Origin of the sequence: Acidovorax lacteus (assembly GCF_039540375.1) — a bacterium.
Lineage (GTDB): Bacteria > Pseudomonadota > Gammaproteobacteria > Burkholderiales > Burkholderiaceae_C > Acidovorax_G > Acidovorax_G lacteus.
Genome location: NZ_BAABEX010000013.1, coordinates 112,888 through 170,558, shown reverse-complemented (window position 1 = coordinate 170,558; position 57,671 = coordinate 112,888). Strand labels below are relative to the sequence as shown.

Sequence of the window (57,671 nt, the reverse complement as noted above, 5' to 3'; positions counted from 1 at the left end):
CCCCAAGGCTGGCAAGCAGACGCCACCACCCGGCGGCTGCGGTCTGCCCAGCGCACGCCACGGCGTCCTGGCGCGCCCCGGCGGCGCGCCCCCCCCGCTGGCCCAGCCCCGCATCCAAGCGCGCGGCCTGGCCCGATGGCAGCGCCAAGCACCCGCCCTCAATCACCCGCCACAATGGCATGCGGCCCAGCAAAATCAAGCACAAGCAGCTATTGATTCGATAGCACTCAGAGCAGGCCCCGCCTCAGGCTGCCGCCGACGGGGCTGTGGGCGGCGCGGGGCGGCCGTCCGAGTGGGCCTGCGCACGCAGCAAGGCCTCGAAGGCCTCGGCAGGCAAGGGGCGACTGCACAGGTAGCCCTGGTAGTGGTCGCAGCCCCGCTCGCGCAGGCAGGCGAGCTGCGCCTCGGTTTCCACGCCTTCGGCCAGCACGTCCAGCCCCAGGCTGTGGCCCATGGCAATGATGGCGGTGCTGATGGCGAGGTCGTCGGCGCTGGCGGGCAGGTCCTGGATGAAGCCACGGTCGATCTTGAGCACGTCAATGGGCAGCTGCTTGAGCTGCCCGAGCGACGAGTAGCCGGTGCCGAAGTCGTCGATGGCCAGGCGCACGCCCAGCGCACGCAGGCGCAGCAGGGTGGTGCGCGCGTCTTCGGTGCGCTCGGCCAGCGCGGTTTCGGTGATCTCCAGCTCCAGTCGCGACGGCGGAAATCCGGTCTCGGCCAGCGCTGCGGCGGTGGCACCGGCCAGATCCGTCAGGTGAAACTGCCGGGGCGACACGTTCACCGCCAGGGTCAGGTCGGGCAGACCGGCGGCGCGCCACTGCTGGCCCTGGCGGCAGGCCTCGCGCACCACCCATTCGCCCAGCGGGCCGATGACGCCCGAGGTCTCGGCCACGGCGATGAAGCGCGCGGGCGGAATCAGGCCCTCCTGCGGGTCTTGCCAGCGCACCAGCGCCTCGGCCCCCACGATGCGGCCGGAGGCCATGTCCACCTGCGGCTGGTAGTACAAGCGCAGATGGCCCTGGGTGATGGCCGTGCGCAGGCGCGATTCGAGCGCGAGCCGCTCGCGCGCGGCTTGGGTCATGGCTTCGTGGAAGAAGCACCAGGCCCCGCGCCCCTGGGCCTTGGCACCGTACACGGCGGCGTGCGCGCCCTGCAGCAGGGCCTGGGGCTGCGCGGCGTGCTCGGGGTACAGGCAGATGCCGATGCTCGCGCCTGCGACCACCTCCAGCCCGTCGGGTGAGCGCCAGGGCTCGGCCACCGACCGGATCAGGTGGCGCGCCACGGCCTCGGCCCCTTCGTGGTGGCGCACCTGGCGCACCAGCACGGCCAGCTCGTCCCCGGCCAGGCGGCCCACGATGTCGCCCGGACGGGCCGCCGCCTGCACCTGGCGGGCGATGTGCTGCAGCACCTGGTCGCCGATCGCATGGCCGTAGCTGTCGTTCACATCCTTGAATCGGTCCAGGTTGATGAGCAGCACCGCCATGCGCTCGCCGGTAGCGCTGGCGTCTTGCACCGCCTGTTCGAGCTGGCGGGTGAACCCCGCGCGGTTGGACAGCCCCGTGAGCGCGTCGTGCAGCGCCAGGAACTCCATGCGCTGCTGCTGGGCCTTTTCCTGGGAGATGTCGGTGAACATGCACACGTAGTGCGTGATCTCGCCCGCCGGGCTTCGCACGGCGCTGAGCGACATGTACTCGGGAAACACCTCGCCGTTCTTGCGGCGGTTCCAGATCTCGCCCTGCCAGTGGCCCGTCTCGCGCATGGAGGCCCACATGGCCTCGTAGAACGCGGCGTCGTGGCGGCCTGACTTGAACACGCGCGGCGTCTTGCCGAGCAGTTCGGCCTCGGTATAGCCGAGCATGCGCGTGACGGCCGCGTTGACCGACAGGATGCGGCTGTGCGCATCCGTCACGACCACGCCCTCGACGGTGTTGTCCACCACGGCCGAGGCCAGGCGCTCCCGGGTGTCCGACGCGGCCAGCGCGTTGCGCGCGGCCTGCAGTTCGCGCAGATCCTGCAGCACGCACACCAGATGCGGCGGCGCGTCGCCCGTCTCCGCCACGGCCGTGACGGTGCACAGCACCGGCAGCACCGTGCCGTCATCCGGCCTCACGCACTCGCGCTCGCCCGCGTCATGGTCCTGCCTGCCGCTGAACAGGCGGTCCAGCCCCCGGGCGGCCCAGTCGCGGTCTGGTGCACGCACGATGTCCCGGAAGTTCAGGCTGCGGGCGCGGGCTTCGTCCACGCCCAGCATTTCGCACAGGCGCTCGTTGGCCCACAACAATTGGCCCTGCGGACCCACCCGCGCAATGCCCGCAGGCGCATGGCGCACGATCTGGTAGAGCTCCTGCTGGGTGGCCAGACGCGCCTGCTCCGAGTGCCGCACGCGGTGCAGCAGCCACCACGCCAACCCGCTGGTCAGCAGCACATAGGTCCAGCCCTTCCAGGTCTGGAGTTCGGTCAGCCGCTGCGGGTCTTGCACCCATTCGGCCAGCAACAAGTCGCCTGCAAAGACCCAGGCAACACCCACGGCAAGGTACAGGAGCATCCCCCGCCACGGAAACCAACGTGAGGCATGCGCCTCCGGTTTTCCCATCCTGATTCCTCATCCACGCTGGCGCGCCCTTGCTGCGACAATTGCACAGACATGAACGCGACCTACATCCTCACCCTCTCCTGCCCCGACCGGCTCGGGCTGGTGCACGCCGTCTCCGGCTTTTTGCTGGAGCACGGGGGCAACATCGAAGAAGCTGCCCAATACAACGACCAGGCCACCGGTCTGTTTTTCATGCGCGTGCAGTTCGCCTGCACCCGCCACGACCGCGCCACGCTGCAGCAGCACCTGGCCAGCTTTGCAGAGCCTTACCAAATGCGCTGGAGCCTGCACGCCGGGCATGAGCCCATGCGCACCGTGATCATGGTAAGCCGCGAAGGGCACTGCCTCAACGATCTTTTGTTCCGCTGCAAAAGCAGGCTGCTGCCGCTGGACGTGCGGGCCATCATCAGCAACCACCGCGACTTCTACCAGCTCGCGGCCAGCTACAACATTCCGTTTCACCACATCCCGGTCACGGCCGACACCAAACCCCAGGCCGAAGCGCGTCAGTTCGAGATTATCGAAGCCGAAGGGGCCGAGCTGGTGGTACTGGCCCGCTACATGCAGGTGCTTTCCAACGACCTGTGCGGCAAGCTCGCCGGACGCGCGATCAACATCCACCACAGCTTCCTGCCGAGCTTCAAAGGCGCCAAGCCCTATTACCAGGCCCACGACCGGGGCGTGAAGCTCATCGGCGCCACCGCCCACTATGTAACGGCCGACCTCGACGAAGGTCCGATCATCGAACAGGATGTGACCCGGGCGGACCACACGGACACGGTGGAAGACCTCACCGCCCGCGGGCGTGACACCGAAAGCCTGGTGCTCGCCCGCGCCGTGAAGTGGCACAGCGAGCACCGCGTGCTGCTCAACGGCCACAAGACCGTGGTCTTCCGCTAGCCCGATGACATCTCCCGCTGAGCGGCGGCGCCGCGCCCTCTCGCTCTCGCATGGGTCCGCCCTGCGGGCGGGGGAACGCCGCCTGCGCGGCGGGGCGGCCCTTACGCGGCGGCCACTGGTCACTAGGGCTGGCTGAACATGGCAACCGCAGGCCCGTCGCCCCTGCTCACCGCAGCCGTGCGGCGCATCCCGCCCATCCAGTGCCTGCTCACATTCGAGGCGCTGGCGCGGCTGCGCAGCGTGACGCAGACGGCCGATGAGCTGTGCGTGACGCCCAGCGCCGTGAGCCACCGCGTCAAGCAGCTCGAACAGATTCTGGGCGTGCGATTGTTCGGACGGGCCGACTTTTCCCTCACCACCGAAGGCAGCGCTTACCTGGCCCATGTGCGCGAGGGCCTGGGCGCGCTGCAGCGATTTCCGGGCACGGCGCTCGCGCCGGGGCGGCGGCGGCTCAAGCTGGCGGTCACGCCCACATTTGCGCGCACCATCCTGATCCCGCGGCTGCGCCAGTTCACCGAGGCCTATCCCGAGATCGACCTCACGCTACAGGTGTCCATCCCGCTGCTGGACGTGGTGGCTGAGGACGCAGACCTCATGGTGCGCTTCGGGCCCGGCCACTACGCCGACGTCGAGCATCTAGAACTGGCGCGCGACGTGGTGACGCCGCTGGCCTCGCCCGCGTTTGTGCGGGAGCACGGCCCCTTTGACCGGCCCGAAGACCTGGAAGGCCAGCCCCTGCTGCGCAGCCCGCTGGAGCCCTGGCGCACCTGGTTCGCCGCCATGCGCCTGGACTGGCCCGAGCCCGCGGAGGGCTCGCAGTTCAACGACATCGGCCTGATGTGCGACGCCGCCGCAGCCGGCATGGGGGTGGCCCTGGTGCGCCTGAAGCTCGGGGCCCCCTGGCTGGACAACGGCACCCTGGTGCGCCTGTATGCCGAAGACGTGCCCAGCCCGCACGCCCACTACCTGTGCTGGCGCGCTGGCACCATGGAACGCTGGGAATGCGCAGCTTTTGCGCAGTGGCTCAAGGGCACGCTGTAGCGCCAACACCTGCACCAAGACCAACCGCGGGCCTGCTGCGTCCTCCGTCAGGAGGCCCCGAGGACTTGGCGCAGTTTTCGGTTGCCAACCGGCGCACCCGTTCGCATACTGCGCCCCCAGGAGGGGGAGCTTGCGGGTCGGCGTCGTGATCGCCCACCTGCGCGCTGGTCATCGGGGGGTACAGCCACCCGGGGCGGGAAGGCTTCCCGAACGCACACCACGAGGAGCCACCATGCACACCACCCCGATGCGCACCAGCGCACGCCCCCTGCCCACCCGCCTGATGGCCGCACTGCTGGCCGCTGCGCTGGTGGCACAGCCCATCATTCCGGCCTATGCGGCCAACCACCCGCTGTCGGCCGTACGCGACGTCAACACCATTGACTACGTGGTGAACGTGGACTGGGACTATGACAACCCGCCCACCCAGGCCGCCAACCCGTCCCAGCGGCTGGATCGCAACTACATCACCGAGGTGCTGCGGGTGATGGCGCGCAGCAAATTCACGGCGACGGAAGGCCGCCACCGCGTGGGAACGGTCTATGTCTACAAGGGCGGCCGGTTCGGCGACAACGTGGACATCCGCATGCTCAACAGCAATGGCCGTTCGGCCGCCAACGTGGCGGGCTGGGGCAAGCGGGGCACCACTTCGTACAACCACCTGGCGTTTCAGAACGCTCCGGAATCCATCGACGCCCTGGGCAAGGTGATCAACCATGAACTCGGCCATTACACCTACGGCCTGCTGGACGAATACGTCGAGGAAGGTGCGCCGCTCAAGCCCGACGATCCGGGCAGCCCCTCGGGAGTGGACACCCCGAAGAACACAGCGATGAACAACCACCTGCAGTTCGTCTCGCTCTCGACCCCGGCCGACTACGCGGACCCGACCAAGCGCCAGACAGCCCAGGCCCGCGTGTTTGCCACCGCAGGCGACGGCTCGGGCGGAAGCGCCTGGGAAACCCTCACACGCCCCGCCGAGCAAGACCCGCCCGCGGCCCGCGCGTATGGCCGTACGTTCTTTGAAGCCTTCCGAGGCGTGGACCCCGCGGCCCTGCGCCTGCAAGCGCCCACCGAAGGCTTTGACACCCAGCTGCGCGTCGTGTTTGCCGCCGCTCCGGTGTTTCGCGACGTGATCGTGATCGACCGCACCCTGCCGGCGGCCCGGCTGGCCGATCTGCTGCAGGCGGCACGCGCACTGGTCAACCAGGCCGGTGCCGATGCGCAGTTCGCGGTCGTGGCCTCGCCCGCAGCGGGAGCCGATCCAGTGCTTGGCTTCACCACCGCCGATGCCGAGGGCAAGCAGGCACTGAACGCCGCCCTGGACGGCATCCAGCCGGCTGGTGAAGGCAGCTTCAACAGCCTCACCGCCTTCACCAAGGCCTATCAGCTCATCGCCGGCGTGCGCCAGAGCGGTGATCCGGCCACCGTGCACCTGCTCACCGGCTCGGAAACCGTGTTGCCCGTTGAAACCCTGACCACTGCGCGCACCGCCCGCGTGGCTGTGAACCCCTTGGGCCTGAGCGGAGGCGGCACCGAAGCGCGGCAGGCCCGCACCAAGGCGGCGCTGGCGCAATCGGCGGCCGGCCAGACCGTCAACCTTGCCCAGGTGGCGCAGCAGACCGGCGGGGCGTACAACGTTGCGCGCAACGGCGCCGAAGCCGCCAAGGACGCAGCCCGTGCCCTCAACGAAGTGCATTCCAACCCCTTTGCCTTTGTGCGCGTGGACGGCACGACCGCGCTGCCGGCCGGAGGCCGCTTCAGCAGCCAGTTCCGCGTGGCCAGCAGCGCCATCGACGGCCCAGTGGAGGCCGAAGCTTTCTTTGATCCGCAAGACGCGGGCAAGCTGAGCTTCAGCCTCGTCGCCCCCGATGGCCGGGTGTTCACGCCGGGCAATGCGCCGGCAGGCGTCGAATTCGAGACCGAGCCCGGGGAGGGCCTGTTCACGGTGCGCATCGGCACCGGGGTGGCGGCCCGTGCAGGCACGTGGACGATTCAGGTCAGCTCGGCGTCTGCGATGGTGGATGGGCTGGGGATCGACGTGGCGACCGAGTCGCGCATGGCGCTGAACGCCACAGCCCTGGGCGGCAGTGTGGGCGCGGCCACCGCGCCCGTGCTGCGCGCGACCCTGGGCGCCGACAAGCGTATCAAAGGGGCGCGGGTCGTGGCCACGGTGTACGACGAGGACGGCAACACCGTGCTCGACAACGCCGTGCTGCGCGATGACGGGGTGGCACCCGACGTGCGCGCTGGCGATGGTGAGTACACGCTTTCGCTGGACGGCAAACTCAAGGCGGGCGAGTACTACGCCTACGTCCGCTCGGTCACCGACAGCAACGCGCGTGTGGCCCCGCTGGGCGCGCTGATCAAGGGCGCACGCCAGGAAGAAGTGCCAGTGGAAGCGTTTGAGCGCGAAGTGGAAGTGGCGTTCTCGCTCGAAGCCGGGGCGCCCGGCGTGGTGACCGACAGCGCCCCCGCGCCAACGCCGACACCAACGCCCACCCCGCCCAGTGACGGCGGTGGCGGTGGCTGCACAGTCAACCCCGACGGACGCGATGCCTCGCTGGCGCTGCTGCTGGGCCTGGGCCTGCTGGGATGGGCGCTGCGCCGACGCCGCAGCGACACGCCCGACGCATGACGGGCCCGGTGCAGGCGGTGCTGCGGCGCGCTGCATGGCTGCTGGCCGCCTGCTGGCTGATCGCCCCGGTGGGTGCGTGGATCGCGCACCAGCGGCTGGGCATGGCGCTCGCGCCCGCCGACTGGCAGACCTGGATGTGGGTGCTGGCAGGCGCCCCTTGGCTGGAGGAATGGATCTTCCGGTCCTTGCTGCAGCAGGGCCTCGCCCAGTGGCTGGCCCCGCGCTGGAGCGCACCGCGTGCCGCCTGGCTGGCCGCCCTGCTGTCTGCCGCAGGCTTCGCACTGGCCCATGCCCCAGCCTACGGGCTGGCGGCCCTGTGGTGGGGACTTCCGGGGCTGGCCCTGGCGATGCTATGGCGGCAGGGCGCAGGTCTGCCCGCCTGCGTGGCGACGCACGCGTGGTTCAACGCCTGCCTGGCCGGTGTTTCGGCGTGGTCGCTACACGGCTGAGCCGCTGGACGCAGCCCGCGCGCGACGCACGGCGCTCACAGGCGCTTTGACGATTCTTCAACACCGCCCTCGCCACCCGGCGTAGAGTTGCGGCTGTGAACGCACCCCACTCCCCCGCCCTGGGTCAGGCCGCGCGCCAGGCCCTCCAGCAGCGTGTCGTCCAGGCCCTGGCCGAGGTGCTGCCCGAGCATTCGCTGCTCTGGCAGGCCGAAGACACGACCCCGTATGAATGCGACGGCCTCACCGCCTACCGCCAGCGGCCTTTGGTGGTCTGCCTGCCCGAGACCGAAGACGAGGTGCAGGCGGTGCTGGTCACCTGCCACCGCCTGGGTGTGCCTGTGGTGGCGCGCGGTGCGGGCACCGGCCTGTCGGGCGGGGCCATGCCCCATGCCGAAGGCGTGACGCTGTCGCTCGCGCGCTTCAACCGCATCCTCGAAGTCGACCCGGTGAGCCGTACGGCCACCGTGCAGTGCGGTGTGCGCAACCTGGCCATCAGCGAAGCGGCCGCACCCTACGGGCTGTACTACGCGCCCGACCCGAGCAGCCAGATTGCCTGCACCATCGGCGGCAACGTGGCCGAAAACTCGGGCGGCGTGCACTGCCTCAAGTACGGGCTGACGGTGCACAACGTGCTGCGCGTGCGCGGTTTTCTGATGGACGGGCATCCGGTCGAATTTGGCAGCGAGGCGCTGGACACCCCGGGCTACGACCTGCTGGCCGCCATGATCGGCAGCGAAGGCATGCTGGCCGTGGCGCTGGAGGTCACGGTGAAGCTCGTGCCCAAGCCGCAGCTGGCGCGCTGCATCATGGCCAGCTTTGACGACGTGCGCAAAGCCGGCGACGCGGTGGCGGCCGTGATTGCGGCCGGCATCATTCCGGCGGGGCTGGAGATGATGGACAAGCCCATGACCGCAGCGGTCGAAGACTTTGTGCACGCAGGCTACGACCTGAGTGCCGAAGCCATCCTGCTGTGCGAGAGCGACGGCACGCCCGAAGAGGTGGAAGAAGAAATCGGCCGCATGAGCGCGGTGCTGCGCTCTGCCGGGGCCACGGCCATCGCCGTGAGCCGCGACGAAGCCGAGCGCCTGCGCTTCTGGAGCGGGCGCAAGAACGCCTTTCCAGCCAGCGGCCGCATCAGCCCGGATTACATGTGCATGGATTCGACCATCCCGCGCAAGCGCCTGGCCGACATCCTGCTCGCGATTGCCGAGATGGAGAAAAAGTACGGACTGCGCTGCGCCAACGTGTTCCACGCGGGCGACGGCAACCTGCACCCGCTGATCCTGTTCGATGCGAACGACCCCGACCAGCTGCGCCGCTGCGAGCTGTTTGGTGCCGACATCCTGGAGACCAGCGTGGCCATGGGTGGCACGGTGACGGGCGAGCATGGCGTGGGCGTGGAGAAGCTCAACAGCATGTGCGTGCAGTTCAGCGCCGAAGAAAACGCGCAGATGGTGGCGCTCAAGCAGGCCTTCGACCCGGCCGGGCTGCTGAACCCGGGCAAGGTGATTCCGACGCTGCACCGCTGTGCCGAGTACGGCAAGATGCTGGTGCGGGCCGGGCAGATCAAGCACCCGGATCTGCCCCGCTTCTGACACCGCTGATGAAACCCCTGCAAGGGCTGGCGTTCCTGTTGCTCATGCAGTCGGCAGGTGAAGCCCTGTCACACTTTCTGAAGCTGCCGGTGCCAGGGCCGGTGGTGGGCATGGTGCTGCTGCTGGCCGCCCTGCAATGGCCCCCGGTGCAGGAAGCGGTGGCGCCCACTGCGGGCTTTTTGCTCAGTCATTTGTCGCTGCTGTTTGTGCCGGTGGGCGTCGGGGTCATGACGCACCTGGCGCTGCTGAGTGCCTACGGACTTCAGCTGGTGGTGGTGATCGTGCTGTCCACCTGGGTGGGCATGGCGGTCACGGCGCTGGTGCTGCGCTGGCTGCAACCCAAGGCAGGCCATGCAGAACTTCGTTGAGCTTTGGGTCTATCTTTCGTCGGCCCCGCTGTTCGGGCTGACCGCCACCCTTGCGGTGTATGTGCTGGCGCAGGCGGTGTCGTGGCGCTCTGGGCACGCTCCGTGGGCCAACCCGGTGATGCTGTCGGTGGCGGTCCTGGCGGGCGTGCTGCTGGCCACCGGCACGGCGTACCCCACCTACTTTGCGGGGGCGCAGTTCATCCACTTCCTGCTCGGACCCGCCGTGGTGGCCCTGGGCTGGCCCCTGTGGCAGCGCCAGGCTGCGTTGCGCGCTCGCTGGGGTCGGCTGGTGGTGGCCTCTTTGCTGGGCGGCGGTGCCGCAGCCCTCAGCGCCGTGGGCCTGGGCTGGGCATTGGGGCTGCCGGGGGACGTGCTGCTGTCGCTGGCACCCAAGTCCATCACCGCCCCGGTGGCCATGGGGGTGGCCTCGCAAATCGGGGGCGTACCGGCACTGGCTGCGGTGTTTGCCGCCCTGACCGGCATGGTGGGTGCCCTCTCAGCCAAGTGGTTGTTGGATCTGCTGCGGGTGCCTTCCGACGCCGAAGGCATGGCGGTGCGCGGATTTGCGCTGGGCACCGCATCGCACGGGATCGGTGCGGCCCACGCGCTGCAAGTGCACCCCGACGCTGGGGCCTACGCGGGCCTGGCCCTGGGCCTGCAAGTGGTGCTGGCTGCGGTGCTGATGCCGCTGGCTTTCAAGCTGCTCTGACGGCGGGCTGCCGACGCATTCCGGGCATGAGCCCTGTCGGCCGCTCGGCCCCAAGACCGCGCACGCAGGCCGGCGCGGACCGCCTGCACGGCCAGGTCGTTCAAACGTTCAAGCGCCCGCCGCCACCTGGTCCAGCGCATGCGACAAATGGCCCACCGTGCGGTCCACGTTGTGCCACTTCTCCAGGCCGAACAGGCCGATGCGGAAGGTTCGGAACTCAGGCCCCTCGTCGCACTGCAACGGCACGCCCGCTGCCGTTTGCAGCCCCACCTGCAAGAATTTCTTGCCGTTCTGGATGTCGGGATCGGTGGTGTAACTCACCACCACACCGGGCGCCTTCCAGCCCTCGGCCGCCACACTCGGAAAGCCGCGCGATTCGAGCAAGGCCCGCACCTTGGCTCCCAGCGCCATCTGCTCGGCGCGCACCGTGTCAAAGCCGTAGGCGCGGGTTTCGAGCATCACGTCGCGCAGGCGCACCAGCGCGTCGGTGGGCATGGTGGTGTGGTAGGCGTGCTGGCCTTTTTCGTAGCCCTCGGCAATCTGCATCCACTTCTTGAGGTCGCACGAAAAGCTCGAACTCTGCGTGCCTTCGATCGCCTGGCGCGCACGCTCGCTGAGCATCACCATGGCGCAGCAGGGCGAGCTGCTCCAGCCCTTTTGCGGGGCGGAAATCAGCACGTCCACGCCCGTGGACTGCATGTCCACCCACATCGCGCCCGAGGCCACACAGTCGAGCACCACCAGGGCGCCCACCTCATGCGCCGCAGCCGTGATGGTGCGCAGGTAGTCGTCGCTCAGGATCATGCCGCTGGAGGTCTCGACGTGGGGTGCAAACACCACTTTGGGCCGCTCGGCACGGATGGTGGCGGCCACTTCGTGCGCAGGGCACGGCGCCCAGGGCGCCTGGGGGCCATCACCCTGACGGCGGGCCTTGCACACCACCGAACCACCGCCCAGGCCTTTGTCGGCGTCAAAGATCTGCGTCCAGCGATAGCTGAACCAGCCGTTGCGCACGATCAGCACCTTTTCCTGGTTGGCAAACTGGCGCGCCACGGCCTCCATGCCAAAGGTACCGCTGCCCGGCACCAGCACGGCCGTGTGGGCGTGGTACACCTCTTTGAGGGTGGCCAGGATGTCCTGCATCACGCCCGTGAAGCGCTTGGACATGTGGTTGAGGGCGCGGTCGGTATACACCACCGAGAATTCGAGCAGGCCATCGGGGTCGATGTCGGGCAGCAGTCCAGGCATGGGTTCTCCGTCAACAAATATGGCTGGGCCTTGCCGGGGCCGGCCCCCATCGCACGATGGGCGACCAGCTTAGCACGGGCTACGCAGGGCCTGCGGCCCGTGCGCCCACGCGGGCCGACGCCAGCCCGCGCGCCAGCCAGGCGCGGGTGTCGGCCGGGTCGATCACGGCGTCGATCTCGAGCGTGGTGGCCATGTGCAGCGCTTCGCCATGGGCATAGGCCTTGGCCACCAGCTTGGCGAACAGCGCGTCGCGCGCTGGCCCTTCGGGCTGCGCCTCCAGCTCCTTGCGAAAGCCCAGGCGCACAGCGCCTTCGAGGCCCATGGCGCCGAATTCGCCCGTGGGCCAGGCCACGGTGAACACCGGCGCATGAAAGCCCCCAGCCGCCATGCCCATGGCCCCCAGGCCATAGCCCTTGCGCAGCACCACCGCAAAGAACGGCACGCGCAGCTGCGCCGCGGCCACGAACAGGCGGCTGGCGCGCCGCACCTGGCCGGTGGCTTCGGTGGCCGGGCCGACCATGAAGCCCGGCGTGTCCACCAGGCTCACCAGCGGCAGGCCGTGGGCGTTGCACAGCTCCATGAAGCGCACGGCCTTGTCGGCGGCGTCGGCGTCGATGGCCCCGCCCAGGTGCAGGGGGTTGTTGGCCATCAGCCCCACGGGGCGGCCTTCGATGCGCGCGAGCGCCGTGTGGATGCCCAGGCCGAAGCCGGTGCGCAGCGGCAGCAGGCTGCCGGTGTCGGCAATGCCTTCCATCGCACGGCGGCTGTCGTAGGCGCGCAGGCGGTTTTCGGGCACCACGCTGCGCAGGGCGCGCGCGTCGGCGCAGGTCCAGTCGGTGGTGCGGCCCTGGAAGTAGCCCAGGTACTGGCGCGCCACCTGTGCGGCCTGGGCTTCGTCGTTCACCAGCACATCGATCACACCCGTCTGGTGTTGCACGGCGGCCGGGCCGACCTCTTCGGGCCGGAACACGCCCAGGCCACCGCCTTCGATCATGGCCGGGCCGCCCATGCCAATCGTGCTGCTGCGCGTCGCAATCACCACGTCGCTGCAGCCGAGCAGCGCCGCGTTGCCCGCAAAGCAGCGGCCGTGTGCAATGCCCACCACGGGCACCTGGCCCGACAGCGCGGCGTAGCTGGCAAAGGTGTGCACATGCAGGCCGGCCACCACGGGCATGTCGGTGTCGCCCGGGCGGCCGCCGCCGCCTTCGGCCCACAGCACCACGGGCAGCTGCTGCGCGCGCGCAATGTCCAGCATGCGGTCGGTTTTGGCGTGGTTGCGCACGCCCTGCGTGCCCGCCAGCACGGTGGCGTCGTAGGCCATGACCACGGTGCGCGCGCGCTCGGGCCCGAACAGTGCGCCGTTGACGCCGCCAATGCCCGTGACCATGCCGTCGGCCGGGGTCTGGGCGATCAGTTCTTCCATGCTGCGGCGGCGCGTCTGCGCGGCCACGGCCAGCGCGCCGTATTCGATGAAGCTGCCCGCATCGCACAGGTCGGCAATGTTCTCGCGCGCGCTGCGGCTGCCCTGCGCGTGGCGCCGGGCCATGGCCTCGGGCCGGGCGGCGTCGAGCGTCCAGGCGTGGCGGTCGATTACGCGCTGCAGGTCGGCGCGCACATGGTCGGGGTCGTGCGCCGCCGAGCCACTGGTGGCCGCGCCCACCTCGTCCTCAACGGCGTCCAGTACCAGCAGCACCTGCCCCGGTGCCAGGTGCGCGCCGGGCACCGCCCGCACGGCGCGCACGCGGCCTGCGCGCGGGGCGGTGAGCACATGCTCCATCTTCATCGCTTCGAGCACGGCCAGCTCCGCCCCGGCGGCCACGGCGTCGCCCTCGGCCACGCAGATCTGCACCAGGCGCGCGGGCATGGGGGCGCAGACTGCGCCTTCGGGCAAGGGCAAGGCGACCGCATCCGATTGGGGGGGTTTTTGGCCTGAAACGACCCGTGGACAAGCACGAGCAGCTATCAATTTAGAAGCATCCAGCAGCGCTGGTAGCACCGATTCGAGCCAGCGCGTGTGCAGTTGCTGCGTCGCCATCTCGGGCCGTTCGGCGAGCGCGCACAGCAGCGCGAGATTGGTGGCCACGCCTTCGATGCGGCATTCGGCCAGCGCGCGCTGCGAGCGGCGCAGCGCATCGGCAAAACGCGGCCCGGGCGTGTGCACGATGAGCTTGGCCAGCAGCGTGTCGTAGTGCGGCGACGGCGCGTGGCCGGCCACCGCATGCGTGTCGATGCGGATGCCCGGGCCGGCGGGCCATTCCACCTGGGTGAGCGTGCCGTGCCCGGGCAGCGCCTGGCCGTCGGCGTTGAGGGTTTCGGCGTTGATGCGCCACTGGATCGCATAGCCGCGCGGTGCCGCATCGGCCAGGCCCAGCGCCGCCAGCGGCTGGCCTGCGGCCAGCGCAATCTGCGCCTGCACCAGGTCCACACCCGTCACCTGCTCGGTCACGGTGTGCTCGACCTGCAGGCGGGCGTTGGCCTCGATGAACACAAAGGGCAGCTCGGGCGATGCGAGGTCCACGAGGAACTCAAAGGTGCCCAAGCCTTCGTAGCGCAGCGCGCGTGCCATGCGCAGCGCGGCGTCGGTGATCTGCACGCGCAGCGCGGGTGGCAGGCTGGGGCTGGGGGCGATTTCCACCAGCTTCTGAAAGCGCCGCTGTACCGTGCATTCGCGCTCGCCCAGGGCCAGCACGTCGTGGCCATCGCCCAGCACCTGCACCTCGATGTGGCGCGCGCCCGGCATCAGGCGCTCCACGTACACGCCGTCCACGCCGAACGCGGCCTGTGCCTCGCTGCGGCAGCGCGCATAGGCGGCCGCCAGGTCGTCGCCCTGCGCCACGGCGCGCATGCCGCGCCCACCGCCCCCGCCCACGGCCTTGACCACGATGCCATGCGGGGCCTGCGCGGCCCGGAAGGCCAGCGCCTCCTCGAGCGTGACCGCCTGCGGCGTGCCCGGCAGCACCGGCACGCCGCACTGCGTGGCCAGTGCCCGCGCCTGCGCCTTGTCGCCCAGCAGGGCCAGCTGCGCCGGTGTGGGGCCAATGAAGCGCACGCCCGCAGCGGCGCAGGCCTGGGCCGCATCGGCCCGCTCGCTCAAAAAGCCATAGCCTGGGTGCAGCGCGTCGCAGCCCTGCGCCTGCGCGATGGCCAGCAGCCGCGCGATGTCGAGATACGCCGCCGGGCCCGTGCCCCCCAGGGCCACGGCCACATCGGCGGCGCGCACATGCGGCGCGTGTGCGTCGTCGTCGGCATACACGGCGACGCTGGCCACGCCCAGGTCGCGCGCGGCGCGGACGATGCGGAGGGCGATTTCGCCGCGATTGGCAATGAGGATCTTCTTAAACATCGCGCCCCCCGCGGCTCATCGCCCGCACGCTGACGCGTGCCCGGTCGTTTTGCTTCGCCTGGCCTGCGGCCAGAACGCCGCGGTTGGCAATGAGGATCTTCTTAAACATCGCGCCCCCCGCGGCTCATCGCACGCACGCTTACGCGTGCCCGGTCGTTTTGCTCAGCCTGGCCTGCGGCCAGAACGCCGCGATTGGCAATGAGGATCTTCTTAAACATCGCGCCCCCCGCGGCTCATCGCCCGCACGCTGACGCGTGCCCGGTCGTTTTGCTTCGCCTGGCCTGTAGTCAGAGCGCCGCGGTTGGCGATCAGGATCTTTTCAAACATCGTGCAAGCTCCAGTGGAGCCTTCCAGCCTACCGGCGCCCCGGGCCGTGCGCTGTCCGGAAGGTTACGCAGGCACGCTCTGCACACGCACCGGGCAGCCGCTACGATGCAAAGCCCCCTTCAACACTCTCTTTGTGCCCATGCCCGACTTTCGCAGCGACACCGTGACCCAGCCCACCCCGGCCATGCGCGAGGCCATGATGGCCGCGCCGCTCGGCGACGATGTGCTGGGCGACGACCCCTCGGTGATCGCGCTGCAGCAGCATGCGGCCGATCTGCTGGGGTTTGAGGCTGCGCTGTTTGCGCCCTCGGGCACGCAGACCAACCTGATCGCGCTGATGGGCCACTGCCAGCGCGGTGACGAAGCCATCGTGGGCCAGAGCTGGCACACCTACCGCTGGGAGGCCGGCGGCATGGCGGTGCTGGGCTCGATCCAGCCCCAGCCGGTGGAAGTGCAGCCCGACGGCACGCTGCGACTGGCCGACATCGCAGGGGCCATCAAGCCCGACGACGCGCACTTTGCGCGCACGCGGCTGGTGGTGCTGGAGAACACCACGGGCGGGCAGGTGCTGCCGCTGGACTACATGGCGGCCGTGGCAGCGCTGGCCCGCGGTCGTGGCCTGGGCATGCACCTGGATGGCGCGCGGCTGTTCAACGCCGCCACGGCGCTGGCGGCCGCCCAGGGCACCGATGTGTATACCGCGGCACGCGCCGTGTGCAGCCATTTCGATTCGGTCTCACTGTGCCTGAGCAAGGGGCTGGGCGCGCCCGTGGGCTCGCTGCTGCTGGGCAGCGCAGACTTCATCCGCCAGGCCCGGCGCACGCGCAAGATTCTGGGCGGCGGCATGCGCCAGGCCGGGCTGCTGGCAGCGGCGGGGCAGTACGCGCTGGTGCACCAGGTGCGGCGCCTGGCCGACGACCACGCGCGGCTGGATCGCCTGGCGCGCGGGCTGCAGCGGCTGGCGCAGTCGCATGCCGTGCTGGGCGGGCGGCTGACGGTGCTGCCGTGGCAGACCAACATCCTGTTCACCGACGTGGCGGCCGATGTGGCCCCGACGCTGCTGGCCTGGCTGGCCGCGCACGACGTGCGGGTGACCAGCGGGCTGTACGCGGGCGCCACGCGCCTCCGCTGGGTCACGCACCTGGACGTGGGCGATGCCGACGTGGACGCCGCGCTGGATGCCGTGTCGCGCTTTGACGTACCGCCCACGCAGGGCTGAAACCACTCAGCCTTCAGCCACCGGCCGCGGGGTACGCCCGCCGAAGATGCCGGTGCCCACGCGCACCATCGTGCTGCCCGCGGCAATCGCGGCTTCCAGGTCGGCCGTCATGCCCATGGAGAGGGTGTCAAATGCCTCAGGCTCGGGCAGCACGTCCTGAAGCCGGTCGCGCAGCTGCGCGTGCAGCGCCGCCAGCCGCGCGTGCACGGCCTGCATGGCAACCGCATCGTCCAGCGGCTCGGGAATGCTCATCAGCCCGCGCAGCCGCAGACCGGGCAGCGCGGCCACGGCGCGGGCCAGGGCTTCGGCCTCATCGGGGGCCACGCCGGATTTGGTGGGGCCGCCGTCGATGTTGACCTGCAGACACACCTGCAGCGGTGCCAGGCCCGCGGGCCGCTGGGCCGACAGGCGCTCGGCCGTGCGGGCGCGGTCCACGCTGTGCACCCAGTCGAAATGCTCGGCCACCAGCCGGGTCTTGTTGCTCTGGATCGGGCCGATGCAGTGCCATTCAAGGTCGTTGCGCCCGGCGGCGCGCACGGCCTGGATCTTGTCCACCGCTTCCTGGATGTAGTTCTCGCCAAACGCGCGCTGGCCAGCCGCGGCGGCGTCGAGCACGGCGTCGGCACCGAAGGTCTTGGAGACGGCCAGCAAACGCACCGCCTGCGCGTCGCGCCCGGCTGCCGCGCAGGCTTGCTGGATGCGGCACAGAACCTGTTGGAGCTTGTCGGAGATCGTCGTCATAATGATCGCCAGCGTATCAAACGACCGAGGGGAATTGTGGACATCACCCAACTGCTGGCATTCAGCGTGAAGAACAAGGCGTCGGACCTGCACCTGTCCGCAGGCCTGCCGCCCATGATCCGGGTGCATGGGGATGTGCGGCGCATCAACGTCGATCCGCTCGACCACAAAACGGTGCATGCCATGGTGTACGACATCATGAGCGACGCCCAGCGCAAGGCGTACGAAGAATTTCTTGAAGTCGATTTCTCGTTCGAAATCGAGGGTTTGGCGCGTTTTCGCGTCAACGCTTTCAATCAGAACCGTGGCGCGGCTGCGGTGTTCCGTACGATTCCGAGCAAGATCCTCACGCTGGAGCAACTCAACGCGCCGCGCATCTTTGCCGACCTGGCGCTCAAGCCGCGCGGGCTGGTGCTGGTGACCGGGCCCACGGGTTCTGGCAAGTCCACCACGCTGGCGGCCATGGTCAACTACCTCAACGAGAACGAGTACGGCCACATCCTCACGGTGGAGGACCCGATCGAATTCGTGCACGAATCCAAGAAGTGCCTGGTCAACCAGCGCGAAGTGGGGCCGATGACGCTGTCGTTCGCGGCGGCGCTCAAGTCTGCGCTGCGCGAAGATCCGGACGCGATCCTGGTGGGTGAAATGCGCGACCTGGAAACCATTCGCCTGGCCATGACGGCCGCGGAAACCGGCCACCTGGTGTTCGGCACGTTGCACACCAGCAGCGCAGCCAAGACGATCGACCGGATCATCGACGTGTTCCCGGCCGAAGAAAAGGAAATGGTCCGCGCGATGCTGTCCGAATCGCTGCAGGCGGTGATCTCGCAGACGCTGTGCAAGCTCAAGGACGGCTCGGGCCGCGTGGCCGCCCACGAGATCATGCTGGGCTCCAGCGCCATCCGCAACCTGATCCGCGAGAACAAGGTCGCGCAGATGTACTCGACCATCCAGACCAGCAACAGTGTGGGCATGCAGACGCTGGACCAGAACCTGACCGACCTGGTGCGCCGCAACGTCATCAGCCCGGCCGAAGCGCGCAGCAAGGCCAAGATTCCTGAAAACTTCCCGGGCTGAGCGACGACGGCGCGCGGTCTGCGCGCCCAGCCCCTACCGACACGGAGCACCTGCTATGAAAGGCATCCTGGGCCTGTTGCGCGCCAAAACCGCCGGCGAACGCCCTCGCGAAGACAACACGGACTCGGTTCTGTTCTCCACCGCGTTTGCGGGTCAGGGGGTGGACGAGTCCATGCTCGTGCCCTGGGAGGCCCGGGCCGTGGAGATTGGCGCCAAGCGCCTGCCAGTGAGCCGCGGTGGCAAGCTGCTGCAGGGGCTGTGGGCCAGAGACAAGTACATGGCGCACCTGAACAAGGATGCCGTGGAGCGCATGGAGCGCTTTTTCGAGTTTGCGGCCGTGCCCTCCAACCGCGACGTGATCCGCCAGGACGAGTACGGCAACTTCATGGTGGTGCTGCTGACCGGCACCATTGCCGTGGACCGCGTGCAGCCCTGGGGCGAGCACCTGCGCCTGGCCGAAACCCGCCCGGGCGACATCCTGGGCGAAATGTCGCTGCTGGACAGTGGCATCCGCTTCTCCGCCTGCACCACGCTGACCGACTGCGAGATTGCCGTGCTCAGCGCCGAGGCACTGGACGACATGATGACCAAAGACCCGCAGCTCGCTGCGAGCCTGATTGCATTGCTGGCGCGCAAGCTTTCGTTGCGCCTGCGTGTGGTGAGCGCACGTCTGAGCGAGAATCAGAAATAAACACCACGTCACGCCTTCGGGCGGCTCCGTGACGACGCACGAGAGGATTTCTGATGGAACGCGATCAGGCCAGCAAATTCATCAACGACCTGCTGAAGCTGATGGTCAGCCGCAACGGAAGCGACCTGTTCATCACGGCCGAGTTCCCCCCGGCCATCAAGGTCGATGGCAAGGTCACCAAGGTGTCGCCGCAGCCGCTGACGGCCAACCACACGCTGACGCTGGCACGCGCCATCATGAGCGATAAGCAGGTGGCGGACTTTGAGCGCACCAAGGAGTGCAACTTCGCGATCTCACCGGCCGGCATCGGGCGCTTTCGCGTCAACGCATTCATTCAGCAAGGCAAGGTCGGCATGGTGCTGCGGACGATTCCGCTGACCCTGCCCACCATCGACGGGCTGGGCGTGCCCCAGGTGCTCAAGGAAGTGACCATGACCAAGCGCGGTCTGGTGATCCTGGTCGGGGCCACGGGCTCTGGCAAATCCACCACGCTGGCCGCCATGGTGGACTGGCGCAACGAGCATTCGTTCGGTCACATCATCACCGTGGAAGACCCGATCGAATTCGTGCACCCGCACAAGAATTGCGTGGTCACGCAGCGCGAAGTGGGGCTGGACACCGACAGCTGGGAAGCGGCGCTCAAGAACACGCTGCGCCAGGCGCCCGATGTGATCCTGATGGGCGAAATCCGCGACCGCGAAACCATGGAGCACGCGGTGGCCTTCGCCGAGACCGGTCACCTGTGCCTGGCCACGCTGCATGCCAACAGCGCCAACCAGGCGCTGGACCGCATCATCAACTTCTTCCCTGAGGAGCGGCGCGCGCAGCTGCTGATGGACCTGTCGCTCAACCTGCGCGCCATGGTCTCGCAGCGCCTCGTGCCCAAGCAGGACGGCAAGGGCCGCGCGGCTGCGGTGGAAGTGATGCTCAACACCCCGCTGGTCTCCGACCTGATCTTCAAGGGCGACGTCACCGAGATCAAGGAGATCATGAAGAAGAGCCGAAACCTCGGCATGCAGACCTTCGATCAGTCGCTGTTCGACCTGTACGAGAGCAACGTCATCACCTACGAAGACGCGCTGCGCAACGCCGACTCGCTCAACGACCTGCGGCTGCAGATCAAGCTCAACAGCCAGCGCGCCCGCTCGCCCGATTTGGCGTCGGGGACCGAGCACTTCGCGATTGTGTGACAACCCCCTGAGCGGCTGCGCCGCTTCCCCCTTCTCTCGCGCTACGCGCGGGAAGGGGGACGACGCCAGTGGCCGGACAAAGCCCGCTCCACGGCGTCCCCGCTCTGGGCAGCGCCCTCTGGAAAGCGCGCTGACGCCCAGGCACCGTGGAGCCCGCGCCCTGCCGATGCACGGCCTGCAGACCCCGCTCCTTCCCATCCACCTTCTCACGCCCCCAACACACCATGCCCAGCACCAACCCCCGCCCCTACGACGCCACCCCTGCCCGCAAGGTCGCCTTCCTCGGCCTCGGCGTGATGGGCTACCCCATGGCCGGCCATCTGGCGCTGGCGGGGCATGAAGTCACGGTGTACAACCGTACGGCCGCCAAGGCCGCGGCCTGGTGTGCCGAGTTCGCCGCAACGGCCGCGCCGCGCCAGGCGGCCACGCCGCGCGCAGCGGCCGAGGGGGCCGACTTCGTGTTCTGCTGCGTGGGCAACGACGACGACCTGCGGGCCGTGGTGCTGGGCGACGAAGGCGCGTTTGCGGGCATGCGGCCCGGCGCGGTGTTGGTGGACCACACCACGGCATCGGCCGCCGTGGCGCGTGAGCTGTACGCCGCCGCCCGCGCGCGGGGCCTGCATTTTGTCGATGCGCCCGTGTCGGGCGGTCAGGCCGGTGCGCAGAACGGCCAGCTGACCGTGATGTGCGGCGGCGACGCCGAGGCCTTCGAGGCCGCGCGCCCTGTGGCCGCAGCGTTCTCGCGGGCCTTCACACTGCTGGGCGACAGCGGCAGCGGGCAGTTGGCCAAGATGGTCAACCAGATCTGCATCGCCGGGCTGGTGCAGGGCCTTTCTGAGGCGATTGCCTTCGGCATGAACGCGGGGCTGGACATGCCGCGCGTGCTCGATGTGATCGGCAAAGGCGCAGCGCAGAGCTGGCAAATGGACAACCGCGGCAAGACCATGGTCGAGGGCCGCTTCGACTTCGGCTTTGCCGTGGACTGGATGCGCAAGGACCTGGGCCTGGTGCTGGACGAAGCCAAGCGCAACGGCTCGCGCCTGCCGGTGACGGCGCTGGTGGACCAGTTCTATGCCGACGTGCAGACCATAGGCGGCCAGCGCTGGGACACCTCCAGCCTGATCAAGCGCCTGCGCTGACACCGCTTGTGGCGGGGGCATCGCCGCCCGCTGCTGGGGACCGTTGCCCGAGCCGGCCGCACCATGCCAGCCACCCGGGCGGCGTGAGCGCGCTGCGGAGCATACGCACCGACCATATGCCCCTCTGCGCCCACTACCGCCAGAGCCCCACCCTGGACTGGTGACGTTTTTGGCTGCTTGTGCTTGAAAATCAAGCACAAGCAGCTATTAAATCGATAGCAGAACCGGGCTGTGCCGGTGGACCGCATGGGTTGTCGAGCCCACGGCGCGGGCGGCTTCACCCGCTTGCGCCGTCGGCACGGCGGGGGCAGCGCGCCTGCTCCGTGCAAGCGCGGCCTCCCGCTCAGGTACGCGGGGAAGCTGCCGGGTCCTGGGTGACGGGTGCAGGCTGGGGCGCAATGCGACGCAGCTCTTCTTCGGAGATGATTTCGAACACCCGGACCACCTTGGCCACGCCACTCACGCCGCGGGCGACGTCGGTGGCGCGCTGGGCTTCGCGTTGCGACACGATGCCCATGAGGTACACGACATTGCGCTCGGTCACCACCTTGAACGCGTTGGCCGTGATGTCGCGCGCATCCACCAGGCTGGCGCGCACCTTGCCGGTGATCAGCGTGTCGTTGGAGCGCTGGCTCAGGGAACTGGGCGGCATGATCGCCAGGTCGTTGACCACCGAGCGCACGTTCTCGACCTGCGAGACGATCTGCTCGACCGCTTGGCGATCCTGCGCGTTGGGCACTTCACCCGTGATCAACGCCTGGCGGTTGTAGCTCGTGACATTCACATGCACGCGGTCACCCAACTGCTGGCGGATGCGGTTGCCTGCGCGCAGCTCGATGCCCTCGTCTTCGACCTGCATGCCAGCCGTGCGGCGGTCGATGGCCATCATGGTGCCGACAACAGCCCCTCCCACCACCAGGGGTGCGCAGGCCGACAGGCCACCGGCCAGTGCGGCGGCGGCCAACACCGTGGCCAGGGTTCTCTGCAAGGTTCGCTGCTTCATCACATCACTCCTGTTCACCCAGTAACTGCGCGTCCATGCCATCGCACAGGCAGTGCACCACCAGCGCATGCACTTCGTGCACACGCGCGGGCCGGTCATGGGGCACGCTGATCCACACATCGGTCTCCCGCAGCAGCGGGGCCAGCCGTCCGCCCGTGCGGCCCGTGAGGGCCACCACGGTCATGTCGCGCTCGTGCGCGGCTTCCACCGCCGCTTGCAGTGCCGACTCGTTGCCCGAGACCGTCACCACCAACAGCACATCGCCCGCCTGCCCCAGCGCACGCACCTGGCGCGCAAACGGCTGTGGCTGCGCAGGCTCCAGCCCGCCCAGCGATGCCGTGAGCTGGCTGCCGTCACTGACCAGCGCCAGCGCGGCAAGTTCCGGCCGCTCGCGCTCGAACCCTGCCACACAGAAGGCCGCAAAGCGCTGGGCTTCAGCGGCGCTCGCACCCAGACCGCAGGCGAGCACCTTGCCGCCGCCGGTCATGCAGGCCAGCAGGGCCTGCACCGCGTCCGACACGGGTTGGCTCAGCGCCTGCGCGGCCTGGTACTTCAGGTCGGCGCTGTCGATGAATTGCTGTTGGATGCGTTGCTCTAGCATGGGATGGCGATGATACCCGGCGGTGTTACAGCTTTTGTAGCAAAGCATACCCACGGGGCGGGCCTTGCATCCGGTTGGTCGCCCCCCGACACAGAGCCGTGGCCAGCCCAGCCGCGGAACGGCTGCACGCCGGGCTCCGGCGCCCGCGCACCTGCCTTTGCGCGCGCGGTGCGACGCCGAAAGCCGCTAGCCCGCATCGAAGGCCGCGCGCAGCCACTGCAGCGGGCCCGTGGCCGGGTCGCCCTCCAGGGCCACCACATCAAAACGGCAGGGCGGCGGTGCCGACAGGCGCAGCAGGTAGTGGCGCGCGGCCAGCACGATGCGCTGCTGCTTGGCCGCATCCACACTGGCGGCCGCGCCCCCGGCGGTGCGACCGCGGCGGCTGCGCACCTCCACAAACACCAGGGTGCCATCGGGCGCGCGCATCACCAGGTCGATCTCGCCGCCGCCGCGGCCCGGCGTTCGATAATTACGGGCCAGCAGGCGCAGGCCCGCTGCCTGCAAATGGGCCAGCGCCCGGTCTTCGGCCACCTGTCCGCGCACGCGGGTGGTGGGCGGGCGGCCCGCTGCATCGCCCGCCGCCGCAGCCGCAGCATCGGGCGGCGCGCCGCGTTTTCCAAGGAAGTTCAGTGACCGCATCGTTCGCTCCCGCCCTGCCGGCCGCCCATGCCGCCGCCGCTGCCCAGCATTATCCCGAGGGGGCGCTGTACGTCGTGGCCACGCCCATCGGCAACCTGGCCGACATCACGCTGCGGGCGCTGCATGTGCTGCAGCTGTGCGACACGCTGGCCTGCGAGGACACCCGCCACACGCTGGGCCTGCTGCGCAGCTACGGGGTGGACAAGGCCCCGGGCCGCCTGCTGGCGGTGCACCAGCACAACGAAGCCGAAGCCGCCCAGCAGGTGCTGGAGCGCCTGGCACGTGGCGAACGCGTGGCCTACGTGAGCGACGCGGGCACGCCGGGCGTGAGCGACCCGGGCGCCCGCCTGGCTGCGGCCGTGCGCGCGGCGGGCCACCGCGTGGTGCCACTGCCCGGGGCCAGCGCTGTCACCGCCTTGCTCAGCGTGGCCGGCGCGGTGGGCGGTGGCGCGGCGGCACCGCAATTCGTGTTTGCGGGCTTTTTGCCGACCAAGGCGGCCGAGCGCCAAACGGCCGTGGCCGCGCTGGCGCAGGAGCCGCGCTGCGTGGTGCTGCTCGAAGCACCGCACCGCATCGAAGACCTGGCCACCGCCCTGGCCGTGCTGGGCTCTCGGCGGGTGACGCTGGGACGCGAGCTGACCAAGCAGTTTGAGGAAATCACCACCCACCCCGCCGCCGACCTGCGCACCTGGCTGACCGGCAACCCGCAGCGCAGCCGTGGCGAATTTGCCGTGCTGCTGCACCCGGCCGCAGCCGACGCAGGCGACGGCCCCGACGAAGGTTTGCGCGTGCTGCGTGTGCTGCTGCCCGAGCTGCCGCTGAAAACCGCCGTACGGCTGGCGGCCGAGATCAGCGGCGCGCCGCGCAACGCGCTGTACGACACCGCACTGCGCTGGCGGCAGGCAGAACAGGCCCAGAATGATCCCGACGATGAGGGCGCGGAGGCCGCCGACTGAACACTGCGCGCGGCAGGCCTTGGACCCGCCGCACCGCACCGCGGCCCGGGCTGCAAGGCCACCAAGGTCATAAGCGAAATACGGCGCTTGTGCTTATCAATCAAGCACAAGCAGCTATTAATTTAATAGCAACTGGATAGCGCTTGCGATGGCGGCTGGTGGGCCGCAACCCGGACGGCGTCAGGCCACCGGGGCCGGGGTGAGCGCCAGCCCGCTGGCCACGCCGCCCAGCAGGTCGCCTTCGACCAGCGGCACCGGCGCAAACGCGGCGGCCAGCGCCGTGCGCAGGGGGCGCAGCGCCGACGACCCGCCCGTGAGGTACAGCGCATCGAGCTGCTGGGGCGCAAGGCCCGCGCGGCGCACGCAGTCGAGCGCGCAGGCCACCACCGGGGCCAGGGGTTCGCGCAGGTACTCGGCCATGGCCTCTGGCGTGAGTTCGGCCTGCAGACCGCGCTCCATGCAATCCAGGGCCAGCGTATGGGCAGCCCCGGTCTGCGACACGGCGATCTTGGTTTGCTCGACCAGATCGGCCAGCCGGTGGCCGTCGCGCTGCTCGAGCACGCGCATGAGGCGCGCATGCAAGTGTGCGTCGGTGTAGTCGGTGCGCAGCGCCTGGGCTTCGCGCAGCGCACGCGCGCTGTAGCACCACGGGATCAGGTGCCAGGTGGCGAGGTCGAAGAACACGCGGCTCGGCACCTCGCGCCCCTGCGGGCCGACATGGCGCAGGCCCAGCAGCGACATCACGGCCTGCAGGCTCAGGCGGCGGTCGAGGTCCGTGCCGCCCAGGTGCACACCGGCCGTGGCCAGCACATCCCCGCGGCGGTCTGCCTGGGCGTGGCGGCCCGGCCCGAGGCGCACCACGCTGAAGTCGGAGGTGCCGCCGCCGATGTCCACCACCAGCACGAGGCTGTCGCGCGCCAGCGTGCGCTCGTGGTCCAGCCCGGCGGCAATCGGCTCAGGCTGGAATTGCACCTGCGCAAAACCGGCGCGCGCAGCGGCTTCGCGCAGCGCGTCCTCGGCCTGCCGGTCGCGCGCCGGATCGTCGTCCACAAAATGCACCGGGCGGCCCAATACCACCCGGCCCGGCAGGCCGCCCAGCGCATCGCGCGCATGGCCGGCCAGCATCTGCAGGTAGCGCGTGATCACCTCGTGGTAGCGGATGGAACCGTCGTAGATGGCGGTCTGCTCCTGGAGCAGGGCGCTACCCAGCAGGCTCTTGAGCGAGCGCATCAAGCGCCCTTCAGTGCCCGCGAGGTACTGCGCCATGGCGTCACGGCCATAGTGCGTGCAGCGATCTTCGGCATTGAAAAACAGGGCGGTGGGCATGGTGCGTGCCCCGCCTTCGAGCGGCAACAGGCGCACGCTCTCGCCAGGCACTGCCACCGACACCGCCGAGTTGGAGGTACCGAAGTCAATGCCCAGCACGGTCTTGGAAAGAGTAGACATAGCCATCATTCAAAGCATGGCGGCGGCGGCCTCACGTGGCCCGACTCGGCACGGCTGCGACATCCCGGACAGGACCTGCCGCATGAGCCGCCTCGGCGGACGCGGACACCCTGCCGACGCCACATGCGTCACAGCCCGCGGGGTGCAGGGTGCGGGGTGCCGCTGCGCGCGAGCGCAGGGAACCAGCAAGGCAGCGCCCTTCGACACCCGCCTCGCCAACCGGCAGCGCCCAAAACAAAAACGCCCAGTCGGTGAAGACTGGGCGTTGAATCTGGTGGCCTGGGGCGGAATCGAACCACCGACACGCGGATTTTCAATCCGCTGCTCTACCAACTGAGCTACCGGGCCAGAGAGATATAAATTATAGCCTACTTTCGGACGCTTTCTGCAAAAAGCTCAGTTTCTCTTGCTGCGACCGAGTTCGACGCCAAGTTGCCGCAGCTTGCGATAGAGATGGGTACGCTCCAGCCCGGTCTTTTCCGCCACTCGCGTCATCGAACCACCTTCGCGCGCCAGATGGAACTCGAAGTACGCCTTCTCGAATCCATCGCGCGCCTCGCGCAAAGGGCGATCCAGATCGAAGCCCTGATGGGCCAGCGGCCCCGGATCAGAGACTGGCATGGCTGCAGGCGCCAACGCCCCCGCCACCACCTCGGCCGGAGCAGCAGGCGCAGCCGACTGACCAGAGGTCGCGCCGCTGCCCGAAGGTCGGGCCAGCGCTTGCTCTACCGCCTTGAGCAGCTTCTGCAAAGTGATCGGCTTTTCGAGAAACGAAAACGCCCCGATGCGCGTGGCCTCGACGGCGGTATCGATGGTGGCATGGCCACTCATCATGATGACCGGCATGGACAGGGTGCCCGCCATGGCCCATTCCTTGAGCAGCGAGACGCCGTCGGTATCGGGCATCCAGATGTCGAGCAGCACCAGGTCGTAGGCATTGCCAGAACGGGCCACCCGTGCCTGGTTTGCATTTTCCGCGAGGTCCACGCTGTGACCTTCGTCGTTCAGGATCTCTGACAACAGGTCTCGGATCCCGAGTTCGTCGTCCACCACCAGAATGTTTGCCATGGTTTGTAGCGTCTTGGTACTGCGATGCGCTGTTGTTATGACGCCACCGCGATGTCAGGGGCGAATGATAGCGATACTTGCGCGCCGCGCACGACCCCCTGTTCCGTGCGGTTCGACAGGTCGATGCGCGCGCCGTGCTCGTCTGCGATTTTTTTGACCACCGCCAACCCGAGCCCGGTGCCTCGCACCTTGGTGGTGACGTACGGCTCAAACGCACGTTGCAAGATGTGGGCCGGGAAGCCGCCGCCGTGGTCCACCACAGACAGGCGCACGCGCCGCGAGGTCTCGCTCCAGCGCGTGACGATGCGCACTGGCGCAGGCGCCACCCCGGTGCTGGCCGCGTGTTGCTCGGTGGCGTCCTGCGCGTTCTGCAGCAGGTTGTGCACCACCTGCCGCAGCTGCTGGGCATCGCCCGCGATGCGCGGGCAGCGCGGATCCAGTTCGACCTCCACCGGCACACGGGCGTTTTCGGGGGCATACAGCGCCAGCACATCCGACACCAGCGCATTGAGATCGAGCGGCGCCAGATCCGCCGACGGCAGGCGGGCGTAGTCCCTGAACTCGTTGACCAGGCGCTTCATCGCATCCACCTGATCGACGATGGTGCGCACCGACTTGGCGAGGATGGCTTGCTCCGGGTCGGGCAGTTTGCCCGAGAGCTTCATTTCGAGCCGCTCGGCCGAGAGCTGGATCGGTGTCAGCGGATTCTTGATCTCGTGCGCCAGACGGCGCGCGACCTCGCCCCAGGCCTTTGCGCGCTGGGCCGACACGATTTCGGAGATATCGTCGAACACCAACAGCCAGGCGCCATCAGGCAGCACTGCGCCGCGCGCCACAATGCTCGTGGCGTTTTGGCCATCGCCGCCGGCAGACGGATGGATCTCGAAGGCCTGCTGCCAATGGTCGACCAAGTGTTCATCCCGCACGCCGACGAAACCTTCGAACTGCTTTCGAACAGCCTTTGCAAACTCCTCCAGGCCCGGAACGTCGGCCAGCGCCCGCCCCTCGAATGCCGCCATCGGAGCGCGCAGGATCCGCGTAGCGCCCGGGTTGGCCGACTGCACGCGGCCGTGCGCATCCAACACCACCACGCCAGCCGTCAGGTTGTCGAGAATCGTCTGCAGTTTGGCGCGGGCCCCTTCGACCTCGCGGATGCTCTGCTCCACCGTGGTCCGGGCCTCGGCCAGCTGCTGCGTCATGGAGGCGAAGGAGCGCGTGAGCCCGCCCAGCTCATCCTTGCCCTGGAGGGCGGCCTTGGGACTCAGGTTGCCCGCTGCCACCTCGCGAACCCCTTCCGCAAGCACGAGCAAAGGACGCGCTAGCTGGTTGCCCAGAAGCACCGCCAACAAAACCGCACCAAAAACGGCCAGGAACAGACTCAAGGTCAGGGTGCCGACGTACATGCGCCGCAAGCCGCCGCGCGCCAGCGCGCGCTCCTGGTACTCTCGATTCGCCTCCTGAACGGCCAGCGCATTGGCAACAAGCGCCGGCGGCAAGGGCAGCGTGGCCTGCAGATAGCGCGGCTCTACCAGCAGGCCTACTCCGGGCGTCACCACCAGCGCGAGGGTCTTGACCCGCACGCCCTGTGCCATGTCGAGCTCGCTGCTCTCGTCCAGCCCTTCGATCTGCGCGATGGCGCGCTGCTGGCGCGCATTGCGCAGCTGGCCTGGCGAGGGCCTGTCCGGACTCAGGTCGAAGCGCGACTGCCCCGCACCGGCAATTGCCTGACCATTGGCATTCCAGAGCACGACATCAGCGGCCCCCAGCTGGTCCCGTATGCGCTCCAGCACCAGACCGGCGGCCGCGTCCGGCACCCCGGCGAGTTGAACGCTCGCGGTGCGCGTCTTGTTGGCCATGTCTGTCGCCATGGACTCCAGCGACACACGGGCCAAGTTGACCCCCGCAGACAGCGCGCCTTCGACCTTGACATCAAACCAGCTTTCGATGGAACGCGTGACAAACTGGTAAGACACCACATAAATCAGCACGCCAGGCACGAGTCCAACGAGGGCAAAAATGGCCGCAAGCTTGACCAGAAGCCGACTGCCAAACCGCCCACGGCGTAGGCGCATGAGCAGCCTTACCCCGATCCAGACCAGCACTGCGAGCAAAAGCCCGGCCACGAGCACGTTGACGCCGAACAGCCACCCATAGTTGCGCTCATAGAGCGCACGGTTGTTGGTCGCAAGCGTCAAGAGAAACAGCAGGACGAGGCCAATGGCCACGGCGATCGCAGCCCCCACACCGAGCGCCCAACGGACGGCCGATGAAGTGCGGACCGGGCGGCCCGACAGCGGTGCTCGGGCCATCAACGCGCCCCTTCAGGCAAGGGCCAACGCTGGCTGCGCACGACCAGCAGGTTCCAGCCGGACTGCCCGACTGCGCCGATTTGGAAAGGCCGGGGTAGTTGCGACAGATCCAGCCGGAACCGCAGTTGCACCGTGTGGCCCTGATCGACATCCAGGGCAGTCAGGTCGGCAATCCGCCAGCGCGTGATGCGCTTCATGGCGGCCAGTGCGTCTTCCAGCTCATCGAAGTTCTGGCCCAATGCAACCCCGAGTCCCCCGGTGTTCAAAGGTTGGGGCGACAGGCTCAGCCGCCAACGCCGTGTGAGGGGTTGATAGCTCAGACGGAGGTAACGGAAGGTTTGGGCCACCTGCTTGTCCGACCAGTACCACCGGTCGCGGACCATTTCGACTTCGGCGACAAAGTACAGCGGAATGCCCTTCTCAAGGGCATCGCGTGCAAGGTCTGGCAAGTTGAACTGCAGGACAGTGCTGAGGTACAGACCGTCATCGCCACGCTCGAGCTTGAGCGCCCCCCCCTCAACCGCCCGTGCGGGTCCAGCCCACCAGGCCAGGCAGACCAGCAGCGGCAGCCACCGCAGGAAGGCCCAGGCTCTGCGCGGAGCATCAGGGCCTTTTTTCCAGCAGTGCGTAATAGAAGCCGTCGTGGTCACCGGCCTGATTGTCAGGGACAGCAGCGCCGGAGGCAGCCCCCCCGGGCAGCAAATGCCCGGGCGAAGGCAACAGCCGGGCATCGGTGTTGTGTGCAAGAAACGCCCCGATCTGAAGCGCCCCCTCAGCGCGGAACACCGAACAGGTGCAATACAACAGACGGCCTCCGGGCTTCACCAGAGGCCACAGCGCACGCAGAAGCCGGTCCTGCTCACGCGCAAGCTGGTCAATATCGCCCGGTCGGCGCAACCAGCGGATATCGGGATGACGCCGGACGATTCCCGAGGCTGTACAGGGCGCATCCAACAAAATGCCGTCGTAAGGTTGCCGGGCGTCCTCGGGCCAGCTAGCCGGATCTCCGGCGTCGGCCACCAGCACCGTAGCCTGCAATCGAAGGCGGTTCAGAGTGCTGTGAATGCGGTCGGCGCGCTCGGCATCCACCTCCAGGGCGGTCACCTGGATATCGTCGCCCCCGCATTCCAGCAGGTGCGCGGTTTTCCCCCCTGGTGCTGCGCAGGCATCCAATACCCGACACACGGTCCCCGGCACCTGCAAACCCTGTAGCAGCAACGGGGCCGCCCGTTGCGCCGCCTCATCCTGCACCGACACCCATCCATCCAGGAAATGCGGCAGGGCCCCGACGGGTACGGCACGCCGCAAGGCGATGCCCTGCGGCCCTACTGGCACGCCCTCGAGCCCCTGCTGCACGAGCAACTCCAGATACCGGTCCCGCGTGACACGCGAGCGATTGACCCGCAGGGTCAGCGGGGCCTGGCGCTGGTTGGCCTGCAGGATCATGGGCCAGGCATCGGGATGGTCGGCCTGCAAACGCTCAATCCACCAGGCCGGGTGATTCCAGCGGGCCTCCAGGCCCTCACAGGCGGCCAGGAGCGCCGTGCGATCTCGCATCCACCGTCGCAGGCAGGCGTTTACCAGCCCCGACTGCGGCCGCATGCGCGGATGGCGCTTGGCCGCCTCCACGGCCTGATCGACCAGGGTATGTGCAGGATACGGACAGGAGGCCTCGTCGCACGCCAGACCCAGCACCAGTTGTAGAAGGGCCTCCGCGGCTGGCGGCGGCTTGCGCGGGACCAGTTGGCGAGTCAAGGCCCGCGCCTGCCCGAGATGCCTGAGGGCATGAAACAACAGCGCCTGGCTGCCCGGCCTCAACGCGGCGTTCAGTCCCTCGACGGCCTGGGTGCCCGACTGCCCCGCCGCGATCGCCTGCAGCGCCTGCGCTGCCGCCGTCAGCAGTTGCCATAACGGAGCCGACAGTGACTCGCTGCGCTCGGGCCGCGCAGATGGCCCAGTTGCAGGCGGGCGCTGTGGGTTCGACGTAGAGGTCATGGAAGGATCGAGTCAGTGAATCAGCCCTGGGGGCTGGGCAAAAAAAATCCCGCGCAGCCGGCTGGGCTGCGCGGGAAGCGGCAGGCTCTAGGCGGAGCTTACTCGCCCTGGCCCTCCGCAGAGGCGCTTTCGGTCTCCGCTTCGGACAAGCCAGCCATCTCGGCGGCTTCGGCCTCCGCGATGGCTCGGCGCTCGGCCTCGTCCATGGCGTCCTTGGCCTTGCGCGCCTGGTGGTAAGCCAAGCCAGTGCCGGCGGGGATCAGGCGACCCACGATCACGTTCTCCTTCAGGCCACGCAGTTCGTCGCGCTTGCCCATGATGGCAGCCTCGGTGAGCACGCGGGTGGTTTCCTGGAAGGAAGCGGCAGAGATGAACGAATCGGTCGACAGAGAGGCCTTGGTGATCCCCAGCAGCAGGTTGCTGTAGGTCGCCGGGATCTTGCCTTCCGACTGCAGTTGCTCGTTGGTGTTGAGGATCTCCGAGCGCTCGACCTGCTCGCCTGCGATGTAGCTGGACTCGCCAGGGTTCTCGACCACCACACGGCGCAGCATCTGGCGCACGATCACTTCGATGTGCTTGTCGTTGATCTTCACACCTTGCAGGCGATAGACGTCCTGCACCTCATCCACGATGTAGCGCGACAGCTCTTCCATGCCCAGCAGGCGCAGGATGTCCTGCGGGTCGGCCGGGCCATCGACGATCAACTCGCCCTTGTTCACCACCTGGCCTTCGTGCACCAGGATGTTCTTTTCCTTGGGCACCAGTTCTTCCCACACCTTGCCATCCGGATCAGTGATCTGCAGGCGCACCTTGCCCTTGGTCTCCTTGCCGAACGACACGGTACCGGTCATCTCGGCCAGCGTGCCCTTGTCCTTAGGCGTACGGGCTTCGAAGAGTTCGGCCACACGGGGCAGACCACCGGTAATGTCGCGGGTCTTCTGACCTTCCACCGGGATACGGGCCAGCACTTCGCCGGGGCCCACATCCTGGCCGTCTCGCACCTGGATCAGCGCGCCCACTTGGAAGCCGATGGTCACCGAGTGATCAGTGCCCGGGATCTTCACTTCCTGGCCGTTGGCATCGACCAGCTTGACCTGGGGACGCACCACCTTGGCGGCGCCGCGGCGTTTCGGATCGATCACCACCAGGGTCGAAAGGCCCGTGACTTCGTCCACCTGCTTGGCCACCGTCAGGCCTTCTTCCACATTCTCGAACTTCACCTGGCCGGCGAATTCCGTGATGATGGGTCGGGTCAGCGGATCCCAGGTGGCCAGAATGGTGCCCGCCTTGATCGGCTGGTCGGCCTTGACCGTCAACGTGGCGCCGTACGGCACCTTGTGGCGCTCGCGCTCGCGACCGTGCTCGTCCTGGATGATGATTTCGCCAGAGCGCGCAATCACCACGAGTTCGCCCTTGGTGTTGCTCACGTAACGCATCGTGGCGTTGAACGAGATCAGACCGTTGGACTTCGCTTCCACGTTCGAGGCAACGGCGGCGCGTGATGCGGCACCGCCGATGTGGAACGTGCGCATCGTGAGCTGTGTGCCGGGCTCCCCGATTGACTGGGCGGCGATCACACCCACGGCTTCGCCGAGGTTGATCAGGCCGCCACGGCCCAGATCACGCCCGTAGCACTTGGCGCACAGGCCATAGCGGGTTTCGCAGGTCAGCGCCGTGCGCACACGCACTTCGTCCACCCCCGCAGCCTCCAGCACCTCGATGACGTCTTCTTCGAGCATCTGCCCGGCCTGTGCCAGCACGGCACGCGTCTCGGGATGCAGCACATCCTCGGCCGCGGTACGGCCCAGAATACGCTCGCGCAGCGACTCGATGACTTCACCGCCTTCGACAATAGCGCGCATCAGCGAGCCGTTGGCAGTGCCGCAATCCTCTTCGGTGACCACCAGGTCCTGGGTCACATCGACCAGACGGCGCGTGAGGTAGCCCGAGTTCGCGGTCTTCAGCGCCGTATCCGCCAGGCCCTTTCGGGCGCCGTGGGTGGAGATGAAGTACTGCAACACGTTCAGGCCTTCACGGAAATTGGCCGTGATGGGCGTCTCGATGATGGAGCCGTCGGGCTTGGCCATCAGGCCGCGCATGCCGGCAAGCTGACGGATCTGCGCCGCCGAGCCGCGGGCACCGGAGTCGGCCATCATGTAGATGGAGTTGAAGGACTCCTGGTCCACTTCCTTGCCGTTGCGGTCTGTCGTCTTCTGCTTGGCGAGTTGGGCCATCATGACCTTGGAGACTTCGTCGCCGGCCTTGCCCCAAATGTCCACGACCTTGTTGTAGCGTTCACCGGCCGTCACCAGGCCCGACACGTACTGCTGCTCGATCTCCTCCACCTCCTTTTCGGCACGGGTGATGATCTCGGCCTTCTGCGGTGGCACCAGCATATCGTCCACACAGATGGAGATGCCGGCGCGGGTGGCCAGGCGGAAACCGTTTTGCAGCAGCTTGTCAGCAAACACCACCGTTTCCTTCAGACCGCATTTGCGGAAGGACACGTTGATGAGCTTGGAGATTTCCTTCTTCTTGAGCGCCTTGTTGATGTTGGCAAACGGCAGCCCCTTGGGCAGGATTTCAGAGAGCAGCGCACGCCCGACGGTGGTATCCACGAGCTTGGTCTCCGGCACGAACTCGCCGGTGTCCTTATTCTTGGTCCATTCGGTCAGACGCACACTGATCTTCGCGGTCAGCTCCACCATTCCGGCATCCAGGGCACGCTGCACTTCGCCGGTGTCGGCGAAGACCATGCCTTCACCCTTCCCGTTGATACGCTCACGCGTGGCGTAGTACAGGCCCAGCACCACGTCCTGCGAAGGCACGATCGAGGGTTCGCCCGACGCCGGGAACAACACGTTGTTGGAAGCCAGCATCAGCGTGCGGGCTTCCATCTGTGCCTCGACCGACAGCGGCACGTGCACGGCCATCTGGTCGCCGTCGAAGTCGGCGTTGAATGCAGCGCAGACGAGCGGGTGCAGCTGGATCGCCTTGCCTTCGATCAGAATCGGCTCGAACGCCTGGATGCCCAAGCGGTGCAGTGTGGGCGCCCGGTTCAACATCACCGGGTGCTCCTTGATCACCTCTTCGAGGATGTCCCACACCACCGGCGTACCGGCTTCCACTTCCTTTTTCGCCGCCTTGATGGTGGTGGCGATGCCCATCGCTTCGAGGCGCGAGAAGATGAAGGGCTTGAACAACTCCAGGGCCATCAGCTTGGGCAGGCCGCACTGGTGGAGCTTGAGGGTCGGGCCCACGGTGATCACCGAGCGACCGGAATAGTCCACGCGCTTGCCGAGCAGGTTCTGACGGAAGCGGCCGCTCTTGCCCTTGATCATGTCGGCCAGGGACTTGAGCGCACGCTTGTTGGCGCCGGTCATGGCCTTGCCACGGCGGCCGTTGTCCAGCAGGCTGTCCACAGCCTCCTGCAGCATGCGCTTTTCATTGCGCGCAATGATCTCGGGCGCCTTGAGTTCCAGCAGGCGCTTGAGACGCGAGTTGCGGTTGATGACGCGACGGTACAGGTCGTTGAGATCAGAGGTCGCAAAACGGCCGCCATCCAGCGGCACGAGCGGACGCAGATCCGGCGGCAGCACGGGCAGCACGTCGAGCACCATCCACTCAGGCTTGATGCCCGACTTCTTGAAGGCTTCGAGAACCTTCAGGCGCTTGGCATTCTTCTTGACCTTGACTTCAGAGCCGGTCAGGTCGCCGCGCAGCTTCTCGATCTCGGTGTCGATGTCGATCGACTCGAGCAGATCCTTGATGCCTTCCGCACCCATCTTGGCCACGAACTCGTCACCGAATTCCTTGCGCTTCGCGTCGTAGTCATCTTCGGACATGATGCTGAACTTCTTCAGCGGGGTCATGCCCGGATCCACCACCACATACGCTTCGAAGTACAGCACACGCTCGATGTCGCGCAGCGTCATGTCGAGCACCAGGCCCAGGCGCGACGGCAGCGACTTCAGGAACCAGATGTGCGCGCAAGGCGCAGCCAGGTCGATGTGGCCCATGCGCTCGCGGCGCACCTTGGTCTGGGTCACTTCCACGCCGCACTTCTCGCAGATCACACCACGGTGCTTGAGGCGCTTGTATTTGCCACACAGGCACTCGTAGTCCTTGATCGGGCCGAAGATCTTGGCGCAGAACAGGCCATCACGCTCCGGTTTGAACGTGCGGTAGTTGATGGTCTCAGGCTTCTTGACTTCACCGAAAGACCACGAGCGGATCTTCTCGGGGGAGGCGAGACCGATGCGGATGGCGTCGAAATGCTCATCCGGCGTGAATTGCTTGAACAGGTCGAGTAGCGATTTCATGGGGCTCTTTCCCTATCAAATTAAGAACGCTCGAGCTCAATGTCGAGACCGAGGGAGCGGATTTCCTTGACGAGCACGTTGAACGACTCGGGCATCCCTGCCTCGATGGCGTGTTCGCCCTTGACGATGGACTCGTACACCTTGGTACGGCCCTGCACGTCGTCGGACTTCACCGTGAGCATTTCCTGCAGCACATACGACGCACCGTAGGCCTCCAGCGCCCACACTTCCATTTCGCCGAAACGCTGACCACCGAACTGGGCCTTGCCGCCCAGCGGCTGCTGCGTAACGAGTGAGTACGGGCCCGTGGAGCGCGCATGCATCTTGTCGTCCACCAAGTGGTGCAGCTTCAAGTAGTGCATGTAGCCGATGGTTGTCGGGCGCTCAAAACGCTCGCCCGTGCGGCCGTCGTGCAGATAGGCTTGGGTACGGCTGGGCGTCAGGCCCTTGCGCTGCGCGATGTCATCCGGGTAAGCCAGTTGCAGCATCGCCTGGATTTCCTCTTCCGAGGCACCGTCGAACACCGGCGTGGCGTAAGGAACACCCTCGGTCAGGTTGCGCGCCATGGACAGGATCTCATCGTCGGTGAGGTCGCCCAGGTTTTCCTTGCGGCCACGGGAGTTGTAGACCTGCTCAAGCAACTTGCGCATTTCGCTGGCCTTGGCTTCCTCACGCAGCATGTCGCCGATGCGCTGGCCAATGCCCTTGCCAGCCCATCCCAGATGCACTTCGAGCACCTGGCCGATGTTCATGCGCGAAGGCACACCCAGCGGGTTGAGCACAATGTCGGCCGGGGTCCCGTCCGCCATGTACGGCATGTCTTCTACCGGCACGATCTTGGAGACCACGCCCTTGTTGCCGTGACGACCCGCCATCTTGTCGCCAGGCTGGAGGCGGCGCTTGACGGCCAGGTACACCTTGACCATCTTGAGCACACCAGCGGGGAGTTCGTCGCCCTGCGTCAGTTTCTTGCGCTTTTCCTCAAACGCAAGGTCGAAGCTGTGACGGGTCTGCTCCAGCGAGTTCTTGATCGACTCGAGTTGGGCGGCCAGTTCTTCTTCGGCAGGACGGATGTCGAACCAATGGAACTTCTCGATGGAAGCCAGATAGGCCTTATCGATCTTCGTGCCCTTGGCGAGCTTCTGCGGACCACCATTGGCCACGCGGCCGACCAGCAGCTTCTCGATACGGTCAAACGCATCGGCTTCGACGATGCGCAACTGGTCGTTCAGATCGAGGCGGAAGCGCTTGAGCTCATCATCAATGATCTGCTGGGCGCGCTTGTCGCGCTGGATGCCCTCACGGGTGAACACTTGCACGTCGATGACGGTGCCCTGGCTGCCCTGATCCACGCGCAGCGAAGTGTCCTTCACGTCGGACGCCTTCTCACCGAAGATCGCACGCAGCAGTTTCTCTTCCGGCGTCAGCGTGGTCTCGCCCTTGGGCGTGACCTTGCCCACCAAGACGTCGCCGGGTTGTACCTCAGCACCCACGTAGATGATGCCCGACTCATCCAGGCGATTGAGCTGTTGCTCCGAGAGGTTCGGAATATCGCGTGTGATTTCTTCAGCGCCCAGCTTGGTGTCGCGGGCCATCACCACCAGTTCCTCGATGTGGATCGAGGTGTAGCGGTCTTCGGCCACCACACGCTCGGAGATCAGGATCGAGTCTTCGAAGTTGTAACCGTTCCAGGGCATGAACGCGATCAGCATGTTCTGACCGATCGCGATTTCACCCAGGTCGGTCGAAGCGCCGTCAGCCACCACGTCGCCCTTGGTCAGTCGGTCGCCCTTCTTCACGATGGGGCGCTGGTGGATGTTCGTGTTCTGGTTGGAGCGCTGGTACTTGATCAGGTTGTAGATATCAACGCCGACTTCGCCTGCGACAGCCTCGTCGTCGTTGACACGCACCACGATGCGGGTGGCATCGACATAGTCGACGATACCGCCACGCTTGGCGGTCACCACCGTGCCCGAATCCACAGCGGCCACTCGCTCAATGCCAGTGCCTACCAGCGGCTTTTCCGGACGCAGGACAGGCACCGCCTGGCGCGACATGTTGGCGCCCATCAGCGCGCGGTTGGCATCGTCGTGCTCCAGGAAAGGCACGAGAGACGCGGCCACCGATACGATCTGCGCCGGAGACACGTCCATGTACTGCACGCGGTCTGCGCCGCACAGGATGGATTCACCCTTTTCACGCGCCGACACCAGTTCGCCCGTGAGGCGCCCTTCTGCGTCCAGCGTAGCGTTGGCCTGCGCGATGACGTATTTGCCTTCTTCAATGGCCGACAGATAGTCGATCTGATCGGTCACTTTTCCGTCGATCACGCGGCGGTAGGGCGTTTCGATGAAGCCGTACTCGTTCAGGCGCGCGTACAAGGCCAGCGAGTTGATCAGGCCAATGTTCGGACCTTCCGGGGTTTCAATCGGGCATACGCGGCCGTAGTGCGTCACGTGCACGTCGCGCACCTCAAAGCCTGCGCGCTCACGAGTCAGACCACCTGGGCCCAGAGCAGATACGCGGCGCTTGTGCGTGATTTCTGCCAGCGGGTTGGTCTGGTCCATGAACTGCGACAGCTGCGAAGCCCCGAAGAACTCCTTGAGCGCCGCGGAAATCGGCTTGGAGTTGATCAGGTCGTGGGGCATCAGCGGCTCTTGCTCCGCCTGGCCCAGACGCTCCTTCACAGCCTTTTCGATACGTGCCAGACCCGTACGGTACTGGTTCTCGGCCAGCTCCCCCACGCAGCGCACGCGGCGGTTGCCCAGATGATCAATATCGTCCACTTCACCGCGACCATTGCGCAGATCGACCAGGATCTTGACCACCGCCAAGATGTCCTCATTGGACAGCACCATGGGACCGGTTGGATCGTCACGCCCGATCTTGGCATTGAACTTCATACGACCAACGCGAGACAGGTCGTAGGTGTCAGGGTTGTAGAACAGCCGCTGGAACAGCGCCTGCACGGCATCCTCAGTCGGCGGCTCGCCGGGACGCATCATCCGGTAGATGGCCACACGCGCCGCGAATTCGTCCACCGTCTCGTCGATGCGAAGCGTCTGCGAGATGTAGGCACCCTGGTCCAGTTCGTTGGTGTAGATGCACTGGATATCCTGTACACCGGCACTCCGAAGCTTCTTGAGCAGCGCTTCGGTCAGTTCTTCGTTGGCCTTGGCGATGATCTCGCCAGTGTCGCCGTCGACGATGTTGCGCGCCACGACGCGCCCGGTCAGGAAATCTTCCGGCACACTGATGTGCGTGGTGCCGGATTGCTCCAGTTCACGCGTGTGACGGGCCGTCACACGCTTGTCCTTGGCGACGACCACCTTGCCACTCTTGTCGGTGATGTCAAAGCGCGCGACTTCGCCGCGCAGCCGTTCCGGGACGAATTCCAACATCGCCCCACTGTCCATCAGACGGAAGTTGTCGTTGACAAAGAAATTCGCGAGGATCGACTCAGGATTCAGACCGATGGCCTTGAGAAGAATGGTGACCGGCATCTTCCGGCGGCGGTCCACGCGGAAATAGAGGATGTCCTTCGGATCGAACTCGAAGTCCAGCCACGAGCCGCGGTACGGGATGATCCGGGCCGAAAACAAGAGCTTCCCGGAGCTGTGCGTCTTGCCCTTGTCATGTTCAAAGAACACACCAGGCGAGCGATGCAACTGGGAGACAATGACGCGCTCGGTGCCGTTGATGATGAAGGAGCCTTTGTCGGTCATCAAAGGCACCTCGCCCATGTAAACCTCCTGCTCCTTCACTTCTTTCACGACCTTGCTTTGCGGCGTGGACGATTCCCGGTCGTAGATGATGAGTTGCACCTTGGCACGCACCGCAGAGGCGAACGTCAGCCCGCGAGTCTGACACTCGCGCACGTCAAACGCGGGCTTTGCCAGGTTGTACTCAATGAACTTCATCTCCACAAAACCGTTGTGAGAGACGATAGGAAAAGCGGAGTTGAACGCCGCCTGCAGACCTTCACTGGTCCGCTTTTGGGGAGGAAGGTCAGCCTGCAGGAAAGCGGTGTAGGCATCCTTCTGCATTTGCAGGAGGTAAGGGACTTCCAGCACGCTGTCGCGGCTGCCGAAGCTCTTGCGGATTCGCTTGCGTTCGGTGTAAGAGTAGGCCATGAGATCTCCGGGCTAAGATGAGTCCTGGGTCTTCGACGACGGTCCCGCAGCGGCGGTGTGCGGGCTTGGCGGTTGGCCACTACCAACCATGGCGGACGGCGATGCGTTGCACATCGCCCGAACCAAGGCGTCTTCTGCTGTCGGGATTGTCAGAAGACACTCGAAAACCAGGAGATTGGCCTGGTTTTCGAGTGGACTCTGAAAGCGCCAAAGGCTGGAGGCCCTTGCGGAGCACTCCAGCCCTTGATAGAGACCGAATTACTTGAGTTCGGCCTTGGCGCCGGCTTCCACCAGCTTCTTGACAGCGGCTTCGGCGTCGGCCTTGGCGATGCCTTCCTTGACGTTCTTCGGTGCGCCGTCCACCAGATCCTTGGCTTCCTTGAGGCCCAGACCGGTGATTTCGCGCACGGCCTTGATGACGGCCACCTTGTTGGCACCAGCATCGGCCAGCACGACGTTGAATTCCGTCTTCTCTTCGGCTGCAGCAGCACCACCACCAGCAGCACCACCGGCAGCGGGAGCGGCCATGGCAGCAGCGCTCACGCCAAATTTCTCTTCAATGGCCTTCACCAGGTCATTGAGTTCCATGACGGTCATGCTGTCCAGAGCCGTCAGAAATGCGTCTTTATCGAATGCCATTTTGATTTCCTAACAATTGGTTGATACAGGTCGGACGAATACCCAGCTTCACGCTGCGGCAGGTTCGCCTTCGCCCTTTTTCGCCGCCAAGGCACCCAGCACCACGGCGGTGCGGGAGATCGGCGACTTGAGCAAGCCACACAGCTGGGCCAGCAGCACCTCTTTCGAGGGGATGTTGGCCAATTGCTTCACGCCGTTCACATCCAGGGCTTTACCCGCGAAGGCGCCACCACGAATGACCAGCTTGTCGTTGGTCTTCGCGAAATCGGCCACCACCTTGGCGGCGGCCACTGCGTCTTCAGAGAAGCCATAGATCAGCGGACCAGTCATCTGGTCGGCCACCACGTCAAACTGACTTCCAGCCACAGCACGGCGGGCCAGCGTGTTCTTGAGAACACTCAGGCTCACACCCTTGCTGCGAGCTTCGACGCGCAGTTTGGTCATGTCGGCCACCGTGATGCCACGGTATTCCGCGATCACGAGCGTTTGAGCTTTAGCGGCGAGGCTGGTCACTTCGTTGATGACCGCTTCTTTCTCACTGCGATTCAGACTCAAGGTCTACTCCTTCGTATGTGTCTTCCGGTTTGCACCGTTTGACACGCTCTTGTTGCAGCGACCAACTGTTGAGGATTTCATCCATCTGCAGCGGGATCGCCATCTGCGCTGGCGTTTACACATTAAGCATGGCAAGCCATGCACCAGCGGTCTTGGATGGCCCAGCCCCATATCGAGGCCGGCCCACCACTGAGGCGCCACATGGGCACCTCAAGATTCACAACGCTTACGCTGCAATGGATTGGGTATCCACGCGAACACCCAGGCCCATGGTCGAAGACACCGCCACCTTGCGCAGGTACAGGCCCTTGCTCGAAGCAGGCTTGGCCTTGTTCAACGCTTCGATCAGAGCCGACAGGTTGCCCTGCAGCTTGTCGTTCTCGAATGAGCGTCGGCCGATGGTCGAATGCACGATACCGGCCTTGTCCACACGGAACTGCACCTGACCCGCCTTTGCATTCTTGACAGCAGTAGCCACATCGGGCGTCACCGTACCGACCTTGGGGTTCGGCATCAGGCCACGGGGGCCCAGAATCTGACCCAGAGTACCCACCACGCGCATGGCGTCCGGGGCTGCGATGACCACGTCGAACGGCATGTCGCCAGCCTTCACGCGAGCGGCAAGATCGTCCATGCCAACGACGTCTGCACCGGCAGCCTTGGCTTCTTCAGCCTTTGCGCCCTGCGCGAAGACCGCCACGCGGGTCGTCTTGCCCGTACCATGGGGCAGCACCACGGCGCCACGTACCACTTGGTCCGACTTCTTGGCGTCGATACCCAGTTGCACAGCAACGTCGATCGACTCGTCGAACTTGGCCGTTGCAGCTTCCTTGACCAAGGCCAGGGCCTCGCCCAGTGCGTACAGCTTCGTGCTGTCCACCTTGCCTTGCAGGGCCTTTTGCTTCTTCGTGAGCTTTGCCATTTAGAGACCCTCCACCGTCACGCCCATCGAGCGGGCCGAGCCGGCCAACGTACGCACTGCGGCGTCCACATCGGCTGCGTTCATGTCCTTCAGCTTGGTCTTGGCGATTTCTTCCAGCTGTGCGCGGGTGATCTTGCCGACCTTGATCTTCAAAGCATTCGAAGAGCCCTTTTCCAGCTTGATCGCCTTCTTGATCAGCGTCGTAGCGGGGGGGGTCTTGATGATGAAGGTGAAGCTCTTGTCAGCAAAAGCCGTGATCACCACTGGCAGCGGCAAGCCAGGCTCCACACCTTGGGTCTGGGCGTTGAACGCCTTGCAGAACTCCATGATGTTGAGGCCGCGCTGACCCAGAGCGGGACCGATCGGGGGAGAGGGATTGGCCTTACCTGCTGGCACTTGCAGCTTGATAAAGCCGACGATCTTTTTCGCCATGCTTGACACTCCTGCCGGGTACTAGCGCCTCACAAGATGCAGGCTCCCCGGAAATCAACGGCTCTTGTGGGCACCGAGCCGAGTAAGGTGCTTTCGGTCAGGTCTTCTCGACCTGAGCGAACTCCAGCTCCACGGGCGTGGAGCGACCAAAAATCATGACCGACACACGCAGCCGGTTCTTTTCGTAGTTGACCTCTTCCACAGAGCCGTTGAAGTCCGTGAAGGGGCCTTCCTTGACACGCACCAGCTCGCCAACCATGAATTCGATCTTGTGGCGCGGCCGATCAGTCCCTTCCTGGATCTGGTTGACGATCTTTTGGACTTCTTCTTCCGAAATAGGAGCAGGTCGATTCTTAGCCCCGCCAACGAAACCCGTGACCTTGCTGGTGTGCTTCACCAAGTGCCACGTGTCGTCGTCCATGACCATTTCAACGAAGACATAGCCAGGGAAAAGGCGTCGCTCGGTCGTCTTGCGTTGACCGTTCTTCATTTCCACGACTTCTTCGGTGGGCACGAGAATGCGACCAAACTTCTGCTGCATGCCCGAGCGCGCAATTCGCTCTTGGATGTTGCGTTCGACAGCTTTTTCCATGCCCGAATAGGCATGGACGATGTACCAGCGCAAATCAGGATTCGAGGCCTGAGTCGACGCGGCGGTCACCGGATTTCCCGCTTCCAATTCAGGCGACATTACTTCCTCCAACCGAGAATCAAGTCGTACAGAACCCACTCAAGCGTCTTGTCAGTCAACCAAAGAAAGAGCGCCATCACCACGACGAATGCGAACACATACGCCGTCATCTGCATCGTCTCTTTGCGGGTCGGCCAGACGACTTTCTTGACCTCTTTCCAAGAGTCCTTTGCAAAAGCAACGAACTGCTTACCAGGCTCAGACACCAGGAACACGCCAGCCGCTACCGCAAGCCCGACAATGAGGGCTGCCCACTGCACCCAAACACCCTGCTTGGCAAGCAGATAAAAGCCCGCCACGGATGCCAGCACCAGGGCGATCACGACGGCCAGCTTGGCCTTATCGGCCCCGCTGCTAACCGTTTCAACTTGCGATGTGCTCATTGGAAGACTACTAAAGGCTGCAAACAGTTGATTCGCCAAGACACGCAAGCCCGCCAGAGGGCGGGCTTTGCTTTTTTCCACCTTTTTAGGTGGCAGGGGCAGTAGGAATCGAACCTACAACCTTCGGTTTTGGAGACCGACGCTCTGCCAATTGAGCTATACCCCTCCGTTGGATCAATTAGGCGAGGATCTTGGCCACAACGCCAGCGCCCACGGTACGGCCGCCTTCGCGGATAGCGAAGCGCAGACCTTCTTCCATGGCGATGGGGTTGATCAGCTTCACCGTGATGGACACGTTGTCGCCAGGCATCACCATTTCCTTGTCGGCCGGCAGCTCGATCGCGCCCGTCACGTCGGTCGTGCGGAAGTAGAACTGGGGACGGTAGTTGTTGAAGAAGGGGGTGTGGCGGCCGCCTTCGTCCTTTGACAGCACGTACACCTCTGCCGTGAAGTGGGTGTGCGGCTTGATGGAGCCAGGCTTGCACAGCACTTGACCGCGCTCGACTTCTTCACGCTTGGTGCCGCGCAGCAGCAGGCCGACGTTGTCGCCAGCTTGGCCTTGGTCCAGCAGCTTGCGGAACATTTCCACGCCGGTGCAGGTGGTCTTTTGCGTGTCGCGGATGCCCACGATTTCGATTTCTTCACCGACCTTGATCACGCCGCGCTCGACACGACCGGTCACCACGGTGCCGCGACCGGAGATCGAGAACACATCTTCCACGGGCATCAGGAAGGTGCCATCCACTGCGCGCTCGGGCGTGGGGATGTAGGTGTCCAGGGCTTCGGCGAGCTTCATGATGGCTTCTTCGCCGAGCTTGCCCTTGTCGCCTTCCAGGGCCATCTTGGCCGAGCCGCGGATGATGGGGGTGGCATCGCCGGGGAAGTCGTACTTGTCCAGCAGTTCACGCACTTCCATTTCGACGAGTTCGAGCAGTTCTTCGTCGTCCACCATGTCGCACTTGTTCAGGAACACGATGATGTAGGGCACGCCCACTTGGCGGGCCAGCAGGATGTGCTCGCGGGTCTGGGGCATCGGGCCGTCAGCGGCCGAGCACACCAGGATGGCGCCGTCCATCTGGGCGGCACCGGTAATCATGTTCTTGACGTAGTCGGCGTGGCCAGGGCAGTCCACGTGGGCGTAGTGGCGATTGGCCGTTTCGTATTCCACGTGGGCGGTGTTGATGGTGATGCCGCGGGCCTTTTCTTCAGGTGCTGCGTCGATTTCGTCGTACTTCTTGGCTTCGCCGCCGAACTTGCTCGACAGCACCGTGGCGATCGCCGCCGTCAGCGTCGTCTTGCCATGGTCCACGTGACCGATCGTGCCCACGTTCACGTGCGGCTTGGTACGTTCAAACTTGCCTTTTGCCATTTCAATTCTCCAGTAAAGAGCGTTCCCGTGTGCGGTTTAATGTCTGCATCCGGTTGCTGGTTCGCCCCGCACGGGAACAGGGCGGCACCGGATCGCAGACAGGAAAGAAAGACGCCCGGCCCCATGGGGGCACGGGCGAAGCCAGTTACTTGGCGCGTGCGGCGATGATCGCCTCGGACACGTTGCGCGGAGCTTCGCTGTAGTGCTTGAACTCCATCGTGTACGTGGCGCGGCCTTGCGACATCGAGCGCAACGTGGTCGAGTAGCCGAACATTTCCGACAGCGGCACTTCGGCCTTGATGGTCTTGCCACCGCCGGGCATGTCGTCCATGCCCTGCACCATGCCACGGCGGGACGACAGGTCGCCCATCACGTTGCCGGCGTAGTCTTCGGGCGTTTCGACTTCAACGGCCATCATGGGCTCAAGGATCACGGGGCTGGCCTTCTTGCAGCCTTCCTTGAAGCCGAAGATGGCGGCCATCTTGAACGCTTGCTCGGACGAGTCCACATCGTGGTACGAACCGAAGGTCAGCGTGACCTTCACATCCACCACGGGATAGCCAGCCAGCACGCCGGTGTTCAGGGCTTCGATCACGCCCTTTTCCACTGCCGGGATGTACTCGCGCGGCACCACACCGCCCTTGATCGCGTCCACGAACTCAAAGCCCTTGCCCTGCTCGTTCGGCTCCACGGTGAACACCACGTGACCGTACTGGCCCTTACCGCCCGACTGGCGCACGAACTTGCCTTCGACATCAGTGGCGCTCTTGCGGATGGTTTCGCGGTAGGCCACCTGGGGCTTGCCCACGTTGGCTTCCACGCCGAATTCGCGCTTCATGCGGTCCACGATGATTTCGAGGTGCAGCTCGCCCATGCCGGCGATGATGGTCTGGCCGGATTCCTCGTCGGTGTTCACGCGGAACGACGGATCTTCCGAGGCCAGGCGCTGCAGCGCGATACCCATCTTTTCCTGGTCGGCCTTGGTCTTGGGTTCCACAGCCTGGCGGATCACGGGCTCGGGGAACACCATGCGCTCCAGCGTCACGATCGCATCGGGATCGCACAGGGTTTCACCCGTGGTCACTTCCTTCAGGCCCACGCACGCGGCGATGTCGCCGGCACGGATTTCGTCCACTTCCTGACGCTCGTTGGCGTGCATCTGCACGATACGGCCGATGCGCTCTTTCTTGCCCTTGACGGGGTTGAACACGGTGTCGCCCTTGGAGAGCACGCCCGAGTACACGCGCACGAAGGTCAGCTGGCCGACGAACGGGTCGGTCATCAGCTTGAACGCCAGCGCCGAGAACTTCTCGCCGTCGTCGGCCTTGCGGCTGGTTTCCTTCTCGTCTTCGTCGGTACCGGCCACCGGGGGAATGTCCACGGGCGAAGGCAGGTAGTCGATCACGGCGTCCAGCATGCGCTGCACACCCTTGTTCTTGAACGCGGTGCCGCACAGCATGGGCTGGATTTCGGTCGCGATGGTGCGCGTACGCAGGCCGAGCTTGATCTCTTCTTCCGACAGATCGCCTTCTTCCAGGTACTTGTTCATCAGGTCTTCAGACGCTTCGGCAGCAGCCTCGACCATCTTCTCGCGCCACTCCTTGGCCGACTCAACCAGATCTGCGGGGATGTCCTGGTAGTCGAACTTCATGCCCTGGGAGGCTTCGTCCCAGATGATGGCCTTCATCTTGAGCAGATCGACCACGCCCTTGAAGTTGTCTTCGGCACCGATGGGGATCACCACGGGCACGGGGTTGGCCTTCAGGCGCAGACGCATCTGGTCATAGACCTTGAAGAAGTTGGCGCCGGTGCGGTCCATCTTGTTCACGAAGGCCAGACGGGGCACCTTGTACTTGTTGGCCTGGCGCCAGACGGTTTCCGACTGGGGCTGCACGCCACCCACGGCGCAGTACACCATGCAGGCGCCGTCCAGCACGCGCATGGAACGCTCCACCTCAATGGTGAAGTCCACGTGGCCGGGGGTGTCGATGATGTTGAAGCGGTGCTCGGGGTAGGACATGTCCATGCCCTTCCAGAAACAAGTCGTGGCAGCCGAGGTGATCGTGATGCCGCGCTCTTGCTCCTGCTCCATCCAGTCCATGGTGGCAGCGCCGTCGTGCACTTCACCGATCTTGTGGTTCACGCCCGTGTAGAACAGGATGCGCTCGGTGGTGGTCGTCTTGCCGGCGTCGATGTGGGCCGAGATACCGATGTTGCGGTAGCGCTCGATGGGGGTCTTGCGAGCCATTTGAAATACTCCGTTAACGGCGGAAAGCCCGCCCGCCAAAATGACGAGTCGGGCTTCAGCCTCTGAGGTGGTGGACGGTGTTTAGAAGCGGAAGTGGCTGAATGCCTTGTTGGCTTCGGCCATGCGGTGCACTTCGTCACGCTTCTTCATGGCGCCGCCACGGCCTTCGGTGGCCTCGAGCAGCTCGTTGGCCAGGCGCTGGGCCATGGACTTCTCGCCGCGCTTGCGGGCAGCTTCCTTGATCCAGCGCATCGACAGGGCCAGACGACGCACGGGACGCACTTCGACGGGCACCTGGTAGTTGGCACCACCGACGCGGCGGGACTTCACTTCCACCATCGGCTTCACGTTGTTGATGGCAACGGTGAACGCCTCGAGGGGGTCCTTGTCGGGATGCTTCTTCTGAATCAGTTCCAGGGCACCGTAAATGATGCGCTCTGCAACCGCCTTTTTGCCGCCTTCCATGATCACGTTCATGAATTTGGACAGCTCGACATTGCCGAACTTGGGATCCGGCAGGATTTCACGTTTGGGGACTTCGCGACGACGTGGCATTTTTTACCTCTATCTTTGCTTCAGTTGGCACCGTTTCCGGCACCGCGAGAGCCAATCCAGGACTCCCACTTACTCGACCCGCGCAGAACGCCTGCGTTTGGGGTCACTACGCTGCACACCGCGCCACGCGGGGAACAGCACCGAAAAACTTGCAGATCCGAACAGGACCAGGGCTTACTTGGCCTTGGGCTTCTTCGCACCGTACTTGGAGCGCGCCTGCTTGCGATCCTTCACGCCTTGCAGGTCGAGCGAGCCGCGCACGATGTGGTAACGCACACCGGGCAGATCCTTCACACGGCCGCCGCGCACGAGCACCACAGAGTGTTCCTGCAGGTTGTGGCCTTCACCGCCGATGTAGGAGATGACCTCGAAACCGTTGGTCAGGCGCACCTTGGCGACCTTCCGCAGAGCGGAGTTCGGCTTCTTGGGCGTCGTGGTGTACACACGGGTGCACACGCCACGGCGCTGGGGAGAGTTTTGCATCGCGGGGCTCTTGGACTTGGTCTTTTCGACCTCGCGCCCCTGACGCACGAGCTGGTTAATGGTTGGCATTGAATACGTCCCTAAACGTGAATGCTTCGTGAAAAAGCGAAAACGTGAATCCCTTCGGAAATTCCGAAAAGCCCTCCAATGTAGCAGGAAGGGCTTTGGGGGGCAAGCGACGGCCTTGGCAAGGGGTTTGCGGCCGTGAGCACCGCAGCCCGCCCGCTGCGATTGCGAGCAACCGGCCGCGGGCTGGTTGCCCGCAGGCGGATTCGGCTGCAACCAGCTACCGCCCACCCGCCCTGCGCCCACCGGGCTGGGCGCTGAAGGCATCGGCGCTTACTTGATCCAGAGGCGGATGGCGTCCCAGGCGCGGCCCAGCAGGCCGGCCTGCTCGACGGTGTCGAGCGCCAGGATCGGGGTTTCGACCAGCACCTGGTCGCCCAGCTTGACCTTGAGCTGCCCCACGGTCTGGCCTTTGGTGAAGGGCGCGACCAGCGGATCGGGGCGGGTGATCTCGGTCGTGACCTTGCCCGCGCTGCCTGCGGGCACGGCCACCACGATGGCTTCGGGGCGGCCCAGGCGCAGCGTATCGGCCTTGCCCTTCCACACCGGCAGCGTGGCCACGGGCTGACCGGCGTCGAACACACGCACGCCCTCGTAGGCGGTGTAGCCCCAGTTCAGCAGTTTCTGGCTCTCGTTGGCGCGGGCGTTTTCGCTGGCGGCGCCCAGCACGATGGACAGCAGGCGACGCTGCCCCACGCCGGGCAGGTCGCGCTTGGCCGTGGCCACCAGGCAGTAGCCGGCGGCCGCGGTGTGGCCGGTCTTGAGGCCGTCCACGCTCGGATCGCGGAACAGCAGCATGTTGCGGTTGGTGTTGTTCGAGGCCGGCGTGCCCGGGTAGCTGTACTGCTTGGTGGCGTAGTAGTGCAGGTACTCGGGGAAGTCCTTCATGAGCCGTGTGGCCAGGATGCCCAGATCGCGTGCCGTGGTCAGGTGGCCGGGCTCGGTCAGGCCTTCGGGGTTCTTGTAGCTCGTGCCGTTCATGCCCAGGGCCTTGGCCTGGTCGTTCATGAGCTTGACGAAGTTCTCGACCGTGCCGCCCACACCTTCGGCCAGGGCCACGGTGGCGTCGTTGCCCGACTGCACGATCATGCCCTTGAGCAGGTCGTCCACCGACACCTGCATCTTGGGGTCGATGAACATGCGCGAGCCGGGCATCTTCCAGGCGCGCACGCTCACGGGCAGCTTCTGCTGCAGGTCCACCTTTTTGGCGCGCAGGGCGTCAAACACCAGGTAAGCGGTCATGAGCTTGGTGAGCGAGGCCTGCTCCACCGGCACATCCACGTCTTTGGCGGCCAGCACCTGGCCGGCACTCACGTCCAGCAGAAGGTAGTTGCGGGCGGCGATTTCGGGCGGCTGGGGTGGCTGCTGGGCCGATGCCAGCAGGGGCAGCGGCGCGATCACCAGCGCCAGGGCCAGGGTGCGCAGCGTGGAGAGGATGCGGTTCATGAACAAAGAAGGGGAAGAAGTGAAAAGAAAACCGGAGAGGGTGGGCACGCCCGCGCATGCGGCGGTTGCGCCCGTCAGCCCAACGGGGGCTGCGCCTGCAGGTGGCGGACCACCAGCTGCTTGAGCAGCCCCAATTGTCCGTGGAAGAAATGGCCGCCCCCGGGTACCACCGTCACGGGCAGGGTCTGCGGGCGGGCCCAGTCCATCACCGATGCCAGCGGCACGGTGTCGTCGTGCTCGCCGTGCACGACCAGCGTGCGCTCGTGCGCCGCCGCGGGCAGCGGGGCCACGGCAAAGCGGCTGGCCGCCGTGCCCACCAGCACCACTTGGCGCAGATCGCGCGACTCCCACAGCCGGGCCACGCCGTGGCTGGCCACAAAGGCGCCGAACGAGAAGCCCGCCAGGGCCAGCGGCCCGGAGGGCGCCACCTGCTCGACCACCGCGAGCAGGTCGTCGGCCTCGCCGCGGCCCTCGTCGTGCGCGCCAGCGCTGCCGCCGACGCCACGGAAGTTGAAGCGCACGGCGGTCCAGCCGCACTGCACGAAGGCGCGCGCCAGGGTCTGCACGACCTTGTTGTCCATGGTGCCGCCAAACAGCGGGTGCGGATGGGAGATGACGGCCACGCCGCGGGGGGCCGCACCATCGGCCACAAGGGCGGTGTCGCGGGCGGCCTCGATGGCACCGGCGGCACCCTGCAGCAACAGGCGTTCGGTCTGGGCGTTCACAGATTTACTATTAATTTGATAGCTGCTCGTGCTTGATCAACAAGCACGAGCAGCCAAAAAGACCCCAAGCGATTCGGGCGGTCTGCGACAGACCCGGTTTCAGCGGCCGAGTTCCGGCGGCGTGCGCAGGCGCTCGACCACCTGGCCATCGCGCAGGTGCGAGGTGACGATCTCGTCGATATCGCTTTCGTCCACATAGGTGTACCAGACGCCTTCGGGGTACACCACGGCCACCGGGCCGGCCGCGCAGCGGTCCAGGCAGCCCGCCTTGTTCACGCGCACCTGGCCCGGGCCCGCCAGGCCCATGGCCTTGACCTGGGCCTTGCAGCGGTCGAACCCCTGCTGCGCGCGGTGGTGGGCACAGCTGTCTTCGCCGTTGGTGCGCTCGTTCAGGCAAAAGAAGATGTGGCGGCGGTAGTAGCCCGGCGCGTCGGCGGCCGCGGGCTGGGGGGTGGGGGTGTCGCTCATGCGCGGGATTCTAGGCGCTGCCCCGGCCGCAACCGGCGCCAGACCCCGCCGGTGTCAGGGTGGCCCTAGGCCCCGTCGCGCCGGGAGATGCGCAGCACCACATAGCCCAGCGTGACCAGCGGCCAGAGCCATCCCAGCCACTGCCCCAGGCCATAAAAGCGAATGAAGCGCCCCTGCTCCCACAACTGCAGGGTCTGGGCGTAATAGGCGCTGGCCGGTGCCTGGTTGAGCAGTCCCAGGTGCCACACCAGCACCAGCAGCAGCACCGCCGCGCAGGCGCGCCGCGGCAGCGCCAGCATCAGCGTGGCCAGCACCAGGGCCACCCACAGGCCCACGCGCACCGGCGCGCCCAGCCAGCCCCAGGCATGGGCCGGGCCCCAACTCAGCGCGGCCGACAGCGCCGTCACGCCCATGCCCAAGGCCAGCAGCACCAGCGCAAACACGGCCCGGCGGCCACCATGGCGGATCACGCTGTAGCCCAGCAGGCACGGAATGAGCAGGCCCAGCACCACGCACCACAGCTCGCCCACAGGCGACAACGGCTCCAGCGGGCCCTGCGGGACGGGCAGCCATGCCAGAAAAGGCGTGCCCTCCAGCTCGGCGGCCAGCGCGGCCTCAAAGCGCTCGCGCACCTGGCCCAGGCCGAAGGGCACGGCCGCTGGAAACAGCAGCGCCAGCGGCCACAGCGCCAGCAGCACGAGCGCGCCGCGCGCGTCGGCCACGAACCAGCGCGCGCGGAAGTCGCTCCAGCGCTGCAGCGCACCCAGGCGCTCCAGCCCGGTGGCCAGCACGGCCCCGGCCAATGTGCCCGCGGTGTTGAGCAGCCAGTCCAGATTGGACGGCACCCGCCGGGGCAGGTAGATCTGCAGGAATTCCATCGCGCCCGACAGCAGCGCACCGGCCACCACAGCCGCCGTCAGGGGCACGGCCACGCGCCGCGCACCCGTGCGCAGCAGCGCCAGCGCCAGCAAAAAACCCAGCGGCGCATAGCCCGCCACGTTGATGGAGACGTCGAACCAGGTCCAATACGGCGGCGGCAGCGGGGCCAACGCAAACACCCGCGGGTCGATGCCCTGCTCGCGCCAGCCGTCGAAGGGGAACAGGCTGGCAAAGACGATCAGCGCCGCGTACAGCAGCGCCAGGGGCCAGGCCGAGGTCTTGTGCACCGCGGCGGTCCGATTCAGAAGGGCTTGACGACCACCAGCACGACGGCCACCGTCAGCAGCAGCACGGGCACCTCGTTGAACCACCGGAACCACACATGGCTGCGCCGGCTGCTGCCGTCGGCCAGCTTGCGCAGCAGCACCGCGCAGGCGTGGTGGTAACCCACCGCCAGCAGCACCACGGCCAGCTTGGCGTGCATCCAGCCATTGCCCGGGCCGCGGCCGATGCCATAGCCCATCCACAGCCACAGGCCCAGCCCAATGGCGGGCACGGCCAGCAGCGTGGTGAAGCGCAGCAGCTTGCGCGCCATGAGCAGCAGGCGTTCGCGCTCCGACGACGAGCCCGGCGCCACCATGGCCAGGTTCACGAAGATGCGCGGCAGATAGAACAGGCCGGCAAACCAGCTGGCCACGAAGACGATGTGAAAGGCTTTGACCCAGAGCATGGGGCGCAGTGTACGAACGAAGCGCGCCGCCGGGTGCCTTGCGGGGCTGGAAGGCCCGCAAAAAAAAGCCCGGCGGGAGCGCCGGGCCGACAAGCCCGGGCTGCGTGCACGCCTCGCCCAGGCCCCGCTCAGGGAGGAAAAGCGGGGGGCAGTGGCCTGCCCGAACCCAATGTAGCACCCGGGTGCGCCACGGCACAAGGCGCTGCACCGCTGGCACACCCCGGGGATTCCCGCAGGGCGCGGGCGGTGCGCGGGATGGCCGCACCAGCCCCGCGGGCCGATAGGGCACAATTTTCGGCATGCACCTGCCCTCTCCTGCCCCGTTCCCGCAGAACCGCCCGCGCCGCCTGCGCCGCGATGCGTTCACCCGCAACCTGGTGCGCGAGCACCGCCTGTCGCCGCACGACTTCATCTATCCGGTGTTCGTGCACGAAGGCACAGGCCGCCGCGAGGCCGTGGCCTCGATGCCTGGCGTGGACCGGCTGAGCCTCGATCTGCTGCTGCCCGTGGCCGAAGAATGCGTGTCGCTGGGCATCCCGGTGATGGCACTGTTTCCGGCCATTGACCCCGCGCTCAAGACGCCCGACGGCAAGGAAGCGCTGAACCCCGAGGGCCTGATCCCGCGCGTGGTGCGCGCGCTGAAACAGGAATTCCCCGACCTGGGCGTGATGACCGACGTGGCGCTGGACCCCTACACCAGCCACGGCCAGGACGGCGTGCTCGACGACACCGGCTACATCCTCAACGACGAGACGGTGGAGATCCTCACCGGCCAGGCGCTCACGCATGCCGACGCGGGCGTGGACATCGTCGCGCCCAGCGACATGATGGACGGCCGCATCGGCGCGATTCGCGAGGCGCTGGAAGTGCACGGCCACATCCACACGCGCATCATGGCCTACAGCGCCAAGTACGCGAGCGCCTTTTATGGCCCCTTCCGCGACGCCGTGGGCACGCGCGGCGCTTTGGGCAAGGCCGACAAGAACGTCTACCAGATGGACCCGGCCAACAGCGACGAAGCGCTGCGCGAGGTGGGCCAGGACATTGCCGAGGGCGCGGACATGGTCATGGTCAAGCCCGGCATGCCCTACCTGGACATCGTGCGCCGCGTGAAGGACGAGTTCCGCGTGCCCACGTTTGCCTACCAGGTCAGCGGCGAGTACGCGATGCTCAAGGCCGCCGCCGCCCAGGGCTGGCTGCAGCACGACGCGGTGATGATGGAAAGCCTGCTGGCCTTCAAGCGCGCGGGGGCCGACGGCATCCTCACCTACTTCGCGCGCGACGCCGCCCGCCTGCTATTGAATCGATAGCGGCTTGTGCTTGATTTCTAAGCACGAGAGGCCGATTTGACCCCGAATCCAGCCGGTATCCGGATCTTCCACCTGCACGCCGGTGGCGTGCAGGAGCTGCCCGCCCTGCCCCAGCAGCCGCCCGCCCAGGGCTTTGTGTGGGTGGCCTGCGCACGCCCGGTGTTTGCCGAATGCCAGGCCGATCTGCAAGCCGCACTGCAGGCGCTGGCCGGTGTGCAGCTGGTGGACCTGCATGTGTCGGATCTGCTGAACGCACAGCTGCCCTCGCGCTACGACTACACGCTGCAGTACGACCTGGTGGTCTTCCGCCGCCTGGCCGCCGCCACGCCCGGCCACAGCGCCGCGCCGGTGCCCCCGGCCGCAGCGCCGCGCCGCGGTGGCCCGCCGGTGCTGCACCGCATCGACACCAGCCCCGTGGGCTTTGCGGTCTTCGACCAGGTGCTGCTCACCGTGCACCCGGCCGACTGCGCCGTGCGCGACGCCTACGTGCAGCGCCTGCTGGCCACGGGTGTGAGCGCGGCCGAGCCACCGCGCGAAGGCCGCCCCAGCGCCCCCCCGCCGGGCAACCGCCTGCCCACCAGCCCGGCCGACCTGATGCTGCGCCTGGTCAACCAGATGGTGGACGGCTACCTCGACCTGCGCCGCGAACTCTCGCGCCAGCTCGACCACTGGCAGACCGAGCTGCTGCGCCCGCGCACGCGCTTTTCCAACTGGAGCGCGCTGCTCGATGCGCGCATGGCCCTGCACCAGCTCGACGAAATCTGCGAAGACCAGCGCACCGCGGTGCAGGACTGGATCGACGCGCTCGAAACCTGGCCCCAGCCCGAAAGCGCCGCCGGGCTGCGCGACTGGGACCTGCTCAAGGTGCGCAGCCGCGATGTGCTGGAGCACATCGAGCGCGTGGTGCACCACGTACGGCGGCTCGAACAGAGCACCGAAACCGCCGTGCAGATGCACTTTTCGGTGCAGAGCAACCGCACCAACGACATCATGCGCACGCTCACCGCGCTCACGGCCGTGTTCCTGCCGCTGAACCTGATCGCGGGCATCTTCGGCATGAACTTCGACTTTCTGCCGCTCATCCACCAGCAGGACGGCTTCTGGTGGGCCATGGGAGCCATGGGGCTGATCGCGCTGGCGCTGGTGGCGCTTTTCTGGCGCAAGCGCTACCTGGCCCGCACGGGCGGCTGAGCCCCGCCAGGCCCGCCCGGCGCGGGCCGGGCAGCCAAGCGCAGCGGCATGTCGCCCGGGAGACGGCGCGCCCGGCACACCGCCAAGCTCTTGACGCGCATCAAATCCATACCGCCCACAGGATGCTGCAATCGCAGGCTTTCGCACACCAACCGTTGGGCCGCCGGTGCAGTCGGCTCTGTCTTTCTTGCCTCCGCATCCGATGAACCGTCTCACGATTGCTGGCCAATTGCGCCTGATGGCCGCCGTCAGCACCCTGATCCTGATTGCCACGTCCGCCTACTTCTTGTGGGAGGAATACCACCTCAACCGCAGCAGCCGCGAGATGGCCGTGCGCCAGAACGTGGAGATTGCTCACTCCATCCTCGACTGGGCGCAGCAGCTCGAAAAAGCTGGCACCCACACCCGCGAGCAGGCCCAGCAGCTGGGTCTGTCGGCCCTGCAGGCCGCCCGCTATTCGGGCAACGAATACTTCTGGCTGCAGACGGTGGACGCCAAGGTGGTGATGCACCCCTTCCGCCCCGATCTGAACGGCAAGGACGGCTCGGCCATCAAAGACCCGGACGGCAAGGCCATCTTCCGCCTGTTTGGCGACCGCGCCCGCCAACCCGATGGCGGCGGCATCGTCGAATACCAGTGGCCCAAGCCTGGCCAGCAAGACCCTGCGCCCAAGATCTCGTACGTCAAGCGCTTTGCCGCCTGGGACTGGGTGGTGGGCTCGGGCGTGTACGTGGACGACCTGCGAGCCACCTTCGTCGCCAGCCTGACGCGGTCGCTCGTGGTCATCGGCATTGCGCTGGCCATCAACCTGCTGATGGTGCGGGGCGTGTACCGCACCGTCTCGCGCGGGCTGGGCAAGGCCATTCGCGTGGCGCATGCGATTTCGCAGCGCGACCTCACGCAGGAGATCACCGTCAAGGGCCAGGACGAGATCAGCGAGCTGCTGCGTGCCATGCAGCGCATGCAGACCGACCTGATCGACACGCTGCGCACGGTGCGCGACACCACCGACCAACTTGCCCAGGCCAGCGAGCAGATTGCCAGCGGCAACATGGACCTGAGCAGCCGCACCGAAAGCACCGCGTCGAGCCTGGAGCAAACGGCGGCCAGCATGGAGCAGCTCACCGGCTCGGTCGCACAGAACGCGCAGGCCGCGCGCCGCGCCGCCAGCACCGCCACCAGCGCGAGCGAAGTGGCCATGCAGGGCGGTCAGGCCGTGTCGCAGGTGGTGGACACCATGAATGGCATCAGCGCCTCGTCGCGCCGCATTGCCGACATCATCGGCGTGATCGACGGCATTGCCTTCCAGACCAACATCCTGGCGCTGAACGCCGCCGTGGAAGCTGCACGGGCCGGTGAACAAGGTCGCGGCTTTGCCGTGGTGGCCGGCGAGGTGCGCAGTCTGGCCCAGCGCAGCGCCGAGGCCGCACGCGAGATCAAGCAGCTCATTCAGCGCTCGGTCGAGCAGGTCGAAGCCGGCGCCACGCAGGTGGACGCTGCGGGCCAGACCATGGACCGGCTGGTCGCATCGGTGCAGGAAGTGCACAGCCTGATCCAGGAAATCACCACCGCCACGGGCGAGCAGAGCAACGGCATTGCCCAGGTGAACGTGGCCGTGTCGGAGCTGGACCGCATGACGCAGCAGAACGCCTCGCTGGTCGAAGAATCGGCCGCCGCCGCCGAGAACCTGCGCGAGCAGGCCGTGGCGCTGGCCGAGAGCGTGAACCGCTTCCGCATGGCCTGAGCGCCCTGCGCCCCCTCCGCACGGGGGGCTCAGCGCGGCGGTGCGCTCACGCCCCAGAGCTGCGCTGCGTTGTCCCAGGCCACGCGGCGGGCCACCCCTGCGGGCAGGCCGCCCAGCCAGCGCCGGTAGCTGGCCATCAGCTCGCCGTAGTAGAGCCAGCGCTGGTTGACCCAGGTGTCCGAGCCGATCAGAAAGCGGTCTGGGTAGCGCTCGATCAGCGCACGCCAGGCCGGACAGAGCTGCCCGTCGTCGCACACCAGCCCGGGCCGGTACGACAGCTCGCCCATCAGCCGCGGGTAACGCTCCAGCAAGGCCTGCACGCGCTCGGGCGCGGCCCCGCCAATGCCGGTGTGCGCCCACACCAGGCGCACCGCCTGCCCTTGCGAGGGCGTGTGCGCCATGAGCTTGTCGATGGCCACGTCGTCCACATGCGCGAGCACGGCCAGCTGCCGCTCCTCGGCCAGGGCCATGAGCTGGCGCGCCACCGGGCCGTCGGCATCGGCGCTGTCGTACAGGTGGAATTCGCCAATGCCCCGGTAGGGCCCGGCGGCCGTGCCGCGCGCGAGTTCTTCCAGCACCATGGCGTAGATGCTCGGGTCGCGCGGCCAGCCGGTGTAGTCGGCCCGGTTGCGGTACAGGCGCACAAAGGGCACGACCTGCACACCGGCCGCTTGCGTGGCTGGCAGCCCGGCCAGCGTGAGCGAGCCGGCATTGGGCCGGGAGTTGGCCAGAATGCCGCGCACACCGGCCGCCTGCATGCGGCGCAGCACGTCGTCGGGCGGGTGCGGGCCGGCGCGGCCGTCCCAGGCCTCGTCGTTGTAGTGCAGGTGGGCGTCGAACAGCGGGCCGCCGTAGGGCGAAGGCTCTGCGGCCTGCGTCGGGCCCGCCAACGCCGCGCACAGGCCCAGCGCGGCGGCCCAACCGATGGCCCCGAAGGCGCGGGCGCGGCGCATGGCGATCAGCCCAGGTGGCGGTCGAAGAAGGCGAGCGTGCGGTCGCGCGCCACCAGGGCTGCGGCCTCGTCGTACGAGCCGCGCTGGTCACAGTTGAAGCCGTGGTCGGCCTGGTACACATGCACCTCGACCCCGGGGT

47 protein-coding genes and 2 tRNA genes (1 of these 49 running past the window's edge) are annotated in these 57,671 nt (G+C 66.6%); 16 read left to right on the top strand and 33 right to left on the bottom strand.

All coding sequences use genetic code 11. The annotated features are described in order from the left end of the window. Window positions 1-244 precede the first annotated feature (244 nt). Window positions 245-2,545 carry a putative bifunctional diguanylate cyclase/phosphodiesterase gene (locus ABD866_RS10135; RefSeq protein ID WP_345064155.1) on the bottom strand — a complete coding sequence of 767 codons (2,301 nt, stop codon included), beginning with the start codon at window positions 2,543-2,545 and terminating at the stop codon, window positions 245-247. 99 nt (window positions 2,546-2,644) lie between these two features. On the opposite strand from ABD866_RS10135, the gene purU reads away from it, so the two are divergent. The 7 genes from purU (at window position 2,645) to ABD866_RS10100 (ending at window position 10,293) form a co-directional block, all read left to right on the top strand. Next, window positions 2,645-3,493 (top strand): formyltetrahydrofolate deformylase, encoded by an 849-nt coding sequence (purU, locus tag ABD866_RS10130; protein WP_345064153.1) that lies wholly within the window; start codon window positions 2,645-2,647, stop codon window positions 3,491-3,493. A gap of 138 nt (window positions 3,494-3,631) precedes the next feature. After that, complete coding sequence (locus ABD866_RS10125; RefSeq protein ID WP_345064150.1) at window positions 3,632-4,534, top strand: LysR substrate-binding domain-containing protein; 903 nt, start codon at window positions 3,632-3,634, stop codon at window positions 4,532-4,534. Window positions 4,535-4,766: 232 nt separating this feature from the next. Then, window positions 4,767-7,172, top strand: coding sequence for a choice-of-anchor X domain-containing protein (locus tag ABD866_RS10120; protein ID WP_345064148.1), 2,406 nt, complete (start codon window positions 4,767-4,769; stop codon window positions 7,170-7,172). After that, window positions 7,169-7,621: a CPBP family glutamic-type intramembrane protease gene (locus ABD866_RS10115; RefSeq protein ID WP_345064144.1), complete on the top strand. Its 453-nt coding sequence runs from the start codon at window positions 7,169-7,171 to the stop codon at window positions 7,619-7,621. The genes ABD866_RS10120 and ABD866_RS10115 overlap by 4 nt, the downstream gene beginning before the upstream one ends. A gap of 95 nt (window positions 7,622-7,716) precedes the next feature. Further along, the gene (locus ABD866_RS10110; protein WP_345064140.1) at window positions 7,717-9,216 is read left to right on the top strand and encodes an FAD-linked oxidase C-terminal domain-containing protein; all 1,500 of its coding nucleotides are present in this window, start codon (window positions 7,717-7,719) and stop codon (window positions 9,214-9,216) included. 8 nt (window positions 9,217-9,224) lie between these two features. Continuing rightward, a complete protein-coding gene (locus ABD866_RS10105; RefSeq protein ID WP_345064138.1) occupies window positions 9,225-9,584 on the top strand; it encodes a CidA/LrgA family protein in 360 nt (119 codons plus the stop codon). Next, a complete protein-coding gene (locus ABD866_RS10100; RefSeq protein WP_345064136.1) occupies window positions 9,568-10,293 on the top strand; it encodes an LrgB family protein in 726 nt (241 codons plus the stop codon). Before ABD866_RS10105 ends, ABD866_RS10100 begins: the two co-directional genes overlap by 17 nt. A 108-nt stretch (window positions 10,294-10,401) precedes the next feature. Here the strand turns inward: ABD866_RS10100 and ABD866_RS10095 are convergent, their stop codons facing one another. Both ABD866_RS10095 and ABD866_RS10090 read right to left on the bottom strand, forming a co-directional pair. Continuing rightward, on the bottom strand, window positions 10,402-11,541 hold the full coding sequence (locus ABD866_RS10095; protein ID WP_345064133.1) for an aminotransferase class V-fold PLP-dependent enzyme: 1,140 nt from the start codon (window positions 11,539-11,541) through the stop codon (window positions 10,402-10,404). Window positions 11,542-11,620: 79 nt separating this feature from the next. Further along, window positions 11,621-14,884 carry an acetyl-CoA carboxylase family protein gene (locus tag ABD866_RS10090; protein WP_345064130.1) on the bottom strand — a complete coding sequence of 1,088 codons (3,264 nt, stop codon included), beginning with the start codon at window positions 14,882-14,884 and terminating at the stop codon, window positions 11,621-11,623. Between the two features lie 466 nt (window positions 14,885-15,350). Between ABD866_RS10090 and ltaE the strand changes: the two genes are divergently transcribed. Continuing rightward, window positions 15,351-16,430 carry a low-specificity L-threonine aldolase gene (gene ltaE, locus ABD866_RS10085; protein WP_345064127.1) on the top strand — a complete coding sequence of 360 codons (1,080 nt, stop codon included), beginning with the start codon at window positions 15,351-15,353 and terminating at the stop codon, window positions 16,428-16,430. Window positions 16,431-16,436: 6 nt separating this feature from the next. Here the strand turns inward: ltaE and ABD866_RS10080 are convergent, their stop codons facing one another. Further along, a complete protein-coding gene (locus tag ABD866_RS10080; RefSeq protein ID WP_345064124.1) occupies window positions 16,437-17,171 on the bottom strand; it encodes a YggS family pyridoxal phosphate-dependent enzyme in 735 nt (244 codons plus the stop codon). Between the two features lie 36 nt (window positions 17,172-17,207). Between ABD866_RS10080 and ABD866_RS10075 the strand changes: the two genes are divergently transcribed. The 4 genes from ABD866_RS10075 (at window position 17,208) to ABD866_RS10060 (ending at window position 21,271) form a co-directional block, all read left to right on the top strand. Next, window positions 17,208-18,251: a type IV pilus twitching motility protein PilT gene (locus ABD866_RS10075; RefSeq protein WP_345064121.1), complete on the top strand. Its 1,044-nt coding sequence runs from the start codon at window positions 17,208-17,210 to the stop codon at window positions 18,249-18,251. Between the two features lie 55 nt (window positions 18,252-18,306). Beyond that, window positions 18,307-18,942, top strand: coding sequence for a cyclic nucleotide-binding domain-containing protein (locus ABD866_RS10070; protein ID WP_345064117.1), 636 nt, complete (start codon window positions 18,307-18,309; stop codon window positions 18,940-18,942). A 53-nt stretch (window positions 18,943-18,995) separates the two neighbouring features. Beyond that, window positions 18,996-20,132, top strand: coding sequence for a PilT/PilU family type 4a pilus ATPase (locus ABD866_RS10065; RefSeq protein WP_345064114.1), 1,137 nt, complete (start codon window positions 18,996-18,998; stop codon window positions 20,130-20,132). Window positions 20,133-20,356: 224 nt separating this feature from the next. After that, window positions 20,357-21,271: an NAD(P)-dependent oxidoreductase gene (locus ABD866_RS10060; RefSeq protein WP_345064110.1), complete on the top strand. Its 915-nt coding sequence runs from the start codon at window positions 20,357-20,359 to the stop codon at window positions 21,269-21,271. A 343-nt stretch (window positions 21,272-21,614) separates the two neighbouring features. Here ABD866_RS10060 and ABD866_RS10055 read toward each other — a convergent pair whose 3' ends face one another. The 3 genes from ABD866_RS10055 to ABD866_RS10045 form a co-directional block, all read right to left on the bottom strand. Next, on the bottom strand, window positions 21,615-22,274 hold the full coding sequence (locus ABD866_RS10055) for a BON domain-containing protein (protein WP_345064107.1): 660 nt from the start codon (window positions 22,272-22,274) through the stop codon (window positions 21,615-21,617). Window positions 22,275-22,278: 4 nt separating this feature from the next. Continuing rightward, complete coding sequence (locus tag ABD866_RS10050; protein ID WP_345064104.1) at window positions 22,279-22,875, bottom strand: SIS domain-containing protein; 597 nt, start codon at window positions 22,873-22,875, stop codon at window positions 22,279-22,281. A gap of 186 nt (window positions 22,876-23,061) precedes the next feature. Beyond that, on the bottom strand, window positions 23,062-23,505 hold the full coding sequence (locus ABD866_RS10045; protein ID WP_425549579.1) for a YraN family protein: 444 nt from the start codon (window positions 23,503-23,505) through the stop codon (window positions 23,062-23,064). Here ABD866_RS10045 and rsmI point away from each other — a divergent pair. After that, window positions 23,505-24,470, top strand: coding sequence for a 16S rRNA (cytidine(1402)-2'-O)-methyltransferase (gene rsmI, locus ABD866_RS10040; protein WP_345064099.1), 966 nt, complete (start codon window positions 23,505-23,507; stop codon window positions 24,468-24,470). The genes ABD866_RS10045 and rsmI overlap by 1 nt on opposite strands. Before the next feature lie 180 nt (window positions 24,471-24,650). On the opposite strand, the gene ABD866_RS10035 is transcribed toward rsmI, so the two are convergent. From ABD866_RS10035 to ABD866_RS09920, 24 genes are all read right to left on the bottom strand, one after another. Beyond that, window positions 24,651-25,916, bottom strand: coding sequence for an Hsp70 family protein (locus tag ABD866_RS10035; RefSeq protein ID WP_345064096.1), 1,266 nt, complete (start codon window positions 25,914-25,916; stop codon window positions 24,651-24,653). 272 nt (window positions 25,917-26,188) lie between these two features. Then, window positions 26,189-26,264, bottom strand: a tRNA-Phe gene (locus ABD866_RS10030). Window positions 26,265-26,312: 48 nt separating this feature from the next. After that, window positions 26,313-26,984 carry a response regulator gene (locus tag ABD866_RS10025; protein ID WP_345064094.1) on the bottom strand — a complete coding sequence of 224 codons (672 nt, stop codon included), beginning with the start codon at window positions 26,982-26,984 and terminating at the stop codon, window positions 26,313-26,315. Window positions 26,985-27,019: 35 nt separating this feature from the next. Then, window positions 27,020-29,293, bottom strand: a complete 2,274-nt coding sequence (locus ABD866_RS10020) for a sensor histidine kinase (protein WP_345064091.1) — start codon at window positions 29,291-29,293, stop codon at window positions 27,020-27,022. Further along, the gene (locus tag ABD866_RS10015) at window positions 29,293-29,853 is read right to left on the bottom strand and encodes a DUF4390 domain-containing protein (RefSeq protein ID WP_425549578.1); all 561 of its coding nucleotides are present in this window, start codon (window positions 29,851-29,853) and stop codon (window positions 29,293-29,295) included. Before ABD866_RS10015 ends, ABD866_RS10020 begins: the two co-directional genes overlap by 1 nt. A 43-nt stretch (window positions 29,854-29,896) precedes the next feature. After that, on the bottom strand, window positions 29,897-31,288 hold the full coding sequence (rsmB, locus tag ABD866_RS10010) for a 16S rRNA (cytosine(967)-C(5))-methyltransferase RsmB (protein ID WP_345064088.1): 1,392 nt from the start codon (window positions 31,286-31,288) through the stop codon (window positions 29,897-29,899). 98 nt (window positions 31,289-31,386) lie between these two features. Then, entirely contained in the window at window positions 31,387-35,610 is a 4,224-nt protein-coding gene (gene rpoC / locus ABD866_RS10005) for a DNA-directed RNA polymerase subunit beta' (RefSeq protein ID WP_345064086.1), read from the bottom strand. A gap of 20 nt (window positions 35,611-35,630) precedes the next feature. Then, window positions 35,631-39,743 carry a DNA-directed RNA polymerase subunit beta gene (gene rpoB / locus ABD866_RS10000; RefSeq protein ID WP_345064083.1) on the bottom strand — a complete coding sequence of 1,371 codons (4,113 nt, stop codon included), beginning with the start codon at window positions 39,741-39,743 and terminating at the stop codon, window positions 35,631-35,633. Window positions 39,744-40,001: 258 nt separating this feature from the next. Further along, window positions 40,002-40,382: a 50S ribosomal protein L7/L12 gene (gene rplL / locus ABD866_RS09995; RefSeq protein WP_345064080.1), complete on the bottom strand. Its 381-nt coding sequence runs from the start codon at window positions 40,380-40,382 to the stop codon at window positions 40,002-40,004. 48 nt (window positions 40,383-40,430) lie between these two features. Further along, window positions 40,431-40,937: a 50S ribosomal protein L10 gene (rplJ, locus tag ABD866_RS09990; protein ID WP_345064078.1), complete on the bottom strand. Its 507-nt coding sequence runs from the start codon at window positions 40,935-40,937 to the stop codon at window positions 40,431-40,433. Window positions 40,938-41,163: 226 nt separating this feature from the next. After that, window positions 41,164-41,859, bottom strand: a complete 696-nt coding sequence (rplA, locus tag ABD866_RS09985; protein WP_345064075.1) for a 50S ribosomal protein L1 — start codon at window positions 41,857-41,859, stop codon at window positions 41,164-41,166. Continuing rightward, window positions 41,860-42,291, bottom strand: a complete 432-nt coding sequence (gene rplK, locus ABD866_RS09980; protein ID WP_345064072.1) for a 50S ribosomal protein L11 — start codon at window positions 42,289-42,291, stop codon at window positions 41,860-41,862. Window positions 42,292-42,388: 97 nt separating this feature from the next. Then, the gene (gene nusG, locus ABD866_RS09975; protein WP_345064070.1) at window positions 42,389-42,982 is read right to left on the bottom strand and encodes a transcription termination/antitermination protein NusG; all 594 of its coding nucleotides are present in this window, start codon (window positions 42,980-42,982) and stop codon (window positions 42,389-42,391) included. Next, window positions 42,982-43,365, bottom strand: a complete 384-nt coding sequence (gene secE, locus ABD866_RS09970) for a preprotein translocase subunit SecE (protein WP_345064067.1) — start codon at window positions 43,363-43,365, stop codon at window positions 42,982-42,984. The genes nusG and secE overlap by 1 nt, the downstream gene beginning before the upstream one ends. 90 nt (window positions 43,366-43,455) lie before the next feature. Beyond that, window positions 43,456-43,531: transfer RNA gene (locus tag ABD866_RS09965), tRNA-Trp, on the bottom strand. Window positions 43,532-43,543: 12 nt separating this feature from the next. Beyond that, window positions 43,544-44,734, bottom strand: coding sequence for an elongation factor Tu (gene tuf / locus ABD866_RS09960; RefSeq protein ID WP_345064064.1), 1,191 nt, complete (start codon window positions 44,732-44,734; stop codon window positions 43,544-43,546). A 145-nt stretch (window positions 44,735-44,879) separates the two neighbouring features. Continuing rightward, window positions 44,880-46,982 carry an elongation factor G gene (gene fusA, locus ABD866_RS09955; protein ID WP_345064061.1) on the bottom strand — a complete coding sequence of 701 codons (2,103 nt, stop codon included), beginning with the start codon at window positions 46,980-46,982 and terminating at the stop codon, window positions 44,880-44,882. 81 nt (window positions 46,983-47,063) lie between these two features. After that, window positions 47,064-47,537, bottom strand: coding sequence for a 30S ribosomal protein S7 (gene rpsG, locus ABD866_RS09950; protein ID WP_345064057.1), 474 nt, complete (start codon window positions 47,535-47,537; stop codon window positions 47,064-47,066). A 174-nt stretch (window positions 47,538-47,711) separates the two neighbouring features. Then, the gene (rpsL, locus tag ABD866_RS09945; protein ID WP_198971880.1) at window positions 47,712-48,089 is read right to left on the bottom strand and encodes a 30S ribosomal protein S12; all 378 of its coding nucleotides are present in this window, start codon (window positions 48,087-48,089) and stop codon (window positions 47,712-47,714) included. Window positions 48,090-48,359: 270 nt separating this feature from the next. Further along, entirely contained in the window at window positions 48,360-49,532 is a 1,173-nt protein-coding gene (locus ABD866_RS09940) for a D-alanyl-D-alanine carboxypeptidase family protein (protein WP_345064051.1), read from the bottom strand. Window positions 49,533-49,606: 74 nt separating this feature from the next. Next, on the bottom strand, window positions 49,607-50,257 hold the full coding sequence (locus ABD866_RS09935; RefSeq protein WP_345064048.1) for an alpha/beta hydrolase: 651 nt from the start codon (window positions 50,255-50,257) through the stop codon (window positions 49,607-49,609). 99 nt (window positions 50,258-50,356) lie between these two features. Beyond that, window positions 50,357-50,725 (bottom strand): (2Fe-2S) ferredoxin domain-containing protein, encoded by a 369-nt coding sequence (locus ABD866_RS09930; RefSeq protein WP_345064045.1) that lies wholly within the window; start codon window positions 50,723-50,725, stop codon window positions 50,357-50,359. 65 nt (window positions 50,726-50,790) lie between these two features. After that, window positions 50,791-51,891: a VanZ family protein gene (locus ABD866_RS09925; RefSeq protein WP_345064042.1), complete on the bottom strand. Its 1,101-nt coding sequence runs from the start codon at window positions 51,889-51,891 to the stop codon at window positions 50,791-50,793. Window positions 51,892-51,905: 14 nt separating this feature from the next. Beyond that, complete coding sequence (locus ABD866_RS09920) at window positions 51,906-52,334, bottom strand: CopD family protein (protein ID WP_345064039.1); 429 nt, start codon at window positions 52,332-52,334, stop codon at window positions 51,906-51,908. 299 nt (window positions 52,335-52,633) lie between these two features. On the opposite strand from ABD866_RS09920, the gene hemB reads away from it, so the two are divergent. The 3 genes from hemB to ABD866_RS09905 all read left to right on the top strand — a co-directional run bounded on the left by hemB (window position 52,634) and on the right by ABD866_RS09905 (window position 56,579). Then, window positions 52,634-53,644 carry a porphobilinogen synthase gene (gene hemB, locus ABD866_RS09915; RefSeq protein WP_345064036.1) on the top strand — a complete coding sequence of 337 codons (1,011 nt, stop codon included), beginning with the start codon at window positions 52,634-52,636 and terminating at the stop codon, window positions 53,642-53,644. A 57-nt stretch (window positions 53,645-53,701) separates the two neighbouring features. Further along, the gene (locus ABD866_RS09910) at window positions 53,702-54,835 is read left to right on the top strand and encodes a magnesium transporter CorA family protein (RefSeq protein ID WP_425549577.1); all 1,134 of its coding nucleotides are present in this window, start codon (window positions 53,702-53,704) and stop codon (window positions 54,833-54,835) included. A gap of 202 nt (window positions 54,836-55,037) precedes the next feature. Beyond that, on the top strand, window positions 55,038-56,579 hold the full coding sequence (locus ABD866_RS09905; protein WP_345064030.1) for a methyl-accepting chemotaxis protein: 1,542 nt from the start codon (window positions 55,038-55,040) through the stop codon (window positions 56,577-56,579). A gap of 29 nt (window positions 56,580-56,608) precedes the next feature. On the opposite strand, the gene ABD866_RS09900 is transcribed toward ABD866_RS09905, so the two are convergent. Both ABD866_RS09900 and ABD866_RS09895 read right to left on the bottom strand, forming a co-directional pair. Beyond that, window positions 56,609-57,532, bottom strand: a complete 924-nt coding sequence (locus ABD866_RS09900) for an amidohydrolase family protein (protein ID WP_345064027.1) — start codon at window positions 57,530-57,532, stop codon at window positions 56,609-56,611. 5 nt (window positions 57,533-57,537) lie between these two features. After that, window positions 57,538-57,671: the 3' portion of a dienelactone hydrolase family protein gene (locus ABD866_RS09895; RefSeq protein WP_345064024.1), read on the bottom strand. It continues 556 nt past the right edge of the window; only the last 134 of its 690 coding nucleotides appear in the window; its start codon lies off the right edge, out of view — the gene reads right to left on this strand; the stop codon is at window positions 57,538-57,540.

Excerpts from the sequence above, each read along its gene's own strand:
- ABD866_RS10055 (WP_345064107.1), bottom strand. The coding sequence starts at position 22,274 with ATGAAGCAGCGAACCTTGCAGAGAACCCTGGCCACGGTGTTGGCCGCC.
- ABD866_RS10070 (WP_345064117.1), top strand. The coding sequence starts at position 18,307 with ATGAAAGGCATCCTGGGCCTGTTGCGCGCCAAAACCGCCGGCGAACGC.
- ABD866_RS10020 (WP_345064091.1), bottom strand. The coding sequence starts at position 29,293 with ATGGCCCGAGCACCGCTGTCGGGCCGCCCGGTCCGCACTTCATCGGCC.
- fusA (WP_345064061.1), bottom strand. The coding sequence starts at position 46,982 with ATGGCTCGCAAGACCCCCATCGAGCGCTACCGCAACATCGGTATCTCG.
- ABD866_RS10095 (WP_345064133.1), bottom strand. The coding sequence starts at position 11,541 with ATGCCTGGACTGCTGCCCGACATCGACCCCGATGGCCTGCTCGAATTC.
- ABD866_RS10100 (WP_345064136.1), top strand. The coding sequence starts at position 9,568 with ATGCAGAACTTCGTTGAGCTTTGGGTCTATCTTTCGTCGGCCCCGCTG.
- rsmB (WP_345064088.1), bottom strand. The coding sequence starts at position 31,288 with ATGACCTCTACGTCGAACCCACAGCGCCCGCCTGCAACTGGGCCATCT.
- tuf (WP_345064064.1), bottom strand. The coding sequence starts at position 44,734 with ATGGCAAAAGGCAAGTTTGAACGTACCAAGCCGCACGTGAACGTGGGC.
- ABD866_RS10115 (WP_345064144.1), top strand. The coding sequence starts at position 7,169 with ATGACGGGCCCGGTGCAGGCGGTGCTGCGGCGCGCTGCATGGCTGCTG.
- ABD866_RS10050 (WP_345064104.1), bottom strand. The coding sequence starts at position 22,875 with ATGCTAGAGCAACGCATCCAACAGCAATTCATCGACAGCGCCGACCTG.
- ABD866_RS10125 (WP_345064150.1), top strand. The coding sequence starts at position 3,632 with ATGGCAACCGCAGGCCCGTCGCCCCTGCTCACCGCAGCCGTGCGGCGC.
- rpsG (WP_345064057.1), bottom strand. The coding sequence starts at position 47,537 with ATGCCACGTCGTCGCGAAGTCCCCAAACGTGAAATCCTGCCGGATCCC.
- ABD866_RS09940 (WP_345064051.1), bottom strand. The coding sequence starts at position 49,532 with ATGAACCGCATCCTCTCCACGCTGCGCACCCTGGCCCTGGCGCTGGTG.
- rpoB (WP_345064083.1), bottom strand. The coding sequence starts at position 39,743 with ATGGCCTACTCTTACACCGAACGCAAGCGAATCCGCAAGAGCTTCGGC.
- ABD866_RS10035 (WP_345064096.1), bottom strand. The coding sequence starts at position 25,916 with ATGTCTACTCTTTCCAAGACCGTGCTGGGCATTGACTTCGGTACCTCC.
- ABD866_RS10090 (WP_345064130.1), bottom strand. The coding sequence starts at position 14,884 with ATGTTTAAGAAGATCCTCATTGCCAATCGCGGCGAAATCGCCCTCCGC.
- purU (WP_345064153.1), top strand. The coding sequence starts at position 2,645 with ATGAACGCGACCTACATCCTCACCCTCTCCTGCCCCGACCGGCTCGGG.
- rplA (WP_345064075.1), bottom strand. The coding sequence starts at position 41,859 with ATGGCAAAGCTCACGAAGAAGCAAAAGGCCCTGCAAGGCAAGGTGGAC.
- ABD866_RS10135 (WP_345064155.1), bottom strand. The coding sequence starts at position 2,545 with ATGCTCCTGTACCTTGCCGTGGGTGTTGCCTGGGTCTTTGCAGGCGAC.
- ABD866_RS10080 (WP_345064124.1), bottom strand. The coding sequence starts at position 17,171 with ATGACGACGATCTCCGACAAGCTCCAACAGGTTCTGTGCCGCATCCAG.
- ABD866_RS10065 (WP_345064114.1), top strand. The coding sequence starts at position 18,996 with ATGGAACGCGATCAGGCCAGCAAATTCATCAACGACCTGCTGAAGCTG.
- ABD866_RS09900 (WP_345064027.1), bottom strand. The coding sequence starts at position 57,532 with ATGCGCCGCGCCCGCGCCTTCGGGGCCATCGGTTGGGCCGCCGCGCTG.
- rpoC (WP_345064086.1), bottom strand. The coding sequence starts at position 35,610 with ATGAAATCGCTACTCGACCTGTTCAAGCAATTCACGCCGGATGAGCAT.
- hemB (WP_345064036.1), top strand. The coding sequence starts at position 52,634 with ATGCACCTGCCCTCTCCTGCCCCGTTCCCGCAGAACCGCCCGCGCCGC.
- ABD866_RS10025 (WP_345064094.1), bottom strand. The coding sequence starts at position 26,984 with ATGGCAAACATTCTGGTGGTGGACGACGAACTCGGGATCCGAGACCTG.
- secE (WP_345064067.1), bottom strand. The coding sequence starts at position 43,365 with ATGAGCACATCGCAAGTTGAAACGGTTAGCAGCGGGGCCGATAAGGCC.
- rplL (WP_345064080.1), bottom strand. The coding sequence starts at position 40,382 with ATGGCATTCGATAAAGACGCATTTCTGACGGCTCTGGACAGCATGACC.
- ABD866_RS09905 (WP_345064030.1), top strand. The coding sequence starts at position 55,038 with ATGAACCGTCTCACGATTGCTGGCCAATTGCGCCTGATGGCCGCCGTC.
- ABD866_RS09920 (WP_345064039.1), bottom strand. The coding sequence starts at position 52,334 with ATGCTCTGGGTCAAAGCCTTTCACATCGTCTTCGTGGCCAGCTGGTTT.
- ABD866_RS10120 (WP_345064148.1), top strand. The coding sequence starts at position 4,767 with ATGCACACCACCCCGATGCGCACCAGCGCACGCCCCCTGCCCACCCGC.
- rplK (WP_345064072.1), bottom strand. The coding sequence starts at position 42,291 with ATGGCGAAAAAGATCGTCGGCTTTATCAAGCTGCAAGTGCCAGCAGGT.
- ABD866_RS09930 (WP_345064045.1), bottom strand. The coding sequence starts at position 50,725 with ATGAGCGACACCCCCACCCCCCAGCCCGCGGCCGCCGACGCGCCGGGC.
- ABD866_RS10060 (WP_345064110.1), top strand. The coding sequence starts at position 20,357 with ATGCCCAGCACCAACCCCCGCCCCTACGACGCCACCCCTGCCCGCAAG.
- ABD866_RS10105 (WP_345064138.1), top strand. The coding sequence starts at position 9,225 with ATGAAACCCCTGCAAGGGCTGGCGTTCCTGTTGCTCATGCAGTCGGCA.
- rpsL (WP_198971880.1), bottom strand. The coding sequence starts at position 48,089 with ATGCCAACCATTAACCAGCTCGTGCGTCAGGGGCGCGAGGTCGAAAAG.
- nusG (WP_345064070.1), bottom strand. The coding sequence starts at position 42,982 with ATGTCGCCTGAATTGGAAGCGGGAAATCCGGTGACCGCCGCGTCGACT.
- ltaE (WP_345064127.1), top strand. The coding sequence starts at position 15,351 with ATGCCCGACTTTCGCAGCGACACCGTGACCCAGCCCACCCCGGCCATG.